Genomic DNA, 56,160 nt, shown 5'->3' with positions numbered 1-56,160 from the left:
AGCCGAGGTGGGCGTGACCGACGCGATCACGATGCCGTGGGTGTTCGAGGGCCTCGGTTTCGACGCCGAGGTGGGCCCGAAGGTCGACGCGATCCGCAAGTTCGGCGAAGAGGTCGTCGCGAAGTTCCGCGGATCGGGGGAGTGACATGAGTGTCGAGGTCAGCTGGGACGTCGACGCGGACCAACCGCCGGCTCGCCTGGCGTCCTTCCGCTCGATGACGTCGGTCGCAGCGGGCGACAAGGGCGCGTGGCTGGCGTTGTTCGCGCCGGACGCCGTGGTGGAGGACCCGGTGGGCCCGTCGATGTTCGACGAGCAGGGCAAGGGCCACCACGGCCGCGAGGGCATCGGCGCGTTCTGGGACCTGACGATCGCGCACGTGGAGCGCTTCGAGTTCGTGATCCGCGATTCGTTCGCCGCGGGCGCGGAGTGCGCGAACATCGGCACCATCACCACCTACCTGCCCGGTGGCTACCGTGTCGACACCGACGGCGTCTTCGTCTACCGCGTGGGTGGAGACGGCCTGATCACCTCGATGCGTGCCTTCTGGGAAACCGAACGCGCCATGGCGACGGCGCGTCAGGTCTGAGCTGCCCGATACCACCTCCGCGGGCGGTCTGACCGGCCACTGTTCGGCTCGCGGTCCCTCCGGAACGCCCGCGCGCGGGCTTACGGTGGGGCGCATGATGGCTCGTGGTGTGCACCTTGTCGGCAGCGTGCCGCTCGAGGACTCGGAGACGGTGTTCCGCGCGGTCTCGGCCCACCTCGGCGAGTTCGTCCGGCGGGTTACGGACGGCGAGACGGGCGTCCGGTCGAACTGGACGTTCTGGCAGCGGGCGGTGTTCGCGCGCACCCCCGGCCTGGTGACCGACGACGTCCACCGCGGTGAGTACAGCAGCACACCCAAGTACCGGCTGGCCGGTCCCGCTTCGGCGGTGCGCTTCGGCCCCCTCGGCTACGCCCAGGCGGCGCTGTCGTCGTGGGTCGTCTTCCGGCGCCTGCGCGCGGCGGGGGTGCTGCCGGACGTCCGCTTCCAGGTCAGCCTGCCGACGCCCCTGGCCCCGATCCGCCTGCACGTGGACACCGCCGACCAGGCCGCCGTCGAGCCCGCCTACGAAGCCGCGATGCTGCGCGAGCTGGAGCTCATCACCGACGCCATCCCGGCCGACCAGCTCGCGATCCAGTGGGACACCGCCGTCGAGTTCGGCATGCTGGAGGGCGTTTTCCCCAGCTGGGTCCCGGATCTCGAGGCCGGCGTCCTCGACCGCCTGACCCGCCTCGGCAACGCCGTTCCCGCCGACGTCCACCTCGGCTACCACCTGTGTTACGGCGACAGCGGCGGTCGCCACTTCGTCGAACCCGCGGACACCGCGCTCCTGGTCCGCGTGGCGAACGCCCTGGCCGCGCGGCTTTCGCGGCCGCTGGGGTGGATCCACCTGCCCGTGCCGATCGGCCGGACGGATCTGGAGTACTTCGCGCCGCTGCGGTCCTTGGCGTTGCCCGCTGAAACCGAGCTGTACCTCGGTCTTGTGCACGACGCGGACGGCGAACCCGGTGCCCGCAAACGCATCGCGGCCGCACTGTCCGCTGTGGACTCCTTCGGCATCGCCACGGAATGCGGCTTCGGCCGCCGCCCGCCGGAGACGGTGCCGGGCTTGCTGGCCCTGCACGCGGCGGTGGCCGAGCTGACGCCCTGATCTGTTCAGTGGGTGGGCGGCAGGGCTTCCATGCAGTGGTCGGCGTACGAGCATTGCGTCCGGATGAGGTCACGGGACTGATCCAGCGACACCGGCACGTCGGCTCGGTCAGAGGGGAACCTGGCGTGCAGCCAGTGCGCCCAAGGCCCGGTTTCGCCGAGGAATCGGGCTGAGTACTCGGTGCCCAGCCGCGTGTCCAGGTAGCTGAGCGCGCCCATGGCCGAGTCCTGCTCGCCGCGGTCGGTGCGCGGCAGGAACGCGTGGAGGTAGTCGGCCAGCAGACGTGCGTCTTCCTCCGTGCCGAATCGCGCCAGCGCGAAGCAGAATCCGCGGCCGGCGTAGACGCGTTCGTTCGCGAGGAGGAGCTCGCCGATCCGTTCACGGTGCGCCTCGCGCCGGGCGAAGGCGACCAGCCACGACGCCGTGAGCTGCGCGCGCCATTCGTAGCTGAGCAGCAGCGCGAGCTCGTCGTCGGTGATGTGCAGCGAGTCCTCGGCCAGGGCGCGGCCGAACCACTGCCGCGCCGCCGGGTCGCTCAGGAACGGGGTGTTGATCAACCGCAGGTACCTGCGGCCCGGCGTCACGTACCTCTCGACGACGGCTTTGAGCGCGGGCTCGTGCAGGTGGTTGCGCATGCGGGGATTCTGCATGCACGAGCGCCTGACCACGAAGGCCTTTTCCTGGCAAGATCGCCGGTCGGGAGTTGCCGAACAGGGGAGGCGTCATGGCTGCCGGACATCCGCTCGGACCGCCGGCTCACGAGCAGCACTGGGTGGACCTCGCGGCGCAGCTTGCCGCTGAGTTCGCGCTCACGACGGCCGAACGTGACCGGACCGGCGAGTTACCTGTCGAGAACCTCCGACGGCTGAACGCCAGCGGGCTCGACACCGCGCTACTGCCGGCCGAGTACGGCGGCCAGGACCTGAGCTACCGCAGTTACGGCGCGATCGTCCGGCTGCTGAGTGCGGCCTGCCCGTCGACGGCGTGCGTGTGGGTGATGCACATCGGCGCGGCGGCGGGACTGGTGGAGATGTCGGAGCCCGATGTGGCGCGGTTCTTCGCCGAGCGGCTGGCGGCCGGGGCGCGGTTCGCGAACGCGTTGAGCGAGCCGGCGGGCGGGAACCTGTTCCTGCAGTCGCAGCAGCCCGCGGAGGCAGTGGCCGGCGGTTTCCGGCTGAGCGGGGAGAAACGCTTCTCGTCCGGGTGTGAGATCGCCGACCACTTCCTCGTCAACGCGAAGGTCGACGGCGGATCCACGTTCTTCGGGCTCGACGCCGATCCCGCGACGATGACGTTCGAACCGAGCTGGGACGCGATGGGCCTGCGCGCGAGCGGCAGCCAGCTGATCCGCTTCGACGGCACGCTCCTGCCGCACGAGCGCCGCTGCCCGCCGTCGAAACGGCAGCGCCCCAACCACATCGGGGCGGGGGTGGCGGCGTTGTCGCTGGGGGTGGCCGATGGCGCGCTGGCCGCGTTGCGGGAGCACGCGCGCGCCCGGAAGGTGCTGCCGGGCGGCGGGACGGTGGCGGAGCAGCAGTGGGTGCGCTTCGGCGTCGGCGAGCTGGAGAGCCGGCTGCAGGCCGCGGCGATGTTCGCGCAGCACATGTGCTGGCTCGCCGACGAGAACTCGCCCGGTTTCCTGCCCGCGACGATGCGCGCGAAGCTGCTGGCCAACGACGTCGCGCGCGAGATCGCCGACCTCGGCGTGCGCGTGGGCGGGGGCTCGGGGTACCTGAAGACGTCGCCGATCGAGCGGTGGTTCCGCGACGCGCAGGCGGGCTGGCTGATGGCCTACTCCGCCGAGATCTGCAAGGACGTGATCGGCTCGCAGGTGCTGAGCGACGATGCCTGAGCGGATGCTGTTCAACGCGTTCCACATGTTCGCGGTTTCCCACCACGCGCAGGGGTTGTGGGCCGAGCCGGACAGCCGTCAGCTCGGCTACACCGACCCCTCGATGTGGCTCGACCTCGCGCGGACGTTGGAGCGCGGCCGGTTCGACACGCTCTTCTTCGCCGACGTCCTCGCCCCGTACGAGACCTACCGCGGCTCGCGCGACGCGGCGGTGCGCGAGGGGATGCAGTTCCCGACCGGCGATCCGTCGGTGCTGATCCCGCTGCTCGCCTACCACACCGAACACCTGGGTTACACGTTCACGCAGAACATCCTGCAGGAGCACCCGTACCCGTTCGCTCGCAAAGTGTCCACTCTGGACCACCTGACGGGCGGGCGGGTGGCGTGGAACATCGTCACGTCGTTCCTGCCGGGCGCGGGCCGCAACCTCGGCCACGGCGGGCTGCCGGGCCACGAGGAGCGCTACGGCCGCGCCGAGGACTTCACGCAGGCAGCGCTGAAGCTCTGGCTGCACAGCTGGGAAGACGGCGCGGTGCTTCGTGATCGTGAGCGGCGCGAGTTCGCCGATCCGGCCAAGGTGCACGCCGTGGTCCACAATGGACCCTACTACCGGCTTGACGGCCCGCACCTGAGCGAGCCGTCGCCGCAGCGGGTGCCGGTGCTGTTCAACGCCGGTGTTTCACGTACCGGCCGCGCGTTCGCCGGCCGGTACGCGGAGTGCCTGTTCGTCAACGCCCAGGACCCCGCCGAGGCGGCCCCGATCGTCGCCGACGTGCGCCGGGCGGCGGCCGCCGCGGGCCGGAACCCGGCGCACGTCAAGGTTTTCGTGCCGCAGTCCTACTTGCTCGCCAGTACCGAGGCCGAGGCCCGGCGGCGCCACGCCGAGCTGCTGGAGCGCCAGACCGTGGAGGGGAACCTGGCGCGCGCGTCGGTGTTCGCCGGGCACGACTTCGGCCTCGACGACCCGGACGCGCTCGTCGGCGACCTGCGGCGGCGCGAGGTGTCGGAGCCCGTGCGCAAGCTCCTTGCCTCGACAACGCGGGACGACTGGACGCTCGGCGAGCTGATCCTGAGTCGCACCAGCAAACGCGTGGTGGGGACGCCGGAGCAGATCGTCGAGAACATCGCGCGCTGGCAGGACGCGGGTGTCGACGGGATCAATCTCGAGTATGTGATCTCGCCGACGAGCTTCACCGAGTTCGTGGACCACGTCGTCCCGCTGCTGCAGGCGCGCGGCCTCATGCAGCGCGAGTACCGGCCTGGGACGTTGCGGGAGAAGCTTTTCCCCGACGGCGGTCCTCAGCCGCCGCGGGACCACCCGGCGTGGGCGCTCACGCCGCGCTGTGGGCCAGCCAGTGGTCGATGAGGCTACGGTCGCCGGTGATCCTGACGTCGTCGGCGGGACGGCGGCGGGTGAAGACGAGCAGGAGGTCGGTCAGCGGGCCGGCGAGCGTGGCGTCGGCGGAGGCGGTGCCGCGGGTCCACTCGATACCGCCCGGAGCGCGGGTGAGGTGCCAGCCCTCGGCGTCGTCGGGGACGATCCGCAGGGTCTGACCGGTGCCGCGCAGCTCGGCGACTTCGGGTTTGAGCGTCTGCGTGACGGGGTGCGCGAGCAGTTCCAGCCAGTCGGTGATCGCGTCCTCGGCGAGATCCGGGGAAACGGAGAATTCGCGGCCCGCGGCGTCGACGTGGTGGATGATGGTGTCGTTGAGCATACGGCGCAACCAGAACGCGGCGGGTCCCGGGCCGAAGAAGGTCCACACAGGACTGTCGCTCGTGGACACCGCGTCGACGAGGTCCGCGGCTCCCGCGTGCAACCAGCCGGACCAGTCCGCCGGGTCGCCGGGGTCCGCGTCGAACGGGTCGGGCACAGGCGACGGGCCGGAGCGGACGATGCTCGCCGACCAGCGGTGCGCCTGGCCGACGTGGCCGACGAGCACGCGCAGCGGCCAGTCAGGACACGTCGGCACGCGGGCTTCGGGGTCGGCGCCGGCCGCGGCTTTCGCGAGGGCGTCGGTGTGGTGGTGGAGTGCGTCGGCGAGTCGGGTGGTGTCCATGGCCGTACCGTAGGAACTCCATCCGGCTGGAGGTTCTACCGATGGTGACCGAGGTCACACTGGGGATCGGCGACCTGGCGCGACGGACCGGCGTGCCCGTCCGCACGATCCGCTTCTACTGCGACGAAGGCCTGCTCGAACCCACCCGCAGCGCGGGCGGCCACCGCCGCTTCGCCGAGGAGGCCGTCGAGCGGCTCACGCTCGTCCGCCGGATGCGCGGCCTGGGCCTGGGGCTGCCGCTGATCACCGACGTCCTCGCCGGCCGCCGCTCCCTGGCCGACGCCGTCGCGGCCGAACGCGCCGCCTTGGACCGCGAGGTCGCGACGCTGGCCTGGCGCCGGTCTGTCCTGCGCGCCGTCGAGGACGCGACCCCGCTCGACCGGCCCGCGCGCCTCGAACTGCTCTCCGCCGTGGAAGACGGGTACGCCGCCCACGACGTTCTCGTTCGCCTCTGGCACCCCATGACCACCGGCCCCGTCCCGGCCGACTCGGCCCGCATGTTCCTGGACATCAGCGCCCCGCCGCCCCCGGAGCTGCCGACGCCCGCACAGGTGATCGCCTACGCGTCACTCGTCCTGCGCGCCTCGGACCGCTCGTTCGTCGATGCGCTGCGCACCAGCACGCTGGTCGACCACGACCGGATCCCCGACCTCGCCGCCCTCCACGCCGAGGTGGCCCAGGCCTGCGAGCTCGCCTTCCCCGCCGTGACGTCGGGCACCCGCCCGACGCCGGGCCCGGCCCTCGACCGCTTCGTCGCCGCCCACGCCGCCGCCCTGCGCACCACCGACACCCCGGCCTTCCGCCGCGCCCTCAACCACCGCACGGCCCCCGACCGCGACCCCCGCGTGCGCACCTACTGGACCCTGGCGGGCCAGGTCACAGGCGAACCGGCCCCGATGGGCGTCACGCACACCTGGCTGCTGGATGCGTTGAATGCTTCGGCCGGCTGAGAAGTGCGCCCTCCAGTGAAGGCGAATCCGAAGGCCGCGCTGCTTGCGCCGGTTGTCGTGCTGCTGGCCGCATGCGGGCCGACGGCGAAGGCGTTCGATCCGCCCCAGCCGGCGCGGCCGCCGTACCGCGTTGCTCGCCGGCGCGGATGGCTTCTACGTCAATCCCGACACCCCCGCCGCGAAATGGGTGCGGACAGCGCCGCCCGGCCCGCGCACGGACTCGATCCGGACGCGGATCGCCACGAGGCCGGCGGCCACGCTGATCGCGGAGGCCGCGGCAACTGCCCGCGAGGAAGTCCGGGCAGCGGTGACCGCCGCCGCGGCGGCGGGGAAGCTGCCGATCCTGCTGCTCGACGCGGATCGGGCCGGTGCGTGTGCGGACGGGGGTGCGCGGTAATTCGGCGAGGTGGCGCGAGGGCTGGGGCACGACCGCGCGCTGGTCGTCGTCCGGGGGCGCCACTGCGAAGCCGGTGACGCTGCCCACGCTTTGGCGTCAGCGGCCCGGACGAAGGTGCTGTTCGACGTGTCCGATGCGGCGTCGCCGGAGGTTGCCGCGCAGCGGGTTGCGGCGAGCGGGCCGGACGTCGACGGGTTCACCACCAACGTCGGCGGCTACGCGCCCGAACGTGTGGCCATCGCGACCAGCCGGGCGATCAGCCGGGCCTTTGCCGCGATCGCCGGGAAACGCGACTACACCGCCGTGATCGACAGCAGCCGCAACGGCAAGCCGGTCTCCGGTGCGGGTAACCCGGCCGGTGCGCGAATCGGGTCGTACGAGGTGCTCTCCGATGACGGCGCTCCGCAGCAGCTGTGGCTCACCGTGCCGGGCATTTCCGACGGGCCGTGCGGAACCGCCCCGTCCAGCCGTGCCGGCGACTTCGTCCCCGACCTCGCCGCCGCCCTCGCTCGGCGCTGAGTCCCAGGACGGCGTCCCAGATCTTGGACAACCTCGCCAGACGTCTGACGTCCAACCTATTGTCGCGGCGGACGAGGGCGAGGAGTGGTGCATGTCCGAACGTGATCGGGCTCGGTTGGCGGAGCCGGCGCAGCCGCAGGATTTCCCGGACAGCCCGTTGAGCCGGGTGTTGCGGCAGCCGTTGCTGCTGGGGGTCTTCCTGCCGCTGCAGACGGGTGGGTGGTCGCAGTCGACGTTGCCGCGCGGGACGGACTGGACGTTCGACTACAACCGGGCGCTGGCGCAGCAGGCGGAGAAGTACGGGTTCGACATCGCGTTCGGGCTGTCGCAGTGGCTGCCCAAGGGCGGGTTCGGCGGCCAGACGCACTACCGCGAGAACTTCCTCGACCCGTTCGTCTCGGCGATCGCGCTCGCGTCGGCGACGGAGTCAATCCTGTTGCTGGGCACGGTGCACGTGCTGTACGGGCCGTGGCACCCGTTGCACCTGGCCAAGTTCCTCGCCACCGCCGACCACATCTCGGGCGGGCGCTTCGGCGCGAACATCGTCACCGGCTACGCCGACACCGAGCCCGCGATGTTCGGGCAGCTCAAGCCCGAGCACGACAAGCGCTACGCGATGGCCGACGAGTTCGTCGCCGTCTGCAAGGACCTCTGGGCCGGGGAGGACAACCTGACGTTCCACGGCGAGCACTACTCGCTGCAGGAGGCCTACGCGTCGCCGCTGCCGAAGTACGGCCGCCCGATCCTGGTGTCCGCCAGCGGTTCCCCGGCGGGTTTCGCGTTCGCGGGCCGCAACTCCGACCTCGTGTTCATCTCCAGCCCGGCGGGCGAGAACATCGACCGCGCGCTGGAGGCGTTGCCGGCACACGTGGAGAAGGTGAAGCAGGCTGCGCGGGACCAGGGCCGCGAAGTGCGTGTAGTGATCAATCCCACGGTCGTTTCGGCGCCCACGAGCGCTGAGGCGCACGCGCGCTACCAGGCGATCATGGACCACGCCGACCTCGGTGCGATCGGCGCGTTCACCGACCGCCACACCGCGGGCGACAGCCAGTCGTGGCTCGAGCACTCCGCCCGTGGCCGCGCGGTCGGCGGGCACCTGCACATCGTCGGTTCGCCCGAGGAGGTCACGGACAAGCTGCGCCGCCTGCACGAAACGGGCATCGACGGCGTTCAGCTGACCTTCTACGACTACCAGCCCGAACTCGACTTCTTCGGCACGCAGATCGTGCCGCTGCTGGAAGAGGCCGGGCTGCGCAAGAGTGTTACGAATTCCTGACTGTCCACGCGGGACCGGCTGCCGCGGCCGGTCCCCGGCCTACTCTGTGCGAAGACAGAGGAGGTCACCCTGATCACGTTGGTGCTGATCGGCTTGGTGGGCGGGCTGATCACCGGCATTTCGCCGTGCGTTCTCCCGGTTCTGCCGGTGTTGTTCATGACGGGCGGGGCAAGTGGCGCGGCAGCGGCACCCACGCGTCGCCGGCCGTTCCTCATCGTCGCGGGGCTGGCGTTGAGCTTCAGCCTCGTCACGCTCCTTGGCACGCTCGTGCTCGCCGCGCTGCACCTGCCCGGCGACGTGCTGCGCTGGGCGGGGCTCGTGGTGCTGGTGGTGCTCGGCGTCGCGATGATGTTCCCGCGCGTGCAAGACCTCCTGGAACGCCCCTTTGTCCGGCTGGGCCGCAAATCCGTGCCGGGCGACCGCGGTGCGTTCGTGCTCGGGCTCGCGCTCGGCACCGTCTACGTGCCGTGCGCGGGGCCGGTGCTCGCGGCCATCACCGTGGCCGGCGCGACGCACACGATCGGTACCTCGACGGTCGCGCTCACCATCGCGTTCGCCGTCGGCACGGCGATTCCGCTGCTGTTCTTCGCGATGGCCGGCAACCGCGTCGCCGAGCGGGTGAAGGCGTTCCGCGACCGGCAGCGCCAAGTCCGCATCGCCGCGGGGATCGTGGTGATCGGGCTGGCCGTCGCGCTCACGTTCAACGTCACCGACGCGCTGCAGCGCGCCATCCCCGACTACACCGCGGGACTGAACCAGGCCCTCGGCGCGGACAAGGTCGGTGGTGGCAGCCTGCAGGCGTGCGACCCGTCCGACGAGCTGCAGGACTGCGGCACCGCGCCGCAGCTGGTCGGCATCAACCAGTCGCTGAACACTCCCGGTGGGAAACCGGCCGCGCTGCAAGGGAAAGTCGTGCTCTACGACTTCTGGGCGTACTCGTGCATCAACTGCCAGCGCGCCATCCCGCACGTCGAGGCGTGGTATCAGCGCTACCACGACGCGGGCCTGGAGATCGTCGGCGTGCACACGCCGGAGTACGCGTTCGAGCACGTCCCCGCCAACGTCGCGGACGGCGCCGCCCGCCAGCACATCACCTACCCCGTGGCGATCGACAACGACTACGCCACCTGGAACGCCTTCAAGAACGAGTCCTGGCCCGCCGAGTACCTCGCCGACGCCACTGGGCACGTCCGCCACGTCTCCATCGGCGAAGGCGACTACGACGGCACCGAGTCGCTCATCCGCGAGCTGCTGACCACCGCCAACCCGGGCCAGACGCTCCCACCGCGCACCGACGTCGCCGACGACACCCCCACGAACCCGTTGCAGAGCCCGGAAACCTACCTGGGCTCCGAGCGCAGCGGCGCGGGCGGCGCCCCCGTCGACCTCCAGGGCAAGTGGACCACGACCCCCGAATACCTCACCGCCGGCGACGATGCCTCCCTCACCCTCACCTACGACGCCTCCGCGGTCTACCTCGACGTCGGCGGCACGGGCACCGTCACGGCGACCGCCGGCGGCGTCACGAAGACGATCCCGGTGTCCGGCAGCCCGGACATCCACGCCGTCGTCCAAGCCCCGACACCCCAGCAGGGCACGGTGACGCTGAAGCTGAGCCCGGGACTGCAGGCGTACTCGTTCACGTTCGGGTGAGGTTTCGAGCCCGGTCGAAAGGCATCCGGGGCGAAGTCCGTCTTCTTCCGGCCGCGGGGTGACGGCTTTGCGCTGAGTGAGGACAACGGCACCGTGCGGCTGCGCACCGACGGCCGCCTCGCGGCCGCCGGGCACCGACCGGGCGGTGCGCTGCCGGCTCACCGTCGCCGCGGCCGCGGCGCGGACGATCTGCGCGTGGTCCGCGCCGCTGCTCACCCCGAGCGGGCGGACAAGCTTTCGACCCTGCTCGAAAGGTCACCACCGGCCGCGGTGCACGACTTCGTCGAACGGGCGGCGCGTGGGGTTCTTGATGGGCCGCAACGGCCGGTCGGCGGGGTAGCCGATGGCCAGCATGAGTGACACGACGTGGTCGCCGGGCACCCCGATGATCTCGCGCGCCCGGTCCTGGTCGCCGATCGACGAGTGCCCGGTGCCGATGCCGAGGTCGGCGGCCGCGAGCATCATCGCGTAGGTGGCCTGTCCGAGGTCGTACTGGTCGAGCACGCGCGTGCGGTCGTCGGCCGGTTCGGGCACCACCAGCACGATCGCGGCCTGGGCGCCGGCGAGGTGCCCGGCGCCCTGCCAGACCGTGGAGAGCTCACGCAGCTGCGCGCGGTCGGTCACGAGCACGAAGTCCCAGTGCTGGCGGTTCGACGCCGAGGGCGAGCGCCAGCCGGCCTCGGCGATCCGCGTGAGGTGCTCTTCGGCCACCGGCTCGTCGGTGTAGCTGCGGACGTTGCGACGGGCGCGGATGGCGTCCCAGGTCTCCATGGTGTTCTCCTCTTCGCGCGCTTGCCCGGTGCCGGAAAGGACCGTTGCGGGACAAGGCTGCCACGGCGGGCGTGGGCACCGCCACCGCGTCGCGCCCGAACCGCGCGTGATCCACTGTGGACGAACGCCGGCCCTGGCCAACTGTTTCCGTGGGTAACAATCTTGCATCCTCGTGTTTTCCCCGGCGTTCACCGGGGTAGCTGGCCGTCGGACAACACAGAGGAGGCCCTATGGGCGTGGACGCCGGAACCACTAGTCCGGAACAGGTGGGCGCGGCTGGCGACGACAAGCGGCTGAAGAAGCACTTCGGCCCGATCGGCCTGCTCTTCACCGCCGTCGGGTCGGTGATCGGGTCCGGCTGGCTGTTCGGCGCGCTGAACGCCGCGGAGCTGGCGGGGCCGGCCGCGATCGTGTCGTGGGGGATCGGCGCGGTGATGTTCATCCTGATCGGGATGACCTACGCCGAGCTCGGCACGATGTTCCCGCACTCGGGCGGGGTCGCGCGGTTCCCGCACTACTCGTTCGGGTCCTTCGCCAGCTTCTCGATGGGCTGGGTCACCTGGATCGCCGCGGCCGCGGTGTCGCCGATCGAGGTGCTCGCGGTCGTGCAGTACGCCACGAACTACGTGCCCTGGCTGGAAACGCTCGACGCGGACAAGAACGCCGTGCTCACCCCGGCGGGCACCGGGATCTGCATCGCGCTGCTCGCGGTGTTCGTGCTCGTGAACTTCTTCGGCGTGCGCTGGTTCGCGCGGATCAACAACGTGCTCGTGTGGTGGAAGCTCGCGATCATCGCCGTGGTGATCGTCGTGTTCCTGTTCACCGCCTTCGACGGGAGCCACTTCACCGACTACGGCGGCTTCGCGCCCTACGGCGCCCACGGCATCTTCTCCGCCGTCGCCAGTGCCGGTATCGCGTTCTCCTTCTTCGGGTTCCGCCAGGGAGTGGAGCTTGCGGGGGAGACGTCGAACCCGAAGCGCAACGTGCCGCTCACCCTCATCGGCTCGGTCGTGCTCACCGGGATCCTGTACGTGCTGCTGCAGATCGCGTTCATCGGCGCCGTCCCGTCCGACGCGGTGGCGAAGCAGGGCTGGCAGAACGTCGGCGCGAACTTCTCGGCCGGTGGCGACGTGCTCGCCACGTTCGGGCCGCTCGCGGCGATCGCCGGCATCCTCGGGCTCGGCTGGCTCGCCGGGCTGCTCTACGCCGACGCGATCATCTCGCCGGGGGACACCGGCCTCATCTACACCGGCGTCACCGCGCGCATCTCGTACGCGATGGGCCGCAACCGCAACGCGCCGGCCGGGCTGTCGAAGGTGAACAACACCGGCGTGCCGTGGGTGAGCCTCATCCTCGCGTTCGTGGTGGGCTGCTTCTTCTTCCTGCCGTTCCCGGGCTGGAGCCAGCTCGTCCAGTTCGTCACCAACAGCACCGTGCTCTCGTTCGGGTCCGGGCCGCTGGTGCTGCTCGCGATGCGCAAGCAGCTGCCGAACCAGGTCCGGCCGTTCCGCCTCGGCCGCTCGGGCGCGTGGATCGTCGCGTTCCTGGCGCTGTTCTCCACGAACCTGATCATCTACTGGACCGGCTGGGACACGAACTGGAAGCTGTTCGTGGTCATCGCGTTCGGCTACGTCCTGCTGGCGCTGCACCAGACGCTGGCCAAGGGACGCACAGCGCGCATGGACTTCCGGCACGGCTGGTGGGTGCTGGTGTGGTTCGCCGGGCTGGCGATCATCAGCTACCTCGGCGACTACCCCGAGCAGGACAAGCACGCCGGCAACCTCGGCGTGCTCGACTTCGACCTCGGGGCCGTCGCCTCGCTGGTGCTGACGGCGATCGTCATGGCCCTCGCGCTGCGCAGCGCGCTGCCGCGTGAACGCGTCGAGGAGATTCTCGCCGAGCACCGCGACGACGAGGAAGAGGCTGTCGCCTGAAGTCCACTTCCCACACCCCGGCTCGCCGTCGCGATGCCGGGGTGCTGCGGTTTCGGGCTATTCCTCCCCGTTTGCGGCAGACTGGACGCCATGACCCGACCGAGTCCGGTGGCCGACACCGCCGACGTCGACGCCCTCACCGACGCCGTGCTCACGGCGTCGCGGCTGCTCGTGGCGGTGTCGGTCCGGTCGATCGCCGCGGCCGGCGACCGGCTGACGCTGCCGCAGTTCCGGCTGCTGGTGGTGCTGCACACGCGCGGGCCACTCAAGCACGCGACCCTCGCCGAGCACCTGGGCGTGACGCCGTCCACGGCCAGCCGCATGGTCGACCGGCTGGTGGCCGCGGGGCTGGTGCACCGGCAGCACAGCACGGTCTCCCGGCGGGAGATCGTGCTGGAGCTGACCGACGAGGGGATGAAGACCGTCCGCCAGGTCACCGCGCGCCGGCGCCGGGAGATCGCGAAGATCGTGGCGAAGATGCCGGAGCAACGGCGGCGGAGCCTGGTGGAGGCGCTGGCGGCGTTCGCCGAGGCCGGCGGCGAACCGCCGGTCGGTGCGGGACCGGAAGCCGCCTGGGGCTGACGGTGATCACCGCCGGCCGGCCTTGACCTTCGCCACCACTTCGAGCAGCAGGTCGGAGACCGTGTCGGGCGCCGTCACCGACGGCGTGTGGTCGACATCGTGCACCCGGACCTCGGCACCCATCCGTTCGGCCATGAACCGCTGGTTTCCGGCGGGGACCATGCGGTCCTGCTCGGCGAGCAGGTACCAGGACGGCACGTCGCGCCACCGCGGGCGGCCCACCGAGACCGTGATGCACGCGCCGGAAATCGGGCGCTGCAACGCGCGCAGGCGGACCTGTTCCTCGGCGGAGGCGTTCGGCGCGAAGGCGGCGGCGAAGGCTTCGTCGGGGAGCCAGATCAGGCCGTGGGCGTCGGGGGCCAGCGCCGGCGCCTGGAGGTGCGGCGTACCGCGCCCGAAGACGTCGGCGACGGTCTCCCCTTCGTCCGGGGCCAGCGCCGAGATGTAGACCAGCGCCTCGACCTTCGGTGCCGTCACGCCGCCGAGAACACCGCCGGCGTAGGCGTGCCCGGCGAGCACCACGGGACCTCCGGCGTGCTCCACTGCGCGGTCCAGGGCCGCGACGTCCTCGGGCAGCGTCGTGAGCGGCAGCGAAGCCGCGAGAACACGTACACCGGCCTGTTCCAGCGTGTCGATCACCTTGCTCCAGCTGGAACCGTCGGCCCAGGCGCCGTGGGCCAGTACAACGGTGGGGTCGGAAGACACTCGCGCTCCTTGGTTCGGGGATTTCACGGTGCTGATCGAACCGTCACCACCGAACCGATTTCGAGGCTGTTCCGGGAAAAATACGTGCCCAGTCTCGTTCATGCGGAGTTTCTGTGTCCTCCGAAGGAAGTTTGGATGGGTCGGCTCGGGTCACAGCGGCCAGACCGCTTTGCCCAGCTTCGCCGATGATCTTCCCGTCCAGTGACCGCGCACGCGGCACACTTCACCACCACGTGCTGGTTCCCCGGGAAGGTGAGGGCGGGTAAGGGGTTTTCCGTGTCAGGGCACCGCCAGGGGGTGGCGGAGTGCCGGTTCTCGACGGACCGAGTCTCAGAAACGATCGTTTCTGAGACTCGGTCCGCAACCTCAGTTCTGCCAGAGGAACGCGGCCTCGCCACAGGGCCGGCACGTGAAGGGGTAACCGAGGCCCCCGCCGCCGAAGTTCGCGGAGGTGGCGAAGTCGTAGCCCTCCGCCAGCTCGGCTGTGAACGTCATGCGGGTGGCGCACACTGGACAGTCGGGGGTCTCGTCCCCCTGGATCCAGTCAGGCTCGCCGCCCACCCGTCCGAGGACCGGCTCCTCCGTGTTTTCGCCGGCGGGATGGAGACGCAGAGCGGTCACGGCTCCCAGCAGCGGCTCACCGTCGGCTGGGACAGCGGCGGGGTGAGTTCACCGGTGAACAGGAAGGCGCGGTTGGCGCCGGCAGTGGCGTCCCAGTCATCGCACATGCCGGGATCGTTCTGGCAGAAGAACGCCGCAACCACACCGATTTCCAGGGGTAGATGGGCGAGGAACTGCATGGCCCCACCGCACTTGCGGCACCTCGGCCAGACGAAGTCGTCCGGGACGAGAGGGATTCCGCCGGTGCGTAGCGTGGGCGCGTCGGCAGTGGTTTGCCAGTCGTGGATCAGCAGCACGGATACAGCCTAAAGTCGCCTCTGCGCGCGCTGTGCCGGTGGTGATCGCCGAGACCAGGCCTTAGCTCGGCGGGCGACGGTTCGTGCCACTGCCGGGCCGGCATGCCTGCCCGCGAGGCATGCTTGCGCTGGTACGGGGCCCGCGCGTTGGTTCCCCTGCTGCTCACCACACTGGCGATCACGAGCCCGATCACGAGGTTGATCGCCCCGTCGGTCGCCGAGTGATTTCGCTGTCCGAGCCGCAAACGTGGGGCAGGCTCAGTACCTGCTCGACACATTCTTCGCGTTCTTCAGAATGTCGTCCCACGGGAAGGTGTTGTTGGCGATCGCCTCGCGGCAGCCGGCGCTCGGCACCGTTAACCAGACTTTGATGTGGGTCGCTGCGTCGACGCGGCTCCGCATGGGTGGGCCGATGCCGGAGACGTGGCAGATCGACGTACGTGCTTCAGTTGCGGTTTGATACTGAACAGCGATCTACGTGGGCGGGGGTAGTGATGGGTGGGCGCGGGAGCGGGCGCATGAACGAGCCGGTGTGGACTGAGACCGCTGACCTGCCCCTGAGTTACGGGATCTTCCTTATCAAGGACATGAGCGCGGACTTGCCCAGCCCAAGCGTTGCCTACGCCAACGGTCTCGTGGGAACGGATTTCATCAACGGGGCGGTTGTCCTCACCGGCATCCACACGGGTTCGGTCACCGTGACCGTGCAAGCGCTCGACGCCGCCCCCGACTCGGTCGAGCTCGACGGCTGGGACGAAGTCGCCGAGGTGTCGGTGGATTCGGAGTACGGGGAACTCATCGTCCACGGCGTGGATGAAGCCCATCCGGATTTCCCCGAGCTGGCCCACGCGGGACCCGGCTCCTACCGGCTGCGCGTCCACGCGCGTGGCCGCGACATCGCCCCCCATCTCAACGTCGAGGACCCCGTCGAGGACTACCAGATCTCCGTGTGGCCGGCACCGGAAGCACCCGACGCCGTCTACAAGCAGTCGGACAAGCGCGGACAGGAATACCGGGCTCACCGGAAGAAGCCGTGACGCTGGGCTGCGGAGGCTGACGCAGTGTCGGGTTGGTGGCACTTCGAGCACTTTTTCGACGTGCTCTCCGTCGGCCACGGCCGCACCCCTGTTCTCGTTCACCGTGTCGTCGCGACGACCGTAGGTCGCGCCAGGCCGCCGCACCGCCACATGCGCTCCTGCGGTGTGGCGTTCACGGCAGCCAGCGACTGATGCCCGCGGGTGAGGCTTCCGGGGCTGCTGCCCGCCCAAGGGTCCCAAGCGCGGCGGGCAGCAGCGGCTCACACGTGTGGACGCCGGCTTGCTCCGCACGCCCCGACAGCTTCAACGCCACAAGTGGAAGCACGGTTGCGACGACCCGCACAGTTGCGGCGGGGGCTACACAAAATGAAGTCGTGCCCGCTCCGGTGCGCCAGGCATGCGAAGTGCCCGCCGGTTTGCCCGCCGGACTGCGTACGCCACGCCAGCTCTTGTCCGGAACGTCATGGTGGTGGGTTGCGGGAGGTGGACGTGAAGTCGAAAGCCGGACGCCGCACCGTCGGAATTCCCGGACCACTCCTCGAGCTGCTGCGAAAGCACCAGGTGACGCACGACCAAGAACGCGAGTTTGCCGGCACCGAATGGAAGGAGGGGCTGCGTGTTCGCGCAGCCAACCGGCCGGCCGCTGGATCCGCGAGCGGATCACGATGAGCGGAAGAGGTTGCTGGCCGAGGCTCAGGTTCGCGACGCCCGACTGCACGATGCTCGTCACACGGCAGCGACGATGCTGCTCGTCCCGTGGGTGCCACTGCCCGCGATCATGGAGGTGATGGCTGGTGCGATGCGGCAGTGGCGAAGCGATATGTCCACGTGCCGACGGAAGTCGTCACGGGAATCGCCGACGAGGTCGGCAACTTCCGCTGGAGCGATGCGCCACAGCAGGCGCCGCCTGCGGCGCCTGCTGACGCAGACTCCCTGATCGAACCAGCTCCAGCAACTCCTCGATGCCGCGGAAGCGTCCGGCCGAGACTCTGATGGCGACGACCCGCCCGGCCGCGCGCGGTGGTCTGAACGCCGTATAACGTCTTGTACTGAGACGAGAACTGAGACGGCGCGATCCCTACCCTCGTAGAAATCTCGCCGTTTCCGCCGGCCAGGTGATCGGCCTGAGTCGGGATGACAGGATTTGAACCTGCGACCCTTCGCTCCCAAAGCGAATGCGCTACCAAGCTGCGCCACATCCCGATGCCCGCCACCCGCCGAAACCCGAGCCGAGCCGGGGTCCGGAGGGGGTGTGCGGCACCAGCCTAGCCCTCACGCTAAGCTGGGCCAGCCTCCGGGTCCACTGGGTCCCAGTGGGGGCGCTGCGGGTGTAGCTCAATGGTAGAGCCCTAGTCTTCCAAACTAGCTACGCGGGTTCGATTCCCGTCACCCGCTCCATAACCGTTCACCTGCGAAGACGAGGCCGCGTCGGCCTCGAGGCGGGTGGCGATCACGTCCAGGAGCAGGTCGGTGTCCACCGGCTTGGTGATGTAGTCGTCGGCGCCCGAGGCGAGGGTGCGTTCGCGGTCCTCGGCGGTGGCCTTGGCTGTGACGGCAATCACGGGCAGGTCCTCGTGGGCCGCCTCGGCGCGGATGGCCGCGATGGTGGCGTTGCCGTCGAGCTCGGGCATCATGACGTCCATCAGCACCAGCGCCGTGTCCTCGTGGCGTTCCAGGGCGCGGATGCCCGCAACGCCCGTGTCGGCGTAGATCACCTCCAGGCCGGCCTGTTCGAGCACCGCCGCGAGGGCGAAGACGTTGCGCAGGTCGTCGTCGACGATCAGGACCTTCTCGCCGTTGAAGCGCTTCGGGGCGCTGTCCGGCTCGGTCACGGTGATGGTGCTCGGCAGGACCGGCAGCTTCGGCGTGGGGCGCACCGGGACGGCGGGCGCGATGAGGTTCGCCGCGCCCACGGGCAGGTACAGCGTGAACGTGCTGCCCTTGCCCGGTTCGCTGTGCACACGCAGCTCGCCGCCGATGAGTTCCGTGAGCTGCTGGCTGATCGAGAGCCCGAGGCCGGTGCCGCCGTACTTGCGGCTCGTGGTGCCGTCGGCCTGGCGGAACGCGTCGAAGATGATCGCCAGCTTCTCCTCGGGGATCCCGATGCCGGTGTCCTCCACGCCGAACGCGATGATCCCCGCCGCCGACTGCAGCGCCTCCTGCTCCACCTCTTCGGCCGACGCCATGCGGATGTGCAGCCGCACGCCGCCCTCGTCGGTGAACTTGGCGGCGTTGGACAGCAAGTTGCGCAGCACCTGCTGCAACCGGTGTTCGTCGGTGTGCACGCTGCCGGGCACGGGTGGGTCGATGAGCACGGCGAACTCCAGGCCCTTGTCCGACGTGAGCGGGCGGCACAGGGATTCGACGTAGTTCACGAGCTCCGGCAGCGTCACGTCGGACATCTGCAGGTCCATGCGCCCGGCCTCGACCTTCGCGAGGTCGAGGATGTCGTTGATCAGCTGCTGCAGGTCGCTGCCCGCCGCCCAGATCGTCTTGGCGAACTGGATCTGCTTCTCCGTGAGGTTGCCCTCCGGGTTCTCCGACAGCAGCTTCGCGAGGATCAGCGCGCTGTTGAGCGGGGTCCGCAGCTCGTGCGACATGTTCGCCATGAACTCGGTCTTGTACTGCGACGCCACGGTGAGCTGCCCGGCGCGCTCCTCGAGCTCCTGGCGCGCCTGCTCGATCTCGATGTTCTTGACCTCGATGTCACGGTTCTGCTGGGCCAGCAGCGCCGCCTTCTCGGCCAGCTCCGTGTTGGAGCGCCGCAGCTCGCCCTGCTGCGCCTGCAGCTGCTCCGAGCGCGCGCGCAGCTCCTGGGCCAGCCGCTGCGATTCGGTCAGCAGCGCCTCGGTGCGCGAGTTCGACAGGATCGTGTTCACGTTGACACCGATGGTGTGGCGCAGCTGCTCCAGCAGATCCAGGTGCACGGCGGAGAACTCGTTGACCGACGCCAGTTCCAGCACGCCGAGCACCTCGCCCTGGAACAGCACGGGCAGCACGATCACGTTCACCGGCGGCGCAGAGCCGAGGCCCGAGGACACCAGCGCGTACTCCGGCGGCGCCTCGCGAACGAGGATCGTCTGCCGGTCGACGGCAGCTTGCCCGATCAGCGACTCGCCGAGCGTGAACCGAAGGCCGGCGCGCGACTGCGCGAGCCCGTACGCGGCGATGCAGTCGAGCACCTTGCGGCCCGGGTCGCTGCCGTCGTCGTGGGCCAGGAAGAACGCGCCCTGCTGCGCGCTCACCAGCGGCGCCAGCTCGGACAGGATCAGGGTGGCCACGGACGCGAGGTCGCGGTGGCCCTGCATCCGCCCGCCGAGGCGCGCGAGGTTTGTCTTCAGCCAGTCCTGCTCGCGGTTCGCCGACGTCGTCGACTTCAGGTTCGCGATCATCTGGTTGATGTTGTCCTTGAGGTCCGCCAGCTCACCGGACGCGTCCACGGTGATGTGGCGGGTCAGGTCGCCCGCCGTCACGGCCGTGGCGACCTGGCCGATGGCGCGCACCTGGGTGGTGAGGTTGCCGGCCAGCTGGTTCACGCTCTCCGTGAGCCGCTTCCACGTGCCGGACACGCCCTCGACTTCGGCCTGGCCGCCCAGCTTGCCCTCGGTGCCGACCTCGCGGGCCACCCGTGTGACCTCCGAGGCGAACGCGGAGAGCTGGTCGACCATCGTGTTCATGGTGGTCTTGAGCTCCAGGATCTCGCCGCGCGCGTCGACGTCGATCTTGCGCGAGAGGTCCCCTCGCGCGACCGCGGTGGTCACCTGCGATATGTTGCGCACCTGGCTGGTCAGGTTGTGCGCCATGAAGTTGACGTTCTCGGTCAGGTCCTTCCACGTGCCGGCCACACCCGGCACGCGCGCCTGACCGCCGAGGATGCCTTCCGTGCCGACCTCGCGCGCCACTCGTGTGACCTCGTCGGCGAACGCGCGCAGCGTCTCGACCATGCTGTTCAGCGTGGCCGCGAGCGCCGCGACCTCGCCGGCGGCGTCGATGGAGATCTTCTTCGACAGGTCCCCGTTGGCCACCGCGCTCGCCATGGTGGCGATGCTGCGGACCTGCTCGGTGAGGTTGTCGGCCATGCCGTTGACGTTGTCGGTGAGGTCCTTCCACGTGCCGGCGACGCCGGGCACGCGGGCCTGGCCGCCGAGCTTGCCCTCGGTGCCGACCTCGCGGGACACCCGCGTGACCTCGTCGGCGAACGCCGAAAGCTGGTCCACCATCGTGTTCAGCGTGTTCTTGAGTTCCAAGATCTCGCCGCGCGCGTCGACGCTGATCTTCTGCGTCAGGTCGCCCTTCGCCACCGCCGAGGTGACCTGCGAGATGTTGCGCACCTGGTCGGTGAGGTTGTTGGCCATGAAGTTGACGTTGTCGGTCAGGTCCTTCCACGTGCCGGCCACGCCCGGCACGGCCGCCTGACCACCCAGCTTCCCCTCGGTGCCGACCTCGCGCGCCACGCGCGTGACCTCGTCGGCGAAGGCGGAGAGCTGGTCCACCATCGTGTTCAGCGTGGTCTTGAGCTCGAGGATCTCGCCCCGGGCGTCGACCGCGATCTTCTTGGTCAGGTCGCCGCGCGCGACCGCCGTGGCGACCTGGGCGATGTTGCGGACCTGCGCGGTGAGGTTGTTGGCCATGAAGTTCACGGACCCGGTGAGATCGCGCCAGATGCCGGCGACGCCGGGCACCTGCGCCTGGCCGCCCAGCATGCCCTCGGTGCCGACTTCGCGCGCGACTCGCGTGACCTCGTCGGCGAAGGCCGAGAGCTGGTCGACCATCGTGTTCATGGTCGTCTTGAGCTCGAGGATCTCGCCTCGCGCGTCGACGGTGATCTTCTGCGTCAGGTCGCCCTTCGCCACGGCGGTGGTCACGTGGGAGATGTTGCGGACCTGGTCGGTGAGGTTGTCGGCCATCTGGTTCACCGAGTCGGTGAGCCCGCGCCACGTGCCGGCCGCGCCGGGGACCTCCGCCTGGCCGCCGAGCCGGCCGTCGCTGCCGACCTCGCGGGCCACGCGGGTGACCTCGTCGGCGAAGGCGGAGAGCTGGTCGACCATCGTGTTCAGCGTGGTCTTGAGCTGCAGGATCTCGCCGCGGGCGTCGACGTCGATCTTCTTCGTCAGGTCGCCCGCGGCCACCGCCGTGGCGACCTGGGAGATGTTGCGGACCTGGTCGGTGAGGTTGTCGGCCATCAGGTTCACCGAGTCGGTGAGGTCGCGCCAGGTGCCGGCCACGCCGGGCACGCGCGCCTGACCGCCGAGGCGGCCCTCGCTGCCGACCTCGCGCGAGACGCGCGTGACCTCGTCGGCGAAGGCGGAGAGCTGGTCAACCATGGTGTTGATGGTGTTCTTGAGCTCGAGGATCTCGCCCCGGGCGTCCACGTTGATCTTCTGCGTCAGGTCGCCGCGCGCCACGGCCGTGGTGACCTGGGCGATGTTGCGGACCTGCTCGGTGAGGTTGTCGGCGAGGAAGTTCACGGAGTCGGTCAGGTCGCGCCAGGTGCCCGCGACGCCGGGGACCTCGGCCTGACCGCCGAGGCGGCCCTCGCCGGCGATCTCGCGCGACAGGCGGATCACTTCGGCGGCGAAGCGCGAAAGCTGCGCGAGCAGGCCGTTCACGGTCTTCGCGAGGTCGGCGTACTGGCCCTGCAGCGGCTTGCCGTCCAGCTGCAGCGCCATCGGCTGCGAGAGGTCGCCCTCGGCCACGGCGCCCAGCACCCGATCGAGCTCCACCACCGGCTTGCTGACGTCCTCGATCAGCCCGTTGATCGTCTCGACGGCGGTGGTCCAACCACCGGGGCCGATCTCGGCGCGCACGCGCTCGGTGAGCCGGCCCTCCTGCCCGACGGCGCCGCGCACGCGCATGAGTTCCGTCACGAGCCGCTGGTTGCGCTCGGCGATGTCGTTGAACGCGCCCGCGAGCTGAGCGGCGATCCCGTCGCCGCTCGCCACGAGCCGACGGCGGAAGTTGCCCTCGCCGAGGTCACGGACGGCGGCCAGGAGCCGCTCCAGCGCGGCCGCCTCACCGGCGGCGATGCCGCTTCCCCCGGTGATCTCGTCCCGCTCGGAACCGGTTGTCATGTCTGCCGACCCTCTCCACCACGCGTGTGCCAGCCATGGTCGTCGACCCAGCGTGCCACGGTTCGCCCTACACTTCGAGCCAGTCCGCCCGCTCACGCTGTGCCAACCTTGTACTGACGACAAGTCGGTCGACCCGGAGGCAGGAGGTTCGTGCATGGTGTCACGGCCCGCTCCGGCGTCGGCCCTGCCACCCGGCGCCGAGCTGCCCGAGTACGGGGGATTCTGGCGTTCGGTGCTCGAAGACGTGCGGGACCCGGTGTTCGTCCAGGACCCGGCCGGAGCCGTACGCTGGGCCAACGCGGCCGCGCGCACGCTCGCCGCCGAAGGTCCGCCCGTGCTCGTCACCGTGACGGAGACCACCGGCCGCATCGATCTCGGCGAGGTCCGCCGCGCCGCGCACCTGCGCCCGCTGCCCGAGGGCTGGCGCGTGTGGACCGTGGTCGACGACAGCCCCCGTCGTCCCGAAGAGTTCCTCGCGGAAGCCGGTCCGAAACTCGCTGCGGCCCGCGGCCGCCACGGCACGGCGCGCGTGATCGCCGAGCTGGCCGCCTCCGCGCTGGGCGACTGCGTGTTCGTGTTGCTGCCCACCACCCGCGGCCGCTGGGAGTGGTGGAGCTGCGAGGACCACGGCGCGCCCGGCCACGGCCGCATCCGGCGGGTGGCGGCTCAGCACGCTCCGGCGGTGGCCGAGACGTTCGCGGCCGTCGGGCCGCCCGAGGTGCGCGTGGTGCCCGCCGCGGAGGTGGCCACGATGCCGCCGGCGGTGGCCGAGCGGTTCTCCGGCCACGCCGAGGTTTCGGCGGTGTCGCTGGGCGTCGACGAGGGCGGCGTCACCGGCGCGGTGCTGATCGGGCGGCGCACGGAACCGGCGTTCGGCGCCGGGCAGCCGCGCGCGATCGAGGCGTTCGCCACGGCCGCGGGCACGGCGCTGGCCAACGCGCAGCGCTACGCGCGTCAGGAAGAAGCCACGCGCGGCTTGGAGACCACGCTGAAGCCGACGCCGCCGGCGGAGGTCGACGGCGCCAACTTCGAGCTCTGGTACGAGCCGGCCGGCGGCGTTCTCGGCGTCGGCGGCGACTTCTACGATGTGCTCGCGCGTGAGGACGGCAGCGCGTTCGTGGTGGTCGGCGACATCTGCGGCAAGGGCGCCGAGGCGGCTGCGCTCACGGGCCGCGTGCGGCATTCGCTGGCCGCGCTGCAGCTCGTGGAACGCGACGGGCGCACGATGCTGCGCCTGCTGAACGAATTGCTCATCGCCGGCGGCTCCAACCGTTTCGCGACGCTCGTGCTCGGCTCGGTGGCGCCGACGGACTCGGGTCTCGACGTCACGCTCGCCTCGGGCGGCCACCCGGCGCCGCTCGTGCTGCGCCGCGACGGCGGGGTCGAGGAGGTGAGCGTGCCGGGCACGCTCGTCGGGATCTCGCCGCAGGCCCGCTTCGCCGAGGCGACGGTGCACCTCGACGAGGGTGACGTCTGCCTGCTCTACACCGACGGCGTCACGGAAGCCCGCAACCGCACGGAATCGGCCGAGCTGTTCGGCGACGAACGGTTCCACTCCGTGCTCGCAGACTGCGTCGGGCTGCCGGCGCACCAGGTCGTGGCGCGGCTGCGCGAGGCCGTGCGCGCGTGGCTGGGCAACTCCGGCCACGACGACATCGCCGTGCTCGCGATCGAAGCCGCGGCGCGCGCGGATTGAGCGGTCCGCCACGCGGGTAGCCGGGGTGGGTCACTAGGACCCGGACGGAGGAAACCCGATGGCGAACGCACTTCAGGGCCGCAAGGTGGCCATCCTGGCGGCCGACGGCGTCGAGCAGGTGGAGCTGGAACAGCCGCGCAAGGCGGTCACCGCCGAAGGCGCGACGGTGGACCTGGTCTCGCTGGCCGACGGCGAGATCCAGGCCATGAACGGCGACATCGACAAGGGCGCCACGTTCCCGGTCGACCGGCTCGTCGCCGACGTCTCCGCCGACGACTACGACGCCCTCCTGCTGCCCGGCGGCACGATGAACCCCGACAACCTGCGCCGCGACCCGGCGGCCGTGCGGTTCGCGGGCGATTTCGTGCGCGCGGGCAAACCCGTCGGCGTGATCTGCCACGGGCCGTGGACGCTCGTGGAGGCCGACGTGGTCCGCGGGCGCACGCTGACCTCGTTTCCCAGCGTGCGCACGGACATCCGCAACGCGGGCGGCACCGTGGTCGACGAAGAAGTCGTGGTGGACAAGGGTCTCGTGTCCAGCCGGAACCCCGACGACCTGCCGGCCTTCTGCGCGAAGGTGATCGAGGAGTTCGCCGAGGGACGCCACCCGGTCGGCTGAGGCTGGTCACCGACCCGCGCAAAGCAGTGGCGCTCTTCCCGTCGGCGGGGGACCCTGGTGGGGTCCACGCCGTGCGGCCCGGGAGGAGGTGACGCGATGACAGTGCATTCGAGGCGGTATGGCCGTTGGTGCCGGGACCACTTCAACGCGCCTGCTCCCGAGGGAGACAAGGCTGTGGAGGAGGTTCAGGCGCAGTCTGCCCAGCCCGAACCTCCGAAGCCGCCCGCGCCTCCGTCGCCGCGGAAGCCGAAGGGCTGAATTCCGGGCCGTCCGGGGGAAGGCGGGCAACCTCGGTGAGGGCCGCACGTCCTGCCGATCATGAAACCCACCCGGTGCGCCGCCGCCGTCGCGGCCGCACTCGCCGTGCTGGCCCTCGTCCCCGCCTCCGCCACTGCCGCTCCTGATGTTTCTGCTGTTCCTGCCGGCTTCGCGCCCGCGTCGACGAGTTGGACCGGGCCGGAGCACGGCTTCGTGCTCGGCTACACCGACTGCGGCGAACCGGGCTGGTGCCCGGTACTGCTCGAGACGACCGACGGCGGCGCGCACTGGCGGAGGCTGGGCGCGCCGCCGATGTCGTTGCCGGACAACCACAACCACGTCCGGCTCGTCGCCGCGAGCGCCCAGCACCTGTACGTCACCGACGGCTCCCGCATTCTCGCCACGCGCGACGGCGGCCGGCCTTGGTTCACGGTGCTCGTGGCCGGCGGCGGGCATCGTTATGTGTCCGCTCTGGCCGAGACGGGCGGCCGGATTTTCGCCGTGGTCACGAGCAATTCCTACGGCAACACCACGTCCGTGTACTCCGGCCTCGCGGGCGCGCCGGTGCTGGCGCCGCTGCCGGGGTTCGAGGTCACGGGTGGCATCACGTACGGCGATCTGGCCACCGACGGAGGGCTGCAGATCGCGCTGGGCGCCGACTACCGCACCGAGGAGTACTGGACTTCGCGTGACGGAGTGGTGTTCACGCCCGCTTCGCCGCCGTGCCCGTCGGGGACCACGGCGTCGCTGGGCGGGGTGCGGTCCGGGCAGGTGATCGCGTTGTGCAGCAGCAGCCCGGGCTCGCCGCAGCCGGGTTCGTCGGAGCGGCGGATGTGGCGCGCGCCGAGGCTGGGCGCCACGTTCAGCGGCACGGCCGACGCGCCGGCCGTGGGCATCACGCAGGGGTTCAGCGCCGCGACCGCCGACACCGCGACGGTCGCGGCCGAGGGTGGTGGCGACGGCTTCCTCCACCACACCACCGACGGCGGCCGTACGTGGACCACCACCGTGCTGTCCGATCGTGGTGTCGGGCTTTCGGATCTCGCCTTCGTCGGTGACGGCGTCGGCGTGGTCGTCGACGGCCTGCCGGACGCCGAAAGCGGCTCCGCTGTGTATCGGACGACCGACACCGGGAGGACGTGGGTAGAACTCTCGTTCTCCTGAGGGTTACTGCAGGTGGAGCAGGCTGTGGGGAGTGGGTTCACTGAGTGGACGCGGTGTCGTAGTCTGTGCACTGTCCGTGGCGTGAAGGGGGCAGCGGTGGTTTCGGGGACCTCGACGCGCTTCGACCACGACCGCCCCAGCCTGGCCCGCCTGTCCGACGCCCTCCTCGGCGGCTGCGACCACTACGAAGCCGACCGCGTGATGCTCCAGCGCCTGCTCGCCGTCGCCCCCGGCGCCCAGGACATGGCGCGCGAGCACCGCGCGTGGCTCGTGCGCGTGGTCCGCCACCTCGCCGCCGACCGCGGCATCGACCAGTTCCTCGACCTCGGCTCCGGCATGCCCACCGTGGAGAACACCCACGAGGTCGCCCAACGCCACAATCCCGACGCGCGCGTCGTGTACGTCGACAACGACCCTGTCGTCCAGGTCCACGGCCGCGCCGTCCTGGAGACCAACGACCGCACCCACGTCTCCGGCGCCGACCTCACCGACCCGGGCGCCACCCTCGGCGACCCCATCGTCTACCGCCACCTCGACTTCGATCGCCCGATGGCCCTGCTGCTCTGCTCGATCGTCCACCACATCGACAGCCTCGACCGCGCGCGGTTCATCGTGCACAGCTACGTCGACCAGCTGGCCCCCGGCTCGTACCTCCTGCTCACCCACCACCACCAACCCCCGGCCGACCCACCCCGGCAGGCCTTGGCGCACCTCATCGACTCGACCTTCGAGGGCACCGGGCTGGGCACAGTGCACCGGTCGCGGGAGGAGATCGAGTCGTTTTTCACCGGGTTGGAGCTGCTGGATCCGGGCCTGGGCATGCTGCACGAGTGGTGGCCCGACGGGCCGCGGATGACTCCGGTGGGGGATTTGAACCATCTGACGTTGGGTGGAGTGGCCCGGAAGCCGTGAGCCGGCGGTAGTGGACCACCGGCCAGACCCGGCCGCTGCTCTCCTTCGTGGGCGGGCCTTCGACGCGGCCGAACCCGGCATGCTCCGCCGCGCGCTGCGAAGCGACGTTGTCCGTGTGCGTCCAGAGGCGGATCTCGATGCCGGGCCACGTCGTGCTCACCCGCCGGCACAGCTCGGCGAGCGCGCGGCTCGCGACGCCGCGGCCTCGCGCGGAGGCTGAAACCCAGTAGCTGACCTCGGCGACGGCACCTTTGCGCTCCGCCGCGAGGTTGGCCAGCCGCTCGCCGGACTCGGCGGCGATGGCGACGAAACCGAGGGCGTTTTCGTTGCGGCGCAACGCTTTCAGCGCGCGCAGGAACTCTGGGGCCGTCAGTGTCGCCCGTTCCGTGGTGAAGCGCAGGGTGTCCGGATCCTGTACCTGCGCGACGTACCACGCCGCGTCGTCGGGCAGCCAGTCCCGCAGCTCGATCTCCATACCGCACCGTAGAACGAAAAACGGGCGGCCTCCCACCCAGGAAAGCCGCCCGTTTCACGTCAGCCGAAACCTCACGCCACGTCGAACGTGTCCGGGTCCGGGCCGGTGCGCAGGCCGCGGTCGAGGGCCGACAGCGCGGCCATCTCGGCGTCGGTGAGGGTGAAGCCGAAGACGTCGAAGTTCTCGGCCACGCGCGAGGGCGTGACGGACTTCGGGATGACCACGTTGCCCAGCTGCAGGTGCCAGCGCAGGACGACCTGGGCGGGCGTGCGGCCATGCGCGGAGGCCACCTCGACGACGGCCTGCTCGCCCAGGAGGTCCCCGCCCTTGGCCAGGGGACTCCAAGCTTCGGTGGCGATGCCGTGGTCGGCGTGGAAGGCGCGCAGTTCCTGCTGGACGAGGTACGGCGACAGCTCGATCTGGTTCACGGCCGGCACCACTGCGCCCTCGTCGAGTACGCGGCGCAGGTGCGAAGGCTGGAAGTTGGACACGCCGATGGCGCGCACGCGGCCGTCGGCGTAGAGCTTCTCCAGCGCCTTCCACGTGTCGAGGTACATGTCGCGCGCCGGTAGCGGCCAGTGGATCAGGTAGAGGTCGAGCTGCTCGAGCCCGAGCGCCGTCAAGCTGGAGTCGAACGCGCGCAGCGTCTGGTCGTAGCCCTGGTCGCTGTTCCACAGCTTGGTGGTGATGAACAGCTCGTCGGCCGCGACGCCCGACTCGGCGAGCGCCTCGCCGACGGCCGCTTCGTTGCCGTACGCCGTGGCGGTGTCGATGCTGCGGTAGCCGGCGTCGAGCGCGGTCTTGACCGCGGCCTTCGTCTCGGCGGGCGGCACCTGGAAGACGCCGAAGCCGAGCTGCGGCATTTCGACGCCGTTGTTCAACTTGGTGACAGGAACGCTGGTCAACGCAAAAACCCTTCTGTGCTAACGAAAACTCAGGGAATGATCGCCGACGCGACCCCGCCGTCGACGCGCAGCGCGCCCCCGGTGGTCGCGGCGGCCTGGTCGGAGGCGACGTAGGTGATGAGGTTCGCCACCTCCTCCGGGCGGATCAGGCGGCCCAGCAGGGAGGTCGGACGGTCCTGGGCCATGAACCGCCGCTCGGCCTCGGCGAAGTCGAGGTCCGGGTACAGGCTGCGCACGAACTCGCGCACGCCCTCGGTGAGCGTGGGTCCGGGCAGCACGCTGTTGACGGTGACGCCCGTGCCGGCCACCTCCTGCGCCATCCCGCGGGACAACGCCAGCTGGGCCGTCTTCGTCATACCGTAGTGGACCATCTCAGTCGGCGGCTGAACCGCCGATTCACTGCTGACGAAGATCACCCGCCCCCACCCGCGATTCACCATCCTGGGTGCGTAGTGCCGCGTCAGCCGGACGCCCGAGAGCACGTTGACCTGGTAGATCCGCAGCCACTCCTCGTCGCTGATCTCGAACACCGGGATCGGCGCGAAGACGCCCGCGTTGTTCACCAGCACGTCCACGTCCGGCAGCTGCTCGACCAGCGACGCCACGCCCTCCGCGGTGCCGACGTCGGCCGCGATCCCGCGCACGCCCAGGCGCTTCGCGGCCTCGGCCACGCGATCGGCGTTGCGGCCGTTCACCACCACGTCGGCCCCCGCGGCGGCCAGCGCGGCGGCAGCGGCCTCGCCGATGCCGGCGGTGGAGCCGGTGACCAGGGCGGTGCGCCCGCTCAGGTCGATGTTCATCGGGTGGATACCCCTTCCTGCGTTCGCGAGTACAGTGGCAACAGACGATTACGAGCGTCAGCAATACTTGCACACGCGGTTATTTGCACACGCTCGATAGTGCCCGAAGGGCGAACCACCCGCAACCGCGGGGGTCGGCGAGAAGAGGTGAACCGTGTCACTGGCTGACGACGCCGTGGAGGCCCGGGCGCAGGGCTGGCGCACTCTGGCCGCGTTGCACGCGCGCATCGAAGACCGGCTGCAGCGCGCGCTCGAGCGCGACCACGAGCTGTCGGTGAGCGAGTACACCGTGATCGACGTGCTCGCGCGCCAGGACGGCTTCCACCTTCGGATGAACCAGCTCGCCAACGCCGTGGTGCTGAGCCAGTCGGCCACCACCCGCTTGGTGACCCGGCTCGAGGACCGCGGGCTCCTGTCGCGCTACCTCTGCCCGACGGACCGGCGCGGCATCTACACCGAGGTGACCGTCGCGGGCCGCGAGCTGCTCGACGAGGCCCGCCCGACGCACGACGCCACGCTGTCGGCCGCGCTCGCCGAGGCCGAGGAGCTGCCGGAGCTGGCGCCACTCGTCGGCGCGCTGGGTTCGCTCGCCTTCGCGAAACGGTAACTCACCGTCACCATTCGGCTAGGGCCGTCCGAGGACCTTCGGCCCTAGGCGGGCGCCGTTCCCGGCGTGACGCTGGACCGGGAAACTTCCCGGAAGCCGGGTGGCGAAATGACGGAAAACGCTCGTATCGCGGAAGAATCTCCCGCCGGAATCCTCCAACGACTCGGCCGCTGGTGCGCCGGGCACCCGTGGCCGGTGATCGTGATCTGGGTCCTGGTGCTGGCCGGCGCGACGGTGGCCAACAACCTCGTGGGCGGCACGTACAGTGACGACTTCAGCCTGCCCGACGCCGAATCCGGCCGCGGCAGCACCGTGCTCGCCGAGCACGGCGTCGTCGGTGGTTCGAACAGCGCGCGCCTGGTCTTCACCACTGACTCCGGCACGCTGAGCAGCCAGAGCGCGGCCATCGAGCAGGCCGCGACGGCGGTCCGCGCCGTGCCCCACGTCGTGTCGCTGTCCGATCCGCTCGCACCGGACACCACCGCGCCCGACGGCCGCGTCGCCTTCGCCAACATCCAGTTCGACGACAAGCCCGCCGCGCTCGGCACCGACCTCGTCGACGGCATCGACAAGGCCACCGATCCCGTCCGCGCGACCGGTGTCCAGGTCGACTACAGCGGCGCGCTCGGCAAGGCGGCCGAGCCCGGCGCCGGCGACCTGCGCTCGGAGTCCGTGGGCATCATCGTCGCGATCCTGGTGCTGCTGCTGGCTTTCGGCAGCGTGATCGCCGCCGGCCTGCCGATCGTCACGTCGGTGATCGGCGTCGCGACCGGCCTCGGTTTCCTCGGCTTGCTGGCGGCCGCGATCAGCTTCGCCACGGCCTCGCCCACGCTCGCGATCATGATCGGCCTCGGCGTCGGCATCGACTACGCCCTCTTCCTCACCACGCGCTTCCGCCAGCACCTGCTCGACGGCGCCGATCCGGTCACGGCCGCCGGCCGCACCGTCGCCACCAGCGGCCGTTCGGTGCTCATCGCGGCGACGACGGTGGTCATCGCGTTGATGGGCCTGTTCACCGTCGGCGTCGCGTTCATCGGGAAGCTCGGCCTGGCCGCCGCGATCACGGTGGTCGTGGCCGGGATCGCGGCGACGACGCTCGTGCCCGCGCTGCTCGGCCTGTCCGGGCGGCGGATCGACCGCTGGCACGTGCGCAAGCCCGTGGCCGAGCAGTCGGCCGACGGCAAGGAAAGCGCCTGGCACCGCTACGCCGTGCGCATCGACCGCCACCCCTGGCGCTACCTCGGCGGCGGCGTGCTCGTGGCCGCGGTGCTCGCCATCCCCGCGTTCTCCATGGAGCTGGGCCACATCGACGAAGGCGCCGACCCGGCCGGCACCACCACGCGTCAGGCCTACGACGCCATCAGCAGCGGCTTCGGCCCGGGCGCCAACGGTCAGTTCACCGTCGTCGTGGAATCGTCCGACGCGGCCTTGGGCTCGGCCGTCCAGCAGGCCCTGGCGAAAACCCCCGGCGTCGCCTCGGCCACCCCGATGTCGCCCAGCCCGGACGGCGCGCTGATGCTGTCCACCGTCACGCCGACGACCGGCCCGCAGGACGCCGCCACCGACGAGCTCCTCGGCACGCTGCGCACCCAGACCCTGCCCCCGGTTCTCGCCGGCGCGACCAGCTACGTCACCGGCATGACCGCCGGCCAGCTCGACTTCCGCGACATCGTCGCCGCCCGCCTGCCCACGATCATCGGCGTGGTGGTGGCGGCTGCGTTCGTGTTGCTGCTGCTGTCTTTCCGCAGCCCGGTGCTGGCGTTGAAGGCCGCGTTGCTGAACTTGCTGTCGATCGCCGCTTCGTACGGCGTGATCGTCGCGGTGTTCCAGTGGGGCTGGGGCGGGGCGCTGTTGGGGGTGCACGAGACGGTGCCGATCGAGTCGTACGTGCCGATGATCATGTTCGCCATCGTGTTCGGGTTGTCGATGGATTACGAGGTGTTCCTGCTCTCACGGGTGCACGAGGCTTGGCTGCGTACGAAGGACAATCATGCGAGTGTGGCTGATGGTCTCGCGGTGACCGCTCGGGTGATCTCTTCGGCCGCGGTGATCATGGTGTGCGTGTTCTTCGCGTTCCTGGCTTCGCCGAGTGTGGTGATCAAGATCTTGGCCCTGGGCCTTGGCGTGAGTGTGCTGATCGACGCGACGATCATCCGGCTGATCATCGTGCCGGCGGCGATGTTCTTGCTGGGGAAGCACAGTTGGTGGCTGCCGCCTTGGCTGGACCGGCTGTTGCCGCATATCGAACCCGAACCTGAGGGGGTGCCGAAGCCGGTGACTCCTGCACCGGAGTCGGCACCGTCCACTTAAGCCGGTTTGGCGACGCTGCTGAACCAGTAGACGGCGTTCTGGCTCCGGACCTGCCCGTCCGGGGCCCGAACGGCGGAGAAATCGGCGGTGTAGGTGGTGCCGTCCGCTCGGGTGCCACGGATGTGCCGTACCTCGGCTCCCTGCACGGTGCCTTTGTCCGGCTGGCCGATCGCATCTTCCACCGCAGGCGGTGTGGCGGAGGGCGCCGCTTGTGCGAGACAGCCGCCCGATCGAGCACCTTCTGGCAGGCGCCTGCATCCTGCGCGACGGTCTGGCACAAGCCCACGTAGTCGTGGGCCCGGGCGAAGCCGGTTGCCTGGTTGAGCAGGGCTTCCGCATCCGCCCGGGTCGGGATGGACACGACCGGTGTGTCGGTGACCTGCCGGCCGAGCCACACGGTCGGAGTGCAGGAGATGACCAGGAGGCCGGCGCACAGCGTCAGTTCTGCGCCGCCGAGCCACAGCACGGTTCGGCGCTGACGACTGGCCACGGCTGACCCCCTGGCTCGCTCACCCCTTACCCGCCCGGCGGATGCTCGGACGGCTGAATTTTACCCGATGGGTCGACCACCGGCTTGCCGCTGAACCGTCCACTTAGGTCTCCTACGGCCTCAGCCGATGCAGGTCGCGCGGGAACAGCGTCGTACCGCGGATGTTGGGCACCTTCAGCACCCGTGCGACCCAGCGTTCGAGGCCGATCGCGAAGCCGCCGTGGGGCGGCATGCCGTGGGCGAACGTCGCGAGGTAGTCGCGGTACTGGTCGGCGTCGGGGCCGAGGACCGCGAGGTAGTCGGCGTACTGGTGCAGCCGCTGGCCGCCCGTGACGAGTTCCAGGCCGCGGAAGAGGAGGTCGAAACTGTTGGACAGGCCCGGATGCGCTGGGTCGGGGTGGGTGTAGAAGGGGCGTTTGGCCATGGGGTAGCCGGTGACGAACAGGAATTCCGAGCCGTGGTTGGCCAGGGCCCATTCGCCGAGACGGCGTTCGTCGTCGGGGGAGAGGTCGGGTTCGGTGCTGTGCAAGATCTGCTGCGCCGCGGGGTAGGAGATGGCCGGGATTTCCAGGGGTACTTCAGGAGCCTCGGCACCCACAGCTGCGGCCATTTCCGCGATGACGTCCCGCAGCACGGCCATCACGTCGCGGTGGTCGGCGATGAACCCGAGCTCCGCGTCCAGGCTCGTGTACTGCGCGAGGTGACGCGCGGTGTCGTGGGGCTCAGCGCGGAAAACCGGGCCGACTTCGTAGACGCGCTCGAAGACACCGACCAGCGCCTGCTTGAAGAACTGCGGTGACTGCGCGAGGTAGGCGGGCTTCCCGAAATAGTCGAGCTGGAAGACGTTGGCACCGGACTCCGTACTGGTGGCCACGATCTTGGGCGTGTGAACCTCGGTGAAGCCGCGGCTGTCGAGAGCGCGCCGGAACGCCGCGACGCTGCGAGCCGCGATCTCGTGCCGCCGCTTCAGCTCGGGATGCCTGAGCGCGACGGCCGCGTTGTCGAGGACCGTCGGCAGCGCTGCCGGGATCGTGGGCCGGTAGAGGTCGAATGGCGGCTGTTTCTCAGGTTTGGCAAGGACTTTGATGGTCGCTTCCACGATCTCGATCCCGCCGGGTGCCTGTTTGTTGGCGACGACTCGCCCGGTCACCTCGACGACGGTTTCTTCGTTCAGCTGGGGGATTTCGGTGCGGTCGGCGGACTTGTCCACACCCGACCCCGAGTTGTGGACAACTCAGCCCTATTTCGGCTTGGTCCCCGTTTTTGTCGGGGGTGGGCGATAAAATGGACTCGGGGACGCCCCCCTGGGAGGGCGGGGGCGTGTTCGGGCCGGGGCGAGGTGGCGCACTGAACACCACTTGTGCCAACCCCGTACGGTCCCGGATCACCAGGAACGTCACGGATTTCAGGGTGCGCCGGCGGTGGAGCCAGCCGGCGATGGTCGTGGTGGTGCCGGTGTGCGTGGGCAGGTCGGCGACCAGGGTGCGAGGGAACATTCACTCTCCTCGAGCGAACTCGGCGACCCCTTGGGGGTGCGGGCGAGAAGGGAACTCGCGGTACCACCGCACCTTCGCCGCCGGGACATGGCGGCCTCGAAAACTGAGCCCGGTGTCGGGGGCCGGCCGGCGGGGCATTGCCTCCCCGCTGCTCGGGAGTGTCTTCGCGGCGGGGGCGCGGCGCCGCCTCTCAGCTGTGGCGGCTCTCTGTGGGCGCGGGACCCCGCGCTACTCGGTTCCGTCAGCGCGTTGCGTGGAAGTCTAGGCACAGGCGCCACCGAACGTCGCGTGAATTAACCCGGCAGCCGTGCAGGACTTTCGACTTGCCGCGCCGAACGGTGACAAACAGCCGTTTCCAACGAATTCCTCTGCGGCCACCCCGCCGCGTTCACCCGGGTGGCCCAGCAGTCCACGCAACCCCGTCGGGCCGGCTCATCCGAGTAGCTGAAGCCGAACGGGTGAGTGGTTCGGGCAGCGATTCATCCCAATCCGTGCTCCATCCGAAGGACCGCCCACGACGCCCCGAAGCACAGTTTCCCCAGGTCACTCCGGCATTTCGGGGCTTTTGCCGGGATCGTTACCATCCCTCAATCGTTGACCCCTTCGTTCGCCCTGACCTAATTTGTTGCCCCACCAGACGAACTTGGCGGTGTCAGCGTGGACTCCTCCCTGCCTCTGAGACCCGTCGGCCCACCGCGGCCGGCGGATCAGGCCTCGGTGCGGCGCAGCAACCTCGCGCTCGTGCTGCGGCACCTGCGTGACGCCGGGCCGCGGTCGCGGGCGGGCATCGCGGCGGAGACGGGGCTGAACAAGGCCACGGTGTCGAGCCTCGTCGCGGAGCTGGTCGAGCGCGGGCTGGCGCGGGAGGGCGAGCGGGAACGCGCGGGGGCGGTCGGGCGGCCGGGCACGATCGTGGAGCTCGACGGGCGCGGGGTGGGCGGCGTCGGCGTCGAGGTGAACGTCGATTACCTCACCGCGCTGGCCCTGGATCTCACCGGCACCGTCCTCTTCGAACAGCGCGTGGCGCTCGATGTGCAAGCGCTTCCTCCGGCCAAGGTCCTCGACGCGACGGCCGAGCTGGCCGCGAGAGCGCTCAGGGAATGCCGCCGGCTCAAGGTGGCGCCGGTCGGGCTGACGCTGGCGATACCGGCCCTCGTCGACGTGGAAGCCGGCACCGTGGCGTTCGCGCCCAACCTGCACTGGACCGACGTCCCCGTGGTCACCGGCCTGACCGAACGGCTCACCCACCGCCTCGGCCGCCTGGGGTTCCCCGTCCGCATGGCCAACGACGCCAACCTCGGCGCGCTCGGCGAGCACGCGATGGGCAGCGTCGCCGGCACCGCGGACCTCGTGTACCTCACCGGCGAGATCGGCGTCGGCGGCGGCGTGATCTCCGGCGGCCGGCTCCTCGGTGGGGCGGAAGGGTTCTCCGGCGAGATCGGCCACATCCAGCTCGATCCGAACGGCCGGCGCTGCGGCTGTGGCAGACGCGGCTGCTGGGAGACGATCGTGGGCCTCGCCGGGATGCTGCGGCTCGCGGCCGAGCCCAGCGACCCGGTGCACGACCCGTCGCTCGACCTCGAACAGCGCCTCGACATGGTGCGCCGCCGCGCGGAGCTGAAAGACCGCCGCACGCTCGACGCGCTGGCCCAGGTGGGCACCGGGCTCGGTGTCGGTGCGGCCGTGCTCGTGAACGTGTTCAACCCGCGCGTGGTGCTGCTCGGCGGCTACTTCGCGCAGCTCGGCCCGTACCTGCTCGGCCCGATGATGGCCGAGCTCAAGGCCCGGGTGGTCGCGCCCGACATCGGTGGCTGCCGCGTGGAGCTGTCGTGGCTGGGCTTCTCGGCCGCCTCGCGCGGCGGGGCCCACGTGGCGCTGGAAGCCGTGTTCGACGACCCCGCGCGGGTTGTAGACGGAGCAGGGGAGAGGGACAGCGGATGACGCTTCTCGAAATGACGGGGATCGGCAAGGGTTTCCCCGGCGTGCGCGCGCTCGACGACGTCGAGCTGAGCGTGGCCGAAGGGGAAGTGCACTGCCTGCTGGGCCAGAACGGCGCCGGCAAGTCCACGTTGATCAAGGTGCTCGCCGGCGCGCACCGGCCCGACGCGGGGGAGATCCGCGTCGGCGGCGAGCCCGTGGAGCTGCCCAACCCGACCGCCGCCATCAAGTGCGGCATCGCCACGCTGTACCAGGAGCTCGACCTCGTCGACGGGCTTTCCGTGGCGGAGAACATCTTCCTCGGCCACGAGCAGGCCAGCGCGGGCTGGGTGCGCCGCGCGACGATGCGCGCCGAGGCGCGAAAACTCCTGGACCGGCTGGGGCACCGGGAGATCCGGGTCGAACGCGAGGTCGGCTCGCTCTCGGCCGCGGGCAAGCAGATCGTGAGCCTCGCCCGCGCGCTCTCGCTCGACGCGCGGCTGATCGTGCTCGACGAACCCTCGGCCGTCCTCGCCAGCGACGAGGTCGCGAACCTCTTCCGCGTGATCCGCGGCCTCACCGAACGCGGTGTCGCCGTCGTCTACATCTCCCACCGCCTCGAAGAGATCCGCGAGGTCGGCGACCGGGTCACGGTCCTGAAAGACGGCCACACCGTCGCCACCGGACTCCCGGCCCGCACCACGCCGACCACCGAGCTGGTCGCGCTGATGACCGGCCGCCGCGTCGAGTACCTCTTCCCGCCCCGGCCCGCGGAAGACGCGTTCGACGACCGTCCGGTGCTGCTGGAGGTCGAGGGCCTTACCGTGGCCGGCTCGTTCGAAGACGTGTCGTTCACGGTGCGGGAAGGCGAGATCGTCGGTCTCGCGGGACTCGTCGGGTCGGGCCGCTCCGAAGTCCTCGAAACCGTCTACGGGGCAAGGAAAACCACCGTCGGCCACGTGAAGCTCGCCGGAAAACCACTGCGGGACGGCGTGACGTCGGCCGTCCGCGCAGGCCTCGGTTTGGCGCCGGAGGAACGCAAGAGCCAGGCCCTGCTGCTGCAGGAGTCCGTGGCCCGTAACGTTTCCCTCGCCTCGCTGCGGCGTTACGCGCGGTTCGGCTGGTTCAACTCCCGCGCCGAGACAACCGCCGTCCGCCGCCACACCGAGGCCCTCGATCTGCGCCCGCCCGACATTCGCAGGCCCGCGGGGAAGCTCTCGGGCGGCAATCAGCAGAAGGCCGTGCTCGCGCGCTGGCTGCTCAAGGGCTGCCGCGTGCTGCTGCTCGACGAGCCGACCCGCGGGGTCGACGTCGGCGCGCGGGCCGAGCTGTACCGCGTGATCCGCGAACTGGCCGATTCCGGCGTCGCGATCGTGCTGGTTTCCAGCGAGCTGCCGGAGGTGCTCGGCCTGGCCGACCGGGTGCTGGTGCTGCGCGAAGGCCGCGTGCTCACCGAGGCGCGGGGGCGCGACCTCGACGAATCGGCCGTGCTGGATCTCATCCTCGAAGAGCAGGAGCGTGCGGAATGAACGCTGAGCAGGCGGTGGCAACCGAACGTGCGCGCGGGTTCTCGGTGCGGCTGCGGGAGGCGCGCAACCTCGGCCTGGTCGGCGTGCTGGCCGTGCTGGTGCTGATCGGCGCGCTGACCCAACCGGGACAGTTCCTCACCACGGGCACGCTCGTGCTGGTACTGGTGCAGGCTTCGGTGATCGGCGTGATCACCGTGGGCATGACGTTCGTGATCATCGGCGGCGGCATCGACCTGTCCGTCGGCGCGGTGGTCGCCCTCGCGACGGTGTGGGCGACCACGCGCTCGACCCAGCAGTTCGGCATCACCGGGATCGTGTTCACCGCCGTGGCCGTCGGCGTCGGCTGCGGCCTGGTCAGCGGGCTGCTCATCGCGTACGGCCGGCTGGTCGCGTTCATCGGCACGCTGGCGATGCTCGCGTCGGCCCGCGGCCTGGCGATCCAGCTCTCGCAAGGTCGCACGCAGACCGTGACGTCGAGCAACCAGGCGCTCGTCGACCTCGGCTACCAGGACAGCTACGTGCTCGGCATCCCGCCGCTGGTACTGATCTTCGCGGCCGTCGCGATCATCGGCTGGCTCGTGCTCAACCGCACCACCTTCGGCCGCCGCACCTACGCGATCGGCGGCAACCTGGAGGCCGCGCGGCTCGCGGGCATCAACGTGAAGCTGCACACCTGCCTGCTGTACGTCCTTTCCGGACTGTGCTGCGGCATCGCCAGCGTCATGCTGATCATCCTCACCTCCAGTGGCACGTCGGGCAACGGCAACCTCTACGAGCTCGACGCCATCGCCGCGGTGATCATCGGCGGCACCCTGCTCTCCGGCGGACGCGGCACGCTCGTCGGCTCCGTGCTCGGGGTGCTCGTCTTCACGGTCATCAGCGTGCTGTTCACCCTCAACAACCTGCCCACGGCCGTGCAGCAGCTGGCCAAGGGCGTGATCATCGTGCTCGCCGTGCTCGTGCAGCGGCGGGCTTCGCTCTACTCGAGTGAGAGGACCACCCGATGAACACCGACATCCGCCGCCGCGCGTTCCTGACCGGAGCGACCCTCGCGGGCGTGGGCGCGCTCGCAGCGTGCACGAGCAACGAGGAACCACCGCCCGCCGCCGCGACCGCACCCCAAGGCGCCCAGGACGCGCCGGGCAAGAGAGTCACGGTCGGGTTCGCCGGGCCGCAGGCCGACCACGGCTGGCTCAACGCGATCACCGTCAACGCGCGGGCCGAAGCGCAGCGCCATCCCGACGTGGAGCTCGTCGTCGCCGAGGGGTCGAACGACGCCGCCACGCAGTCGGCGCAGATCGACGCGCTGATCAACCGCAAGGTCGACGTGCTCGTGGTGCTGCCGGCCGACGGCAAGCAGCTCACGCCGGCCGGGCGCAAGGCGATGAACGCGGGCATCCCCGTGATCAACCTCGACCGGATCTTCGACTCGCCGCAGGCCTACCGCACGTGGGTGGGGGGCGACAACTACCGCATGGGCGTGAACGCGGGCAACTACATCGGCCAGCGGCTCAACGGGCAGGGCACCGTGCTCGAGCTCGCCGGCATCGACACGCTCGAGCTCACCCGCCAGCGCACGCAGGGCTTCGACGACGCGCTGGCCAACTACCCGGGCATCCGCAAGGTCGGCCGTGCCGCCGCCGAGTTCACCGTGCCGACCGGGCAGGCGCGCATGGCCGAGCTGCTGCAGGCGCACCCGCAGTTCAACGCGATCTGGAACCACGACGACGACCAGGGCGTGGGCGCGCTGCAGGCCGTGCGCCAGGCCGGGCGGTCGGACTTCCTGATGGTCGGCGGCGCCGGGTCGAAGGCCGCGATGGAGGCGATCAAGAGCGACAACTCGGTGCTCAAGGCCACTGTGCTCTATCCGCCGACGATGGCGGCGTCCGCCGTGCGCCTCGCCCGGCTGCTCGGGCAGGCGAAGGGCGTGTCGGACCTGGCGGAGCAGGAGATCCCCGCTTCGGTGACCACGTTCTCGGCGGTGGTGACCAAGGAGAACGTGGACAAGTACCTGCCGGTTTCCTTCGAGTGAAAGGGTTTTCGATGGCCGGGCAGATCGGCGTCGGGATGATGGGTTACGCCTTCATGGGCGCGGCCCACTCCCAGGCGTGGCGGACCGTGCACCACGCGTTCGACGTGCCGCTGACGCCGCGGATGGCGGTGCTGTGCGGACGTGACGCCGCGGCGGCGTCGGCTGCCGCGGAGAAGCTCGGCTGGGCTTCCGTGGAGACGGACTGGAAACGGCTGGTGGAGTCCGACGAAGTGGGGCTCGTCGACATCTGCACGCCGGGGGACACGCACGCGGAGATCGCGCTGGCCGCGCTGGCCGCGGGCAAGCACGTGCTGTGTGAGAAACCGCTGGCCAACAACGTTGCCGAAGCCGCGGCGATGGCCGCCGCCGCCGAGGAGGCGACCGCTCGTGGGGTGCGGTCGATGGTGGCGTTCAACTACCGGCGCGTGCCGGCGCTGGCTTTCGCGCGGTCGCTGGTGGCCGACGGGCGGCTGGGCGAGCTGCGGCACGTGCGGGCGCAGTACCTGCAGGACTGGATCGTCGATCCCGAGTTCCCGCTGGTGTGGCGGCTGCAGAAGGAGCGCGCGGGGTCGGGCGCGCTCAGCGACATCGGCGCGCACATCGTGGATCTCGCGCAGTTCCTGACCGGGTCGCGGATTTCGGGCGTGAGCGCGGTGACGGAGACGTTCGTGCGCGAGCGGCCGCTGGTCGCTTCGTCGTCGGGGCTGGCGGCTTCCTCGGCGGCTGCGCGGGGCGAGGTGACGGTGGACGACGCCGCGCTGTTCACCGCGCGCTTCGCGTCGGGTGCGCTGGGCAGCTTCGAGGCGACGCGGTTCGCGGCCGGGCGCAAGAACTCGATGCGGATCGAGCTCAACGGGTCCGCGGGCAGCCTCGCGTTCGATTTCGAGGCGATGAACGAGCTGTACTTCCACGACCACACGCTGGATCCGTCGGCCGCCGGGTTCCGCCGGATTCTCGTCACCGAGCCGGAGCACCCGTACGTCGGCGCGTGGTGGCCGCCGGGCCACGGCCTGGGTTACGAGCACACCTTCACCCACGAGGTGCGCGATTTCCTCGTGGCGCTCGCTTCGGGCACCGACCCTGCGCCGTCGTTCGCCGACGGGCTGCAGGTGCAGCGCGTGCTCGACGCGGTGGAACGCAGCGCCGCCGCCGATTCCGTGTGGACCGTTGTCTGATCAGGAGGTTTTTTCGATGGCACGACCGCTGACACTGTTCACCGGGCAGTGGGCCGACCTGCCCTTCGAGGAGGTCTGCCGCCTCGCGAGCGGCTGGGGCTACGACGGCCTCGAGCTCGCCTGCTGGGGCGACCACTTCGAAGTCGACAAAGCGCTTTCCGATGGCGGGTATGTGCAGTCCAAACGGGACACGCTGGCCAAGTACGACCTTCGCGTGTGGACGATCTCCAACCACCTGGTGGGCCAGGCCGTGTGCGACCACCCCATCGACGAGCGCCACGAGGCCATCCTGCCCGCCCGCATCTGGGGCGACGGCTCACCGGAGGGCGTGCGCCGGCGGGCGGCCGCGGAGATGCAGGACACCGCGCGGGCGGCCGCTTTGCTGGGCGTGTCCACTGTGGTCGGTTTCACGGGATCGTCCATCTGGCACACCGTGGCGATGTTCCCGCCGGTGCCGCAGTCGATGATCGACCGCGGCTACGAGGACTTCGCGGCCCGCTGGAACCCGATCCTCGACGTGTTCGACGAGGTCGGCGTCCGCTTCGCCCACGAGGTCCACCCGAGCGAGATCGCCTACGACTACTGGACCACCGTGCGCACGTTGGAGGCGATCGGCCACCGCCCGGCCTTCGGCCTGAACTTCGACCCGTCACACTTCGTCTGGCAGGACCTCGACCCCGTGGGTTTCCTGTGGGATTTCAAGGACCGCATTTACCACGTGGACTGCAAGGAAGCCCGCAAGCAACTCAACGGCCGCAACGGCAGGCTGGGTTCGCACCTCCCGTGGGCCGACCCGCGCCGCGGCTGGGACTTCGTCTCGACCGGCCACGGCGACGTTCCGTGGGAAGACGTCTTCCGCATGCTCAACGCCATCGCCTACGACGGCCCCATCTCGATCGAATGGGAAGACGCCGGCATGGACCGCTTGACCGGCGCGCCGGAGGCGTTGGAGTTCGTGAAGCGGTTGAACTTCACACCCCCGACGGCGGCGTTCGACGCGGCCTTCTCGTCGAAGCCTTAGGTCTGTCGGACCGGCGTGGCCCTCAGGTCAGGCGGTTGGCGATCATGATGACGACGACCACCAGCGTGAGGGCTGCGAACACCATGCCCACGATGGCCAGCGCCTTCATCCGCCGCCGTCCCATGCACGCGGCGATGCCCAAAGCGAGCGCCACCAGTGCGAACGGCAACCCGATCCACGCCCGGAGGTCGAGCGAGCCACCCAGGTGCGCGTCGTCCATCGCGACCGGCAGGAACGGGACGATCAGGCCCACGATCCCGACCACGAAGGCCACCACGGCGAGCACGCCGCTCTTCACCGGCCCTTGCTGAGCCATCCCGGGCTGCCCGGTCCACTGCTGCTGCGGCGGCCCGGGGTGCGGGGGCAGGCCGGGTTGCGGCGGCAGGGGAGCCGAGGGCTGCGGCGGCGACGCAGCGGGCGCGGACCACGCCTGCTGCGTCCCGCCGCTCAGCCGCCCGGCCTCGGCCGCGGGCGGCTGTCCCGGCGTGTACCGCAGCACGGGCCCTTGTGGCGGCGGCGGGAAACTCGCGTCCGGCTGGGTTTCCGGCGTGCCCGGGCTCTGCTGTGGACCGTCGGTCATGGTGGGGACTCCTCGGTGGCGGGGACCGCGCTGGCGAGAACACAAGATAGTCGCCCAGACCACCTCGCGACCAGCAAACGGCCTACCCCGCCACCGGGGAAATCCGTCACCGGGTGCCGAGCAGGTGCTCCAATGCCAGCTGGTTCAGCCGGGTGAAGTGGTAACCCCGCTTACCCGCCGCCTCGACGTCGAACGAGTCGGCGGCCAGGTCGTCCAGCGTCTCGCCCGGGGCGACCGTCGGGACTGACAGCTCGTCGACGCGCGAAGCCGACAGCGCCGCGGCCACCTCCGGGTCCGCCCGGAACGCGGCGGCCTTTTCCTTCAGGATCAAGTACATCCGCATGTTCGCGGCGGCCGATTCCCAGACGTCCGAAGCGTCCTCGGTGCGCAGCGGCTTGTAGTCGAAGTGCCGCGGGCCCTCGTAGCCGGCGCTCTCCAGGAGGTCCACCAGGAAGAACGCGGACGTCAGGTCGCCGTGGCCGAAGATGAGGTCCTGGTCGTACTTGGGACCGTGCTGGCCGTTGAGGTCGATGTGGAAGAGCTTACCCTGCCACAGGGCCTGCGCGATGCCGTGCACGAAGTTCAGGCCGGCCATCTGCTCGTGGCCGACCTCGGGGTTGAGGCCGAACAGCTCGGGACGCTCCAGCTGCGAGATGAGGCCGAGCGCGTGCCCGATCGTGGGCAGGAGGATGTCACCGCGGGGTTCGTTGGGCTTGGGCTCCAGCGCGAACCGGATGGCGTAGCCCTGGGACACGGCGTAGTCGGCCAGGAGGTCGAGGCCCTCCTTGTAGCGGTCCAGCGCGGCGCGCACGTCCTTGGCCGCGTCGGATTCGGCGCCCTCGCGGCCGCCCCACAGCACGTACGTGGAGGCGCCCAGCTCGGCGGCCAGGTCGAGGTTGCGGCGCACCTTCGTCAGCGCGTACCGGCGGATATCGCGGTCGTTGCTGGTCAGGCCGCCGTCCTTGAACACGGGGTGCGTGAACAGGTTGGTGGTCGCCATCGGCACCTTCAGGCCCGTGGCCTCCAGCGCCGCCTTGAACTTCTTGATGGCCGCGTCGCGGTCGGGCTCGGTGGCGAGCAGGTCGTCGTCGTGGAAGGACACGCCGTACGCGCCCAGCTCGGCCAAGCGGTGCACGCTCTCCACCGGGTCCAGCGCCGGCCGCGTCGCCACGCCGAACGGGTCGGCGGCCTGCCAGCCCACGGTCCACAGGCCGAACGAGAACTTGTCGTCCGGAGTGGGCGCGAAGTCGGTCATGACGGTCCCCTTCAATCGAGTACCAATTAGTTCACGTTGTAGACTAAATATGCGCCCCGGAGGCCCGCCCGTCAAGGGCCGCCGCTTCACCGGGGCCTCGGTACAGTTCCGGGAGGAGGCCACGGGGATGACGCAGGCGGTGCGGCACGACTCGATGCGCGCGCGCAACCTCGAGCTGGTGCTCGGCGAGGTCGCCGGGCGCGGCCCGCTCACCCGCGCGGCGCTCGCGGAGCTCACCGGCCTCACCAAGTCCACCGTGTCGAAGCTCGTCGGTGACCTGCTTGACGCCGGTTTCCTCGCCGAGACGGGCCCGGCCCGCGCGGGCGAACGCGGCCGCCCCGGCGTCGAGGTCGTGCTGTCCGGCGCGCGGGTGGCGTCGCTGGGGCTGGAGATCAACGTCGACTACCTCGCCGTCTGCCTGCTCGACCTCGCCCGCACCGTGCGCTTCACCGAGCGCCGCGAGCGTGACAACCGCGGTTCCCGCCCTGAGGAAGTGCTGGGGGAGCTGCAAAACCTCGCCGAGACGGCCCTCGCCGCGGCTGACAACCTGACCGTCGCCGGCGCCGTCCTCGCCGTGTCCGGCCCGGTCGGCGACGGCGTGCTGTTCAGCGCCCCCAACCTCGGCTGGCGCGACGTCCGCGCCGCCGACATGCTGCACCTGCCCGTGCCCGTCACCCTCGACAACGAGGCCAACCTCGGCGCACTGGGCGAGCTCTGGTTCGGCGCCGGCCCGTCCGATTTCCTGTTCGTCTCCGGCGAGGTCGGCATCGGTGCGGGCCTGGTCGTGGACTCGGCGCTGTTCCCCGGCACCCACGGTCTCGCCGGCGAGCTGGGCCACGTCGTCGTGTCCCCGACGGGCCCACGCTGCCGCTGCGGCGCGTCCGGCTGCCTGGAAACCTATGCGGGACAAGAGGCTCTGCTCGAAGCCGCGGGCGTCACGAGCGTCCACGAGCTGCTGCGCACCCTCGGCACCAACGATCCCACCGCGACCAAGGCCACCACCGCGGCGGGTGAAGCGCTCGGCCTCGCGCTGTCCTCGGCTGTTAACCTGCTCGACCTCGACCACGTGGTGCTCGGCGGTGTCTTCGCCCCGCTCTTCCCGTGGCTCGCCCCCGCCGCGGAGACCGTGCTGGCGGGCCGCCTGGGCCGCCTGCGGGGCTCGGTCCCGACGCTCGCACCGTCCACTGTGGGCGGCGACGCCGCCACCTTGGGCGCGGCCGGGCGCACCATTCACCACGTGCTGGCCGACCCGGGCCCGTTCCTCACCCGCGCGTGATCCCGGCTCATCTCCCGACGGGTGAGGTGACCGCGGCACCGGCGGGCCGACGATGACGGCCAGTCCCCGCCGGATCGAGGTGTTCGATGACCGCCCAGCCGACTACCCGGACACCCGACCAGACGCAGGTGCGCCACGCCGAAGTCGCGTTGCGCTCGATCGGCCGGCCGAACTCCGTGGCCGGCTAGTTCGACTTCTGGAACGACCGCTACGACGGGCGGCGACTGTTCTCCGAGGTGCTCGGCACCTTCCTGCTGGTCCTCGTCGCCGTGGGCGGAGGGGTCGTCAACGCCCGGTTCGGCGGCTCGGCCATCCCGACGTCCGCGCGGGTTGTGGCCCTCGCGCTGATGGTGGCCGCGATCATCCTGTTCATGGGCACGGTCTCCGGCGCCCACCTCAACCCGGCGGTGACACTCGCGTTCGCCGCGCGCGGTGACTTCCCCTGGAAACGCGTGCCCGCCTACCTCGTGGCGCAGTTCGTCGGCGCGGCCCTGGCCACACTGCTGCTGTGGGCGCTGCTCGGCAAGCAGGGCGACGCCGGGCTCACGCTGCCCGGCAGCGGGATCAGCACCGTCACGGCGATGCTGTGGGAGCTCGTGCTGACCACGGGGCTGGTGAGCGTGATCCTGGGCAGCGACTCGGGCGCCCAGCAGGTCGGGGCCCCTGGCGGCGATCGCCGTGGGCAGCTACATCGCGCCGGCCGGGTTGTGGGCAGCGCCGGTGAGCGGCGCGTCGATGAACCCGGCGCGCTCGCTCGGGCCCGCGCTGGCGCTGGGCGACTGGACGTCCTGGTGGGCCTACCTCGTCGGCCCGATCGCCGGGGGACTCATCGCGGTGGGGATCGCGTACGTCCTGCGTGGCCCCGGCGGTGGCCGTAGCGGGGAGAAGGCCGCGCAGGGCGTGCTTCCGGGGAGCGCGACACCGCGCTCCCCGGAAAGCACCTAGCTCACCGAACGCACCAGCACGATTCCGCTGCCCACGGTCGCGCCCGCTTCGTCGACCACCGAGAGCTGACCGCGCAGCACGCGGTCCGCGCCCGGGGCGGCCGAGGCCGTCACGACACCCGGCACGGTCCACGTGGTGCCCGAGGCGTGCGCGGCGACCGGGTCGGTCACCGTGACGCCGCCGAACGACGGGTTCGCGAACACGTCCAGGTAGTCGTACGCCGTGGTCCCGGTGGGCACGGAGTACCCGTCGACGACCGCGACCCACGCGCCCGCCGCCGGGTTCTGGATCGTCACCGACTCCTCGGAGTCACCGTCGGCGCTCTGGCCCGCGAGGACGCACGAACCGTTGCTGCAGTTGTACACCGACAGGTCCAGGTCGGCGGCGGTGTCGGCGGTGTTGCCGATCGTCACCGTCAGCGAGGTCGAACCCGACGGCACGGTCAGCGGCGTCTGCGCCGACTGGTCCTGCGCGATCGTCGGCCGCGTGATCTTCGCGCTGCCGAACGTGCTGCCGACCACGTGCCCGGTGAACGCCTTGAGCGAGTTCTTCACCGTGTACGTGCGCGCCACCGCGGTGCCCAGCGGAGCCGACGCGATGTCGTCCGGGTTGGGCGTGATCGCGGTGCCCAGCGCGGAAACCGTCAGCTTGTACGGCGCGGTGTCCACATCGGACGTCCGCCGCGCCTCCACCGTGATCTCCCAGACGCCCGGCAGCGGGTTGGTCAGCGTGCGGCTGGTCGGCGTGCCGCCGACGCAGCCCGCGCCCGCGTCGGGGTTGTAGCAGTTGGTGGAGGTGTTGCTGTCGACCGGAACGCCGGTCGGGTCGTAGCGCAGGAAGCGCACCTGGCCCTTGCCGGGGTCGCCGCCACCGGTCAGGTCCACCTGGAGCGAGCTCGCACCCTGCGGCACGCGCAGGAAGTAGCTCACCGACTGGTTGCGCGCGATCGTGCCCGACGCGGTGAAGGTGCCCGAGGAGGCGAACTCCGCCGGCGCGAAGACCGTGTTCATGGTCTGCACGTCGACGCCGATCGTCAGCGGGTTGTCCAGGTACAGCAGCGCCGAATGCGCCCCGGCCTTTTTGGGGTTCACCTTGACCTGGAAGGAAACGGGCTTGTTCAGGGGCAAAGACACCAGGGAACCCGAGGAGAATGTTCCGTCGTTGCCCACCCAGCGCGCGAAATACACGACCGGACGAGAAGAACCGGACGTGCGCGTGAGCGTGTACGTACGCGTGTAGGACTTTCCGACGGTCACGCCCTCGCGGTCGTGGATGCCGACGCCGACACCCGGGGTGGGCTTCAGCAGGTTGGACTGCACCGTGTGCACGTCGACCGCGGTGGTCACCGCGTCCGGCTTCGGGTTCAGCGACAGCGCGACCCACGCGGCGGGCACGTTGAACAGCCCGGCGCCCTGTTCGTACGCGCCGATGCCCGGCACGAAACGCGCTGTGGACTTGATCGCCGAACGCAGCGCCGCGACCGGCGGACGCCGGCCGTGGTGCGTCGCCTTGTACGCGCTCACCAGTAGAGCCGCCGCGCCCGTCGCCTGCGGCGAGGCCATCGACGTGCCCTGAAGCATCGCGTACCCGGCGGGCAGCTCGTACGTGCCCGCGACCGGACCCGGTGCCTCCCACCGCGGCACGGTGGAGATCGCCGCGCCGGGCGCGATGATGTCCGGCTTGAAGCCGCCGTCTTCGCGCGGGCCGCGCGAGGAGAACGGGTGCAGCGCCTCGGCCTTCGACACCTTCGAGCCGTAGTTCGACAGCCACGTCTCGCGCGTGATGTACGAGCCGACACTGATCGCGTCCGTGGCCACCGACGGGTCGCCGACGGAGTTCGCGCCCGCGCCGGAGTTGCCTGCGGAGATGAAGATCTGCACGTTGTACTCGGCGATCGTGCGGTTGTAGAGCTCCGCGCGCGCGTTGTTGCCGTCGTTGAGCGCGGGCAAGCCGCCGATGGAGATGTTGATGACGTCGGCGCCGTGGCTCGCGGCGTAGACCACGCCGTCGAGCAGGCCGCTGGAGGTGCACGAGTCCGTGGTGAGACACACCTTCACGGCCATCACGTTCGCACCCGGCGCGGCACCGTCCATCTTGCCGCCGAACAGGTCGTTGCCCGTCGCGATGCCGGCCACGTGCGTGCCGTGCTCGGCGCCCGCGATGCCGATGTTCACGAAGCCCGGCTTGTCGGTCTGCACCACGAACGCCATGCGCTCGGCGCGGCCGGTAGCCGGGTTGTCGGTGCCGAAGTAGCCGACGTCGAAGTTCTTGCCGTAGTCCGACATCGGCTTCTCGTCGGTGAAGTCGCCGTCGCCGTCGAGGTCTACGCGCACCTGCTTGGTGGCGGTGTCGAGCAGTACGCCCCACGAGTCGGCGCGGTCGCCGTCGCGGTTGAGGTCGCCGCCCGTCTCGCTGCCGGCGCCGCCGAGGTCGCCCGCGGTCTCCTTGAACAGGCCGAAGGTGTACGGGCCGCCGGTGGCGGGCGCGGTCCAGTCGCGGCCGTTCGACGCGAAAGTGCCGGTGTAGGTCTGGGTGGACTGCTGCACCCACGTGCCGTCGCCGGAGTTGGTGGCGTTGGCGTTGTACCAGTCGACGATCTTGCGGTCGCCGTGGCTGGTCTTGGCCAGTGCGGGGCTGTCGAGGTCGACGCCGGAGTCGAGCACGGCGACGGTGGTGCCCTTGCCGTCCCAGCCGCCGAAGGTCTGGCCGAACTGCGCGGCGTAGGTGTCGCCGGTGGGCAGGTAGGGGTTCACGCGCGGGGTGTTCTTGCCTGGAGCCGGCTGCGGGATCGGGTTGGCCGCGCCTTCGGGCTTCGGGTCGTCGCGGTGGATGAGGCCGTCGACGTCCACGGCGTTCACCGACTTGAGCTTCGCGGCCTTCTCGGCGTTCGCGACGGGCACGGAGACCTTGACGTAGTCGAGCTTCGCGTCCGTGGACTCGACCACGCCGCCGAGGGCCTTGAGGTCGTTCACGGCGGCGCTCGATCGGCCGCGCTCGGCGGCGACCAGCAGCGTCACGGTGCGCTTGCCGGCCCGCTGGGCTTCGGCGACGAGCGCGCGGTCACCGTCGTCGAGGGTCTTGCCGTCAGTGGCGGTGGGGTTTCCGGGGGAGGAAGGGGGCTGCGCGGCGAGCGCAGCGGGCACCCCGACGGGGGCGACGCCGAGGGCGGTGGCGAGGAGGGTGATCCCGGCCCGCCGTCTCCAGCGTGATCTCTGCTGTGTCATCGGAGCAGTACACAGGTCGGGACCATCCGCATCAATCAGACAGTCAGCCTATCGGCCGCAATTCGGCGTGAGACGAACGGCCTAACCCGAGGGCCTGACAGGACGACCACCCCGAGGATCCCGCGCCCGACGGCCCGACGACGCCACCACCGCAGGAGTCCCGGGGAGACGGCCTGGCAAGGCGACCACCGCAGGGACCCGGGGCGACGACTCGCCAAGGCGACCGCTGCGGGGGTTCGGGGGGAGGCGGCCTGGCAAGGTGACCACTGCGGGGGTTCGGGGGGAGGCGGCCTGGCAAGGCGACCACTGCGGGAATCCCGGGGAGACAGCTTGGCAAGGCGACCACCGCAGGGGCCGGGGAGGCGGCCTGGCAAGTCGACCACCGCGGGGGCCCGGGGAAGACGACTCGCCAAGGTGACCACCGTCGGGGGTCCGGGGGCGAAGCCCTCCGGGCGGGCCCGGGGGTTGCACCCCCGGAGAAACGACGAGCGAGCCCGGTCCGCGCTTCCCGCGGACACAGTCCACCCACTCGCTCGTGGCAACCGAGGGAGTCGAACCCTGCGCGGCTTGTGAAGGCGGCGCCCCTGACCGGCCCTGACCCTGCGGCGGGCGACGGCTGCCGTACTTATCAACAAAGGGGGAGTACCCCCGCATTCCCAGCATCGCACATTCGTCACCCGTTCGGGCAGTGACGGGGTGGCGGTGATCTCGTCGTGCCGGTGATTCCCTTCCCCCGCACCGGACTGGCAGGCTGGGCGGATGGACGATCTCCTCCTCCGCCGGGTGCGGGTCGGGCTGGGCGGCGGCCTCGCCGACGTGCGTGTGAACGACGGCCGCGTGGCCGCCATCGAGGAGCCGGGCACCGGTTCGGGCTTCGCCGCGCGCGTGCTCGACGGCCACGGCGGCACGCTCCTGCCCGGCCTCGTCGACGCGCACGTGCACGCCCTGCAGTGGGCCACCTTCCGCCGGCGCATCCCGCTGGGCGACGCGCGTTCGGCGGCGGAAGCGGTGGAACTGCTGCTGCGGCGGCTGTTGGAGACGTCCGACCGGCCGGGCGACCTCGTCGTCGGCGCCGGTTTCCGTGACGGGCTCTGGCCGGACAAACCGCACAAGGACCTGCTGCAGCGCGCGTTGCCGGGCCGCGCGGTCGCGTTGTTCAGCGCGGATCTGCACACGCTCTGGCTCAGTCCCGCCGCGCTCAAGCTGGTCGGCCGCGATCACCCGACGGGCGTGCTGCTGGAAAACGACTGCATGACCGCCACGGCCGCGCTGCCGTCGGCCTCGCCGGACGTGCAGGACCGCTGGGTCGCCGACGCGCTCAGTGCGGCGGCTTCCCGTGGTGTGACGGGGATCGTGGACTACGAGTACGCGGACACCGTCACCGACTGGACCCGCCGTGTTGCCGCGGCGGCACCGGCGACGCGGGTGTCCTGTGTGATTTCGCGGCTGTTGCTCGACGTCGCTGTTTCCCGCGGCCACCGGACCGGTGACGTGCTGCCGGCCGGCGGCGGGTTGCTGAGCGTGGGGCCGTTCAAGTTGTTCGTGGACGGTTCGCTCAACACCCGCACCGCGTATTGCCACGCCCCCTATCCGGAGTCGGATTCCCCTGGCCTGCTTGAGCTTCCGCCTTCGGAGCTCGAGCCCCTGATGCGGCGGGCGTGGGAAAACGGCCTGGTGCCGGCGGTCCACGCCATCGGCGACAAGGCCAACACCATCGCCCTCGACGCGTTCGCCGCCGTCGGCTGCCCCGGCCGCATCGAGCACGCGCAACTCCTGTCGATCGAGGACATTCCGCGGTTCGCCGGGTTGGATCTCGTGGCGAGCGTGCAGCCCGCCCACCAGCCCGACGACCGCGACGTCGCCGACCGCCACTGGTACGGCCGCACCGACCGCGCCTACGCCTACCGCGCCCTGCTGGATTCCGGCGCTCGCCTCGAAATCGGCTCCGACGCGCCGGTCGCGCCGCTGGACCCGTGGGACGGGGTCGCCGCCGCCGTGGGCCGCACGGACGACGACCGGCCGGCCTGGCATCCGGAACAGGCGATCCCGCTGGCGGACGCGTTGGCCGCGGCTTCGGGCGGACGCCGGGGGATCGCCGTCGGCGACGTCGCCGACTTGATGATCACGGCGGCCGACCCGTCGCACCTGTCCCCGGCGCAGCTGCGGGACATGCCGCTCACAGCGACGATCCTGGCCGGGAAGCCGACTCATCTGGCGTGAGCCGGCAAGCGGGCCGGTGCGGTGCGTCAGCGGGCGGCGCTACCGGCCTGCCAGCCCGAGGCCCACAACCGATCCGGCGTCACCTCACCGCGGAAGAGCTGAGCCGCGCGGGCGGCGAAGTCGGCGAAGGACGTCGGGCGGAGGCCGAGCTCCGAGAACACGGTGGTGTCCACAGTGGACTCCGGGCTCCCCGCGCGGCGGAGGCGGAAGAGCGCGGCGACGTCGTCGGCGAACTCCGCCGGGACTCCGGCCGCCACGACGCGGCGGTGATGCTCCTCGGGGGAGAGGTCGACGTAGCGGATCGGCCGTCCCACGATGCCGGTCAGGATTTCGGCTACCTCCGCCATGGTCAGCGCTTGCGGTCCGGTCATCTCGTGAACGGCCGATTCGTGACCGTCGGAGGTGGCCGCGGCGTAGACGACCTTCGCGATGTCCTCGACGTCGATCGGGGCCAGGCGGGTGGCGCCGAGGGGCAGGGTGAGCTCGCCGTCGGCGAGCATGGTCGGCACTTCTCGCAGGTAGACCTGCATGAACTGGCTCGGCCGCAGGATCGTCCAGGCGATGCCGGACGCGCGCAGGTGCTCCTCGATCCGTGCGTGCAGCCGCGCGAACCGGAAGCTCGAATCCGGGTCTGTGCCCATTCCGGACACCTTCACGACCCGCCGGACACCGCACCGAGCGGCGGCGTCGATCAGGTTGGCCTGCGCTTCGGCCATCCGGCCGTCCGCGCCGGAGATCAGGACAGCCGTGTCGACGCCGTCGAGCGCCGGGCCGAGCGTGTCCGGCGCCAGCAGGTCGCCGTGCACCGTGGAGATGCCGGGCAACGCCGGCAGTGGCCTGCGGACCAGGGCCCGCGCCCGGTGACCCTGCCGGACGAACTCGCGCACGACAGCCGAACCGGTGAGCCCGGTGCCGCCGGTGATGAGGATCATGGGGTGACTCCTTCGTCGATTTTCCCTCTCGATCCCTGTAGACGAAGCGCTGCCCGCGAACTGACTGCGGAATCCACCGGACGTCCGGCGCGTTGCCGGAGTTGTGACGCCGACCACCCTTGACGACTGGATCGACCTCGACGCCCGGCATCGGCCGGAGCTGCTGGGCTACTGCTACCGGATGCTCGGTTCGGCCGTCGATGCCGACGAAGCCGTGCAGGAGACGATGCTGCGGGCCTGGCGTGGGCGCGCCGGCTTCACCGGCGCCGCCAGCCCGCGCGTGTGGCTGTTCCGCATCGCCACGAACGTCTGCCTCGACCAGCTCCGGCGCAGGCCTCGCCGGGAGCACCCCGTCGACGTCACCGCGGCCGGCGACGCGAGTTCGCCGCTCGGCGTGGGGGAACCGGCGAGGTGGGTCGGCCCCGCACCCGATCGCTGGCTCCTGTCGCCGGGCCCCGACCCAGCGGAAACCGTGGTGCGGCGCGAATCGGTGCGCCTCGCCTTCGTCGCCGCCCTGCACACGCTCTCCGCACCGCAGCGCGCGACGCTGATCTTGCGTGATGTCCTGAAGTTCAGCGCGGACGAGACGGCGGGGCTCCTCGGCATCACCGTGGCCGCCGCGAACGGGCTGCTGCGCCGCGCGCGGGGGCGCCTCGCCGAGCGCCCGGCGCCGGCGGCCGGACTCACCGACTCCCAGCGCGCGCTGCTCGCCCGGTTCGTCGAGGCCTTCGAACGCTACGACGTGCCCGCCCTCACCTCTCTGCTCCACGAGGACGCCACGCTCGCCATGCCGCCCTACGGCCTCTGGCTCGCCGGCCGGGCCGAGATCTCGCGGTGGTTCCGGCGCGAGGACAGCCCGTGCCGTGCGTCAAGGCTCGTTCCGATCGAGGCGAACGGCTCGCCCGCTTTCGCGATCTACCACGAAGACGGCGGCTTGCGGGCCTTCGCGGTGCTGGTCGTCGAGGTGGCCGGCGACCGGGTCGCCGCGCTCGAGGCGCACCTCGAGCCGCGGCTGTTCGGCCTGTTCGGGCTCCCGGCCGAGCTCGCCGTGGCTCAATCGCCGTGCGGGTCGGAGGCGTTGACGGCGGCGACGACCTGGTCGTAGTCGCCGCGGGCTTCGCCGTAGCGGAGGAACTTGACGCGCTCGACCTGGATCTCGCGGGCGTCCGGCTGGGTCTCGATGAGGTTCATGACCTCGCTGACGAACTCGTCGAGCGGCTGGGCGTGGTCGTTGCCGGCCTGGCCGGGCAGCAGGTCCGTCTGCACGGACGGCGGTTCGAGTTCCAGGACCTTCACCGACGTGTCGGCCAGCTGCAGGCGCAGCGATTCGCTGAGCATGTGGATGGCGGCTTTCGACGCGTTGTAGCTCGGCGTCACCTTCAGCGGTGTGAAGGCGAGACCGGAGGAGACGGTCATGATCGTCGCATCGGGGCGAGTCTGCAGGTGCTCCACGAAGGCGGCGATGAGGCGGATCGGGCCGAGCACGTTGGTGGTCACGACCGATTCCGCCGACGCGAGGAACGACTCGGGCCGGTGCCAGTCCTCCACGCGCATGATGCCGGACATGGTGACCAGCACGTTGAGGTCGGGGTGGTTCGCGAGCACCTCCTTGGCGGCGGCGTCGATGCTCGCGGGGTCGGTGGTGTCGATCCGCACGGTGTCGAGCCCGGGGTGCCGCACCGCGATCTCGCGCAGCAGCTCCGTGCGGCGGCCGCCGATGATCACGGTGTTGCCCTTCGCCTGCAGCTCGAGCGCGAGGGCCAGGCCGATGCCGCTGGTCGAGCCGGGGATGAAGACGGTGTTTCCGCTGATGTCCATGTCACGACTTTCGCGCTTCGCCAGGCTGAGGTGCAGAGACCGCTCATCGGGGGATCGGCGATCCCTGGTTCGCGCCCGGCGTGAGCCGGATACTGAGTGTCATGGATCGTTCGACACTGGCGGAGTTCCTGCGCCGTCGCCGGGAGGCGCTGCAACCCGAGGACGTCGGCCTGCCCGCGGGCGCGCGTCGTCGCGCTCCCGGGCTGCGGCGTGAAGAGGTCGCCTCGCTGGCCGCCATGTCCACCGACTACTACACCCGGCTCGAACAGCAGCGCGGTCCGCAGCCGAGCGAGCAGATGCTCGCGTCGCTGGCCCGCGCGCTGCGCCTGGACGCCGGCGAGCGCGACTACCTGTTCCAAATCTCCGGCCGCAACGCGCCTTCGGCCGTCGCCGTTGCCACTCACGTCGCGCCGGCGTTGTTGCGGGTCCTCGACCGGCTCGACGACACGCCCGCGCTGATCCTGTCGAACCTCGGCGAGGTCCTCGTGCAGAACCGCTTCGCCGACACCCTCTACGGCGACCACTCCCACCACACCGGCCTCGCCCGCAGCGGCATCTACCGCTGGTTCACCGACCCCGCCGAACGCCTCATCTACCCGGCCGCCGACCGCGCCCGCCAGAGCCGCGCCCAAGTCGCGGGCCTGCGCGCCGCGTACGGCTCGATGGGGCCGCAATCCCGCGCCGGCGAGCTGGTGCGGGCGTTGCAGCAGGAGAGCGCGGAGTTCGCCGAGCTGTGGGAACGGCACGAGGTGGCGAGGCGGTTCGAGGACCACAAAACGTTGATCCATCCGCAGCTGGGTCCGATCGAGGTGGATTGCCAGGCGTTGTTCACGGAGGACTGGTCGCAGTCGCTGCTGGTGCTCACGGCAGCGCCGCGGACGGAGGCGGCGGAGAAGATCCAGCTGCTCGGAGTGCTGGGGCACGAGCAGTTCCCCGCTCCGGCTCGCTGATCGGTTCGCGGTCCGTGTCCGTGGTTTTCGAGGATGTCGCCCGTTGAGGTTTCGCGCGGCTGAGTGATCCCCGCACGCCGGTGGCGGGGCCGGTGGTGGTGAAGTCCGCCGTGGTGCTGGGCGGGAGCGTCGCGGGCTGCTCGCGGCACGGGCGCTGGCGGACCACGCCGAGGAGGTCGTGGTGCTGGAGCGCGATGACCCTGGGCCCGGCGCACGGCCGGGGGCGTCGCGGGGGTCGCAGACGCACGTGCTGCTGCCGGCCGCGCTGCGCCAGCTCGAACGGTGGTTCCCCGGCTCACCCGGAAAGCCGTGGCGGCCGGGGCGAGGCTCGCGCCGGCCCGCTTGCGCAGCACGTATTCCGACGGCGTGCGCAAGATCGTCGGCTCGGACACGGACATGCTCAGCAGCAGCCGGCCGTTCCTCGTAGCGCAAATCCGGGAGCACACGGTGGCGTCGCCGAATGTCCGATCGGTCGTCGCGCGCGTGACGGGGCCGGAGTTCTCGGACACCGCGGTCACCGCCGTCCAGTGCAAGGGTGGACGGAAGGAAGCCGATTTCATCGTCGACGCCATGGGCCGCTCCAGCCGCCTCGGCGACTGGCCGCGGACGGCCGGCCGGGAGCAGCCGCCGATGACCCGCATGCGGATCGACCTGAACTACACCACCGCCGTGCTGCGCCGGACCGGTGAGCAGCCCGAGGCCCGCGCGGGCGTGTCGATGCACTCGCCGGGCGACCCGTCGGGCATCGCGGCCGCCGCCCTGTGCCAGATCGAGGACGACCAGTGGATGGTCACGCTGTCGGGCTACCTCGACCAGCGCCCGGGCTGCACGCCCGAGGACTTCGTCCACCTGTGCCGCACCGCGCTGCCCGGCGAGTTCGGCGCGATCGCCGCCGACGAGATGCTCGGCGGCATCACCACCTACCGCCACGCCGACAGCCGCCGCCGCGAGTTCCACCGCCTGCGCCGCTTCCCCGCGCGGCTCGTGGCCACCGGTGACGCCGTCGCGTCCTTCAACCCGATCTACGGCCAGGGCATGTCCTGCGCCGCCCTGCACGCTTCGTGCCTTTCGGAGTACCTGCGCAGTGGCCCTGATCTGGCCGCGCCGGCCCACACGTTCTTCGCCCTTCAACGCGTGA

Annotated in this window: 48 protein-coding genes, 2 tRNA genes and 2 pseudogenes (2 of these 52 running past the window's edge); 33 read left to right on the top strand and 19 right to left on the bottom strand. The window is 70.7% G+C overall.

Features of this window, described 5'->3' with window-relative positions; genetic code table 11:
• The 3 genes from AB0M56_RS10520 to AB0M56_RS10510 all read left to right on the top strand — a co-directional run.
• Window positions 1-145: the 3' end of a TIGR03619 family F420-dependent LLM class oxidoreductase gene (locus AB0M56_RS10520; RefSeq protein WP_364173332.1), read on the top strand. The gene continues 740 nt to the left of window position 1, outside the view; only the last 145 of its 885 coding nucleotides appear in the window; its start codon lies beyond the left edge, outside the window; its stop codon occupies window positions 143-145.
• A gap of 1 nt (window position 146) precedes the next feature.
• On the top strand, window positions 147-587 hold the full coding sequence (locus tag AB0M56_RS10515; RefSeq protein ID WP_364173329.1) for a nuclear transport factor 2 family protein: 441 nt from the start codon (window positions 147-149) through the stop codon (window positions 585-587).
• Window positions 588-681: 94 nt separating this feature from the next.
• A complete protein-coding gene (locus AB0M56_RS10510; protein WP_364173326.1) occupies window positions 682-1,695 on the top strand; it encodes a hypothetical protein in 1,014 nt (337 codons plus the stop codon).
• 5 nt (window positions 1,696-1,700) lie between these two features.
• Here the strand turns inward: AB0M56_RS10510 and AB0M56_RS10505 are convergent, their stop codons facing one another.
• Window positions 1,701-2,330, bottom strand: coding sequence for a DUF6000 family protein (locus AB0M56_RS10505; protein WP_364173323.1), 630 nt, complete (start codon window positions 2,328-2,330; stop codon window positions 1,701-1,703).
• A gap of 89 nt (window positions 2,331-2,419) precedes the next feature.
• Between AB0M56_RS10505 and AB0M56_RS10500 the strand changes: the two genes are divergently transcribed.
• Together AB0M56_RS10500 and AB0M56_RS10495 are read left to right on the top strand one after the other, a co-directional pair.
• A complete protein-coding gene (locus tag AB0M56_RS10500) occupies window positions 2,420-3,547 on the top strand; it encodes an acyl-CoA dehydrogenase family protein (protein ID WP_364173321.1) in 1,128 nt (375 codons plus the stop codon).
• The gene (locus AB0M56_RS10495) at window positions 3,540-4,913 is read left to right on the top strand and encodes an NtaA/DmoA family FMN-dependent monooxygenase (protein ID WP_364173318.1); all 1,374 of its coding nucleotides are present in this window, start codon (window positions 3,540-3,542) and stop codon (window positions 4,911-4,913) included. The genes AB0M56_RS10500 and AB0M56_RS10495 overlap by 8 nt, the downstream gene beginning before the upstream one ends.
• Here AB0M56_RS10495 and AB0M56_RS10490 read toward each other — a convergent pair.
• Window positions 4,879-5,604: a maleylpyruvate isomerase family mycothiol-dependent enzyme gene (locus AB0M56_RS10490; protein WP_364173315.1), complete on the bottom strand. Its 726-nt coding sequence runs from the start codon at window positions 5,602-5,604 to the stop codon at window positions 4,879-4,881. The genes AB0M56_RS10495 and AB0M56_RS10490 overlap by 35 nt on opposite strands.
• 41 nt (window positions 5,605-5,645) lie before the next feature.
• Between AB0M56_RS10490 and AB0M56_RS10485 the strand changes: the two genes are divergently transcribed.
• The 5 genes from AB0M56_RS10485 (at window position 5,646) to AB0M56_RS10465 (ending at window position 10,399) form a co-directional block, all read left to right on the top strand.
• Complete coding sequence (locus AB0M56_RS10485; protein ID WP_364173312.1) at window positions 5,646-6,554, top strand: MerR family transcriptional regulator; 909 nt, start codon at window positions 5,646-5,648, stop codon at window positions 6,552-6,554.
• Between the two features lie 130 nt (window positions 6,555-6,684).
• Window positions 6,685-6,951 (top strand): hypothetical protein, encoded by a 267-nt coding sequence (locus tag AB0M56_RS10480; RefSeq protein WP_364173309.1) that lies wholly within the window; start codon window positions 6,685-6,687, stop codon window positions 6,949-6,951.
• Window positions 6,952-6,960: 9 nt separating this feature from the next.
• Entirely contained in the window at window positions 6,961-7,470 is a 510-nt protein-coding gene (locus AB0M56_RS10475) for a glycoside hydrolase family 6 protein (protein WP_364173307.1), read from the top strand.
• A gap of 91 nt (window positions 7,471-7,561) precedes the next feature.
• Window positions 7,562-8,746, top strand: a complete 1,185-nt coding sequence (locus AB0M56_RS10470) for an LLM class flavin-dependent oxidoreductase (RefSeq protein ID WP_364173304.1) — start codon at window positions 7,562-7,564, stop codon at window positions 8,744-8,746.
• Between the two features lie 81 nt (window positions 8,747-8,827).
• Window positions 8,828-10,399, top strand: coding sequence for a cytochrome c biogenesis protein CcdA (locus AB0M56_RS10465; RefSeq protein WP_364173513.1), 1,572 nt, complete (start codon window positions 8,828-8,830; stop codon window positions 10,397-10,399).
• A 255-nt stretch (window positions 10,400-10,654) separates the two neighbouring features.
• On the opposite strand, the gene AB0M56_RS10460 is transcribed toward AB0M56_RS10465, so the two are convergent.
• Window positions 10,655-11,170 carry a nitroreductase family protein gene (locus AB0M56_RS10460; RefSeq protein ID WP_364173302.1) on the bottom strand — a complete coding sequence of 172 codons (516 nt, stop codon included), beginning with the start codon at window positions 11,168-11,170 and terminating at the stop codon, window positions 10,655-10,657.
• 230 nt (window positions 11,171-11,400) lie between these two features.
• On the opposite strand from AB0M56_RS10460, the gene AB0M56_RS10455 reads away from it, so the two are divergent.
• Both AB0M56_RS10455 and AB0M56_RS10450 read left to right on the top strand, forming a co-directional pair.
• A complete protein-coding gene (locus AB0M56_RS10455) occupies window positions 11,401-13,104 on the top strand; it encodes an APC family permease (RefSeq protein ID WP_364173299.1) in 1,704 nt (567 codons plus the stop codon).
• 90 nt (window positions 13,105-13,194) lie between these two features.
• Window positions 13,195-13,686 (top strand): MarR family transcriptional regulator, encoded by a 492-nt coding sequence (locus tag AB0M56_RS10450; RefSeq protein WP_364173296.1) that lies wholly within the window; start codon window positions 13,195-13,197, stop codon window positions 13,684-13,686.
• Between the two features lie 6 nt (window positions 13,687-13,692).
• On the opposite strand, the gene AB0M56_RS10445 is transcribed toward AB0M56_RS10450, so the two are convergent.
• The 3 genes from AB0M56_RS10445 to AB0M56_RS10435 all read right to left on the bottom strand — a co-directional run bounded on the left by AB0M56_RS10445 (window position 13,693) and on the right by AB0M56_RS10435 (window position 15,308).
• On the bottom strand, window positions 13,693-14,391 hold the full coding sequence (locus AB0M56_RS10445) for an alpha/beta hydrolase (protein ID WP_364173294.1): 699 nt from the start codon (window positions 14,389-14,391) through the stop codon (window positions 13,693-13,695).
• 366 nt (window positions 14,392-14,757) lie between these two features.
• Window positions 14,758-14,886 carry a hypothetical protein gene (locus tag AB0M56_RS10440; RefSeq protein WP_364173291.1) on the bottom strand — a complete coding sequence of 43 codons (129 nt, stop codon included), beginning with the start codon at window positions 14,884-14,886 and terminating at the stop codon, window positions 14,758-14,760.
• Between the two features lie 122 nt (window positions 14,887-15,008).
• Window positions 15,009-15,308, bottom strand: a complete 300-nt coding sequence (locus AB0M56_RS10435) for a hypothetical protein (protein WP_364173288.1) — start codon at window positions 15,306-15,308, stop codon at window positions 15,009-15,011.
• Window positions 15,309-15,826: 518 nt separating this feature from the next.
• On the opposite strand from AB0M56_RS10435, the gene AB0M56_RS10430 reads away from it, so the two are divergent.
• On the top strand, window positions 15,827-16,345 hold the full coding sequence (locus AB0M56_RS10430) for a hypothetical protein (RefSeq protein WP_364173285.1): 519 nt from the start codon (window positions 15,827-15,829) through the stop codon (window positions 16,343-16,345).
• A 1,129-nt stretch (window positions 16,346-17,474) separates the two neighbouring features.
• On the opposite strand, the gene AB0M56_RS10425 is transcribed toward AB0M56_RS10430, so the two are convergent.
• Window positions 17,475-17,548, bottom strand: a tRNA-Pro gene (locus AB0M56_RS10425).
• Between the two features lie 121 nt (window positions 17,549-17,669).
• Here AB0M56_RS10425 and AB0M56_RS10420 point away from each other — a divergent pair.
• A tRNA-Gly gene (locus AB0M56_RS10420) sits at window positions 17,670-17,743 on the top strand.
• Here the strand turns inward: AB0M56_RS10420 and AB0M56_RS10415 are convergent.
• A complete protein-coding gene (locus AB0M56_RS10415) occupies window positions 17,695-22,416 on the bottom strand; it encodes a HAMP domain-containing protein (RefSeq protein ID WP_364173511.1) in 4,722 nt (1,573 codons plus the stop codon). The two genes, AB0M56_RS10420 and AB0M56_RS10415, sit on opposite strands and share 49 nt — an antisense overlap.
• A 154-nt stretch (window positions 22,417-22,570) precedes the next feature.
• On the opposite strand from AB0M56_RS10415, the gene AB0M56_RS10410 reads away from it, so the two are divergent.
• The 4 genes from AB0M56_RS10410 to AB0M56_RS10395 all read left to right on the top strand — a co-directional run bounded on the left by AB0M56_RS10410 (window position 22,571) and on the right by AB0M56_RS10395 (window position 27,065).
• Window positions 22,571-24,112 (top strand): PP2C family protein-serine/threonine phosphatase, encoded by a 1,542-nt coding sequence (locus tag AB0M56_RS10410; RefSeq protein ID WP_364173282.1) that lies wholly within the window; start codon window positions 22,571-22,573, stop codon window positions 24,110-24,112.
• 58 nt (window positions 24,113-24,170) lie between these two features.
• Window positions 24,171-24,731 carry a type 1 glutamine amidotransferase domain-containing protein gene (locus AB0M56_RS10405; RefSeq protein ID WP_364173279.1) on the top strand — a complete coding sequence of 187 codons (561 nt, stop codon included), beginning with the start codon at window positions 24,171-24,173 and terminating at the stop codon, window positions 24,729-24,731.
• A 318-nt stretch (window positions 24,732-25,049) separates the two neighbouring features.
• On the top strand, window positions 25,050-26,153 hold the full coding sequence (locus AB0M56_RS10400) for a hypothetical protein (RefSeq protein WP_364173276.1): 1,104 nt from the start codon (window positions 25,050-25,052) through the stop codon (window positions 26,151-26,153).
• Window positions 26,154-26,234: 81 nt separating this feature from the next.
• Complete coding sequence (locus AB0M56_RS10395; protein ID WP_364173273.1) at window positions 26,235-27,065, top strand: SAM-dependent methyltransferase; 831 nt, start codon at window positions 26,235-26,237, stop codon at window positions 27,063-27,065.
• An 82-nt stretch (window positions 27,066-27,147) separates the two neighbouring features.
• Here AB0M56_RS10395 and AB0M56_RS10390 read toward each other — a convergent pair.
• From AB0M56_RS10390 to AB0M56_RS10380, 3 genes and pseudogenes are all read right to left on the bottom strand, one after another.
• Window positions 27,148-27,540: pseudogene (locus tag AB0M56_RS10390) on the bottom strand (GNAT family N-acetyltransferase); the annotation flags it as partial.
• Between the two features lie 71 nt (window positions 27,541-27,611).
• The gene (locus AB0M56_RS10385; RefSeq protein ID WP_364173270.1) at window positions 27,612-28,445 is read right to left on the bottom strand and encodes an aldo/keto reductase; all 834 of its coding nucleotides are present in this window, start codon (window positions 28,443-28,445) and stop codon (window positions 27,612-27,614) included.
• A 29-nt stretch (window positions 28,446-28,474) separates the two neighbouring features.
• Window positions 28,475-29,245, bottom strand: a complete 771-nt coding sequence (locus tag AB0M56_RS10380; protein WP_364173267.1) for an SDR family oxidoreductase — start codon at window positions 29,243-29,245, stop codon at window positions 28,475-28,477.
• A 154-nt stretch (window positions 29,246-29,399) separates the two neighbouring features.
• Between AB0M56_RS10380 and AB0M56_RS10375 the strand changes: the two genes are divergently transcribed.
• Together AB0M56_RS10375 and AB0M56_RS10370 are read left to right on the top strand one after the other, a co-directional pair.
• Window positions 29,400-29,852: a MarR family transcriptional regulator gene (locus AB0M56_RS10375; RefSeq protein WP_364173264.1), complete on the top strand. Its 453-nt coding sequence runs from the start codon at window positions 29,400-29,402 to the stop codon at window positions 29,850-29,852.
• A gap of 108 nt (window positions 29,853-29,960) precedes the next feature.
• The gene (locus AB0M56_RS10370) at window positions 29,961-32,162 is read left to right on the top strand and encodes an MMPL family transporter (protein WP_364173261.1); all 2,202 of its coding nucleotides are present in this window, start codon (window positions 29,961-29,963) and stop codon (window positions 32,160-32,162) included.
• On the opposite strand, the gene AB0M56_RS10365 is transcribed toward AB0M56_RS10370, so the two are convergent.
• The 3 genes from AB0M56_RS10365 to AB0M56_RS10355 form a co-directional block, all read right to left on the bottom strand.
• Window positions 32,159-32,344 (bottom strand): hypothetical protein, encoded by a 186-nt coding sequence (locus AB0M56_RS10365; RefSeq protein WP_364173259.1) that lies wholly within the window; start codon window positions 32,342-32,344, stop codon window positions 32,159-32,161. The two genes, AB0M56_RS10370 and AB0M56_RS10365, sit on opposite strands and share 4 nt — an antisense overlap.
• Window positions 32,345-32,764: 420 nt before the next feature.
• Window positions 32,765-33,835, bottom strand: coding sequence for an aspartate--tRNA(Asn) ligase (aspS, locus tag AB0M56_RS10360; RefSeq protein WP_364173508.1), 1,071 nt, complete (start codon window positions 33,833-33,835; stop codon window positions 32,765-32,767).
• Complete coding sequence (locus AB0M56_RS10355) at window positions 33,717-34,148, bottom strand: OB-fold nucleic acid binding domain-containing protein (RefSeq protein ID WP_364173256.1); 432 nt, start codon at window positions 34,146-34,148, stop codon at window positions 33,717-33,719. The genes aspS and AB0M56_RS10355 overlap by 119 nt, the downstream gene beginning before the upstream one ends.
• A gap of 717 nt (window positions 34,149-34,865) precedes the next feature.
• On the opposite strand from AB0M56_RS10355, the gene AB0M56_RS10350 reads away from it, so the two are divergent.
• The 6 genes from AB0M56_RS10350 to AB0M56_RS10325 are packed head-to-tail and all read left to right on the top strand — an operon-like array spanning window position 34,866 to window position 41,822.
• Window positions 34,866-36,089, top strand: coding sequence for an ROK family transcriptional regulator (locus AB0M56_RS10350; protein ID WP_364173253.1), 1,224 nt, complete (start codon window positions 34,866-34,868; stop codon window positions 36,087-36,089).
• On the top strand, window positions 36,086-37,594 hold the full coding sequence (locus AB0M56_RS10345) for a sugar ABC transporter ATP-binding protein (RefSeq protein WP_364173250.1): 1,509 nt from the start codon (window positions 36,086-36,088) through the stop codon (window positions 37,592-37,594). Before AB0M56_RS10350 ends, AB0M56_RS10345 begins: the two co-directional genes overlap by 4 nt.
• A complete protein-coding gene (locus AB0M56_RS10340; protein ID WP_354873798.1) occupies window positions 37,591-38,601 on the top strand; it encodes an ABC transporter permease in 1,011 nt (336 codons plus the stop codon). The genes AB0M56_RS10345 and AB0M56_RS10340 overlap by 4 nt, the downstream gene beginning before the upstream one ends.
• Window positions 38,598-39,626 (top strand): substrate-binding domain-containing protein, encoded by a 1,029-nt coding sequence (locus AB0M56_RS10335; protein WP_364173247.1) that lies wholly within the window; start codon window positions 38,598-38,600, stop codon window positions 39,624-39,626. Before AB0M56_RS10340 ends, AB0M56_RS10335 begins: the two co-directional genes overlap by 4 nt.
• An 11-nt stretch (window positions 39,627-39,637) precedes the next feature.
• Entirely contained in the window at window positions 39,638-40,801 is a 1,164-nt protein-coding gene (locus tag AB0M56_RS10330) for a Gfo/Idh/MocA family oxidoreductase (RefSeq protein ID WP_364173244.1), read from the top strand.
• Between the two features lie 16 nt (window positions 40,802-40,817).
• Window positions 40,818-41,822: a sugar phosphate isomerase/epimerase family protein gene (locus tag AB0M56_RS10325; RefSeq protein WP_364173241.1), complete on the top strand. Its 1,005-nt coding sequence runs from the start codon at window positions 40,818-40,820 to the stop codon at window positions 41,820-41,822.
• 22 nt (window positions 41,823-41,844) lie between these two features.
• Here AB0M56_RS10325 and AB0M56_RS10320 read toward each other — a convergent pair whose 3' ends face one another.
• On the bottom strand, window positions 41,845-42,402 hold the full coding sequence (locus AB0M56_RS10320) for a hypothetical protein (RefSeq protein ID WP_364173238.1): 558 nt from the start codon (window positions 42,400-42,402) through the stop codon (window positions 41,845-41,847).
• A 106-nt stretch (window positions 42,403-42,508) separates the two neighbouring features.
• Entirely contained in the window at window positions 42,509-43,657 is a 1,149-nt protein-coding gene (gene xylA / locus AB0M56_RS10315) for a xylose isomerase (RefSeq protein ID WP_364173236.1), read from the bottom strand.
• Between the two features lie 127 nt (window positions 43,658-43,784).
• Between xylA and AB0M56_RS10310 the strand changes: the two genes are divergently transcribed.
• The 3 genes and pseudogenes from AB0M56_RS10310 (at window position 43,785) to AB0M56_RS10300 (ending at window position 45,878) form a co-directional block, all read left to right on the top strand.
• On the top strand, window positions 43,785-44,933 hold the full coding sequence (locus AB0M56_RS10310; protein ID WP_364173233.1) for an ROK family transcriptional regulator: 1,149 nt from the start codon (window positions 43,785-43,787) through the stop codon (window positions 44,931-44,933).
• 236 nt (window positions 44,934-45,169) lie between these two features.
• Window positions 45,170-45,511, top strand: a pseudogene (locus tag AB0M56_RS10305) (aquaporin); the annotation flags it as partial.
• A gap of 100 nt (window positions 45,512-45,611) precedes the next feature.
• A complete protein-coding gene (locus tag AB0M56_RS10300) occupies window positions 45,612-45,878 on the top strand; it encodes an aquaporin (RefSeq protein ID WP_364173230.1) in 267 nt (88 codons plus the stop codon).
• Here AB0M56_RS10300 and AB0M56_RS10295 read toward each other — a convergent pair.
• A complete protein-coding gene (locus tag AB0M56_RS10295; protein WP_364173227.1) occupies window positions 45,875-49,102 on the bottom strand; it encodes a S8 family serine peptidase in 3,228 nt (1,075 codons plus the stop codon). The genes AB0M56_RS10300 and AB0M56_RS10295 overlap by 4 nt on opposite strands.
• A gap of 759 nt (window positions 49,103-49,861) precedes the next feature.
• On the opposite strand from AB0M56_RS10295, the gene AB0M56_RS10290 reads away from it, so the two are divergent.
• Window positions 49,862-51,322, top strand: a complete 1,461-nt coding sequence (locus AB0M56_RS10290) for an amidohydrolase family protein (protein WP_364173224.1) — start codon at window positions 49,862-49,864, stop codon at window positions 51,320-51,322.
• 26 nt (window positions 51,323-51,348) lie between these two features.
• Here AB0M56_RS10290 and AB0M56_RS10285 read toward each other — a convergent pair whose 3' ends face one another.
• Window positions 51,349-52,254, bottom strand: coding sequence for an SDR family oxidoreductase (locus AB0M56_RS10285; RefSeq protein ID WP_364173221.1), 906 nt, complete (start codon window positions 52,252-52,254; stop codon window positions 51,349-51,351).
• Window positions 52,255-52,357: 103 nt separating this feature from the next.
• Here AB0M56_RS10285 and AB0M56_RS10280 point away from each other — a divergent pair, with 103 nt between their 5' ends.
• Window positions 52,358-53,359 carry an RNA polymerase subunit sigma-70 gene (locus AB0M56_RS10280; protein ID WP_364173218.1) on the top strand — a complete coding sequence of 334 codons (1,002 nt, stop codon included), beginning with the start codon at window positions 52,358-52,360 and terminating at the stop codon, window positions 53,357-53,359.
• Here AB0M56_RS10280 and AB0M56_RS10275 read toward each other — a convergent pair.
• Window positions 53,308-54,072, bottom strand: coding sequence for an SDR family NAD(P)-dependent oxidoreductase (locus AB0M56_RS10275; RefSeq protein ID WP_364173215.1), 765 nt, complete (start codon window positions 54,070-54,072; stop codon window positions 53,308-53,310). The two genes, AB0M56_RS10280 and AB0M56_RS10275, sit on opposite strands and share 52 nt — an antisense overlap.
• A gap of 101 nt (window positions 54,073-54,173) precedes the next feature.
• Here AB0M56_RS10275 and AB0M56_RS10270 point away from each other — a divergent pair, with 101 nt between their 5' ends.
• Together AB0M56_RS10270 and AB0M56_RS10265 are read left to right on the top strand one after the other, a co-directional pair.
• Window positions 54,174-55,022, top strand: coding sequence for a helix-turn-helix transcriptional regulator (locus tag AB0M56_RS10270; RefSeq protein WP_364173212.1), 849 nt, complete (start codon window positions 54,174-54,176; stop codon window positions 55,020-55,022).
• Between the two features lie 282 nt (window positions 55,023-55,304).
• Window positions 55,305-56,160, top strand: the 5' portion of a protein-coding gene (locus AB0M56_RS10265; RefSeq protein WP_364173209.1) for a hypothetical protein. 17 nt of this gene lie beyond the right edge of the window; 856 of the gene's 873 nt are visible here — the first part of the coding sequence; its start codon is at window positions 55,305-55,307; its stop codon lies off the right edge, out of view.

This window comes from Amycolatopsis sp. NPDC051372, from assembly GCF_040682095.1.
Lineage (GTDB): Bacteria > Actinomycetota > Actinomycetes > Mycobacteriales > Pseudonocardiaceae > Amycolatopsis.
The sequence above is the reverse complement of the archived record's forward strand: the minus strand, read 5'-3'. Positions and strand labels throughout refer to the sequence as shown.

Coding starts and splice junctions, on each gene's coding strand:
- AB0M56_RS10515 (WP_364173329.1), top strand. CDS start 147: ATGAGTGTCGAGGTCAGCTGGGACGTCGACGCGGACCAACCGCCGGCT.
- AB0M56_RS10510 (WP_364173326.1), top strand. CDS start 682: ATGATGGCTCGTGGTGTGCACCTTGTCGGCAGCGTGCCGCTCGAGGAC.
- AB0M56_RS10505 (WP_364173323.1), bottom strand. CDS start 2,330: ATGCGCAACCACCTGCACGAGCCCGCGCTCAAAGCCGTCGTCGAGAGG.
- AB0M56_RS10500 (WP_364173321.1), top strand. CDS start 2,420: ATGGCTGCCGGACATCCGCTCGGACCGCCGGCTCACGAGCAGCACTGG.
- AB0M56_RS10495 (WP_364173318.1), top strand. CDS start 3,540: ATGCCTGAGCGGATGCTGTTCAACGCGTTCCACATGTTCGCGGTTTCC.
- AB0M56_RS10490 (WP_364173315.1), bottom strand. CDS start 5,604: ATGGACACCACCCGACTCGCCGACGCACTCCACCACCACACCGACGCC.
- AB0M56_RS10485 (WP_364173312.1), top strand. CDS start 5,646: ATGGTGACCGAGGTCACACTGGGGATCGGCGACCTGGCGCGACGGACC.
- AB0M56_RS10470 (WP_364173304.1), top strand. CDS start 7,562: ATGTCCGAACGTGATCGGGCTCGGTTGGCGGAGCCGGCGCAGCCGCAG.
- AB0M56_RS10460 (WP_364173302.1), bottom strand. CDS start 11,170: ATGGAGACCTGGGACGCCATCCGCGCCCGTCGCAACGTCCGCAGCTAC.
- AB0M56_RS10455 (WP_364173299.1), top strand. CDS start 11,401: ATGGGCGTGGACGCCGGAACCACTAGTCCGGAACAGGTGGGCGCGGCT.
- AB0M56_RS10450 (WP_364173296.1), top strand. CDS start 13,195: ATGACCCGACCGAGTCCGGTGGCCGACACCGCCGACGTCGACGCCCTC.
- AB0M56_RS10440 (WP_364173291.1), bottom strand. CDS start 14,886: ATGACGTTCACAGCCGAGCTGGCGGAGGGCTACGACTTCGCCACCTCC.
- AB0M56_RS10430 (WP_364173285.1), top strand. CDS start 15,827: ATGAACGAGCCGGTGTGGACTGAGACCGCTGACCTGCCCCTGAGTTAC.
- AB0M56_RS10415 (WP_364173511.1), bottom strand. CDS start 22,416: ATGACAACCGGTTCCGAGCGGGACGAGATCACCGGGGGAAGCGGCATC.
- AB0M56_RS10410 (WP_364173282.1), top strand. CDS start 22,571: ATGGTGTCACGGCCCGCTCCGGCGTCGGCCCTGCCACCCGGCGCCGAG.
- AB0M56_RS10405 (WP_364173279.1), top strand. CDS start 24,171: ATGGCGAACGCACTTCAGGGCCGCAAGGTGGCCATCCTGGCGGCCGAC.
- AB0M56_RS10400 (WP_364173276.1), top strand. CDS start 25,050: ATGAAACCCACCCGGTGCGCCGCCGCCGTCGCGGCCGCACTCGCCGTG.
- AB0M56_RS10380 (WP_364173267.1), bottom strand. CDS start 29,245: ATGAACATCGACCTGAGCGGGCGCACCGCCCTGGTCACCGGCTCCACC.
- AB0M56_RS10370 (WP_364173261.1), top strand. CDS start 29,961: ATGACGGAAAACGCTCGTATCGCGGAAGAATCTCCCGCCGGAATCCTC.
- AB0M56_RS10355 (WP_364173256.1), bottom strand. CDS start 34,148: ATGTTCCCTCGCACCCTGGTCGCCGACCTGCCCACGCACACCGGCACC.
- AB0M56_RS10345 (WP_364173250.1), top strand. CDS start 36,086: ATGACGCTTCTCGAAATGACGGGGATCGGCAAGGGTTTCCCCGGCGTG.
- AB0M56_RS10340 (WP_354873798.1), top strand. CDS start 37,591: ATGAACGCTGAGCAGGCGGTGGCAACCGAACGTGCGCGCGGGTTCTCG.
- AB0M56_RS10335 (WP_364173247.1), top strand. CDS start 38,598: ATGAACACCGACATCCGCCGCCGCGCGTTCCTGACCGGAGCGACCCTC.
- AB0M56_RS10330 (WP_364173244.1), top strand. CDS start 39,638: ATGGCCGGGCAGATCGGCGTCGGGATGATGGGTTACGCCTTCATGGGC.
- AB0M56_RS10325 (WP_364173241.1), top strand. CDS start 40,818: ATGGCACGACCGCTGACACTGTTCACCGGGCAGTGGGCCGACCTGCCC.
- AB0M56_RS10320 (WP_364173238.1), bottom strand. CDS start 42,402: ATGACCGACGGTCCACAGCAGAGCCCGGGCACGCCGGAAACCCAGCCG.
- xylA (WP_364173236.1), bottom strand. CDS start 43,657: ATGACCGACTTCGCGCCCACTCCGGACGACAAGTTCTCGTTCGGCCTG.
- AB0M56_RS10310 (WP_364173233.1), top strand. CDS start 43,785: ATGACGCAGGCGGTGCGGCACGACTCGATGCGCGCGCGCAACCTCGAG.
- AB0M56_RS10295 (WP_364173227.1), bottom strand. CDS start 49,102: ATGACACAGCAGAGATCACGCTGGAGACGGCGGGCCGGGATCACCCTC.
- AB0M56_RS10290 (WP_364173224.1), top strand. CDS start 49,862: ATGGACGATCTCCTCCTCCGCCGGGTGCGGGTCGGGCTGGGCGGCGGC.
- AB0M56_RS10285 (WP_364173221.1), bottom strand. CDS start 52,254: ATGATCCTCATCACCGGCGGCACCGGGCTCACCGGTTCGGCTGTCGTG.
- AB0M56_RS10275 (WP_364173215.1), bottom strand. CDS start 54,072: ATGGACATCAGCGGAAACACCGTCTTCATCCCCGGCTCGACCAGCGGC.
- AB0M56_RS10270 (WP_364173212.1), top strand. CDS start 54,174: ATGGATCGTTCGACACTGGCGGAGTTCCTGCGCCGTCGCCGGGAGGCG.